At 41.0% G+C, this 57,671-nt stretch carries 48 protein-coding genes and 1 pseudogene (1 of these 49 running past the window's edge); 36 read left to right on the top strand and 13 right to left on the bottom strand.

Going from position 1 to position 57,671, the window contains the following annotated elements; translation table 11 throughout:
* From B4G94_RS14115 to B4G94_RS14080, 7 genes and pseudogenes are all read left to right on the top strand, one after another.
* Positions 1-2,342, top strand: the 3' portion of a protein-coding gene (locus B4G94_RS14115; RefSeq protein WP_286859611.1) for a SusC/RagA family TonB-linked outer membrane protein. 1,006 nt of this gene lie to the left of the window's left edge; the window shows 2,342 of its 3,348 coding nt (coding positions 1,007-3,348); its start codon lies off the left edge, out of view; its stop codon occupies positions 2,340-2,342.
* Between the two features lie 100 nt (positions 2,343-2,442).
* Positions 2,443-3,963 carry a RagB/SusD family nutrient uptake outer membrane protein gene (locus B4G94_RS14110; protein WP_108636116.1) on the top strand — a complete coding sequence of 507 codons (1,521 nt, stop codon included), beginning with the start codon at positions 2,443-2,445 and terminating at the stop codon, positions 3,961-3,963.
* Positions 3,957-5,810: an alkaline phosphatase gene (locus B4G94_RS14105; RefSeq protein ID WP_286859609.1), complete on the top strand. Its 1,854-nt coding sequence runs from the start codon at positions 3,957-3,959 to the stop codon at positions 5,808-5,810. Before B4G94_RS14110 ends, B4G94_RS14105 begins: the two co-directional genes overlap by 7 nt.
* A gap of 218 nt (positions 5,811-6,028) precedes the next feature.
* Positions 6,029-7,014 (top strand): annotated as a pseudogene (locus B4G94_RS28105) (alpha-L-fucosidase); the annotation flags it as partial.
* 117 nt (positions 7,015-7,131) lie between these two features.
* The gene (locus tag B4G94_RS14090) at positions 7,132-7,821 is read left to right on the top strand and encodes an alpha-L-fucosidase C-terminal domain-containing protein (protein WP_286859657.1); all 690 of its coding nucleotides are present in this window, start codon (positions 7,132-7,134) and stop codon (positions 7,819-7,821) included.
* 229 nt (positions 7,822-8,050) lie between these two features.
* Entirely contained in the window at positions 8,051-9,925 is a 1,875-nt protein-coding gene (locus B4G94_RS14085; RefSeq protein ID WP_286859606.1) for a PAS domain S-box protein, read from the top strand.
* Positions 9,925-10,332 (top strand): response regulator, encoded by a 408-nt coding sequence (locus B4G94_RS14080; protein WP_286859605.1) that lies wholly within the window; start codon positions 9,925-9,927, stop codon positions 10,330-10,332. The genes B4G94_RS14085 and B4G94_RS14080 overlap by 1 nt, the downstream gene beginning before the upstream one ends.
* A 178-nt stretch (positions 10,333-10,510) precedes the next feature.
* Here the strand turns inward: B4G94_RS14080 and B4G94_RS14075 are convergent, their stop codons facing one another.
* A complete protein-coding gene (locus B4G94_RS14075; protein WP_108636045.1) occupies positions 10,511-12,286 on the bottom strand; it encodes an aminopeptidase P family protein in 1,776 nt (591 codons plus the stop codon).
* Between the two features lie 176 nt (positions 12,287-12,462).
* Here B4G94_RS14075 and dacB point away from each other — a divergent pair, with 176 nt between their 5' ends.
* From dacB to B4G94_RS14050, 5 genes are all read left to right on the top strand, one after another.
* Positions 12,463-13,887, top strand: a complete 1,425-nt coding sequence (dacB, locus tag B4G94_RS14070; RefSeq protein ID WP_286859604.1) for a D-alanyl-D-alanine carboxypeptidase/D-alanyl-D-alanine endopeptidase — start codon at positions 12,463-12,465, stop codon at positions 13,885-13,887.
* Positions 13,888-13,980: 93 nt separating this feature from the next.
* Positions 13,981-16,263, top strand: a complete 2,283-nt coding sequence (locus B4G94_RS14065) for an NADP-dependent malic enzyme (protein WP_165305572.1) — start codon at positions 13,981-13,983, stop codon at positions 16,261-16,263.
* Between the two features lie 33 nt (positions 16,264-16,296).
* Complete coding sequence (gene ruvA, locus B4G94_RS14060; protein ID WP_286859603.1) at positions 16,297-16,878, top strand: Holliday junction branch migration protein RuvA; 582 nt, start codon at positions 16,297-16,299, stop codon at positions 16,876-16,878.
* Between the two features lie 566 nt (positions 16,879-17,444).
* Positions 17,445-19,301 carry a beta-N-acetylhexosaminidase gene (locus B4G94_RS14055; RefSeq protein ID WP_286859602.1) on the top strand — a complete coding sequence of 619 codons (1,857 nt, stop codon included), beginning with the start codon at positions 17,445-17,447 and terminating at the stop codon, positions 19,299-19,301.
* Positions 19,302-19,408: 107 nt separating this feature from the next.
* Positions 19,409-19,885 (top strand): GAF domain-containing protein, encoded by a 477-nt coding sequence (locus tag B4G94_RS14050; RefSeq protein WP_286859601.1) that lies wholly within the window; start codon positions 19,409-19,411, stop codon positions 19,883-19,885.
* Between the two features lie 106 nt (positions 19,886-19,991).
* Here the strand turns inward: B4G94_RS14050 and B4G94_RS14045 are convergent, their stop codons facing one another.
* The 11 genes from B4G94_RS14045 to B4G94_RS13995 form a co-directional block, all read right to left on the bottom strand.
* Positions 19,992-20,891 carry a WD40 repeat domain-containing protein gene (locus B4G94_RS14045; RefSeq protein ID WP_286859600.1) on the bottom strand — a complete coding sequence of 300 codons (900 nt, stop codon included), beginning with the start codon at positions 20,889-20,891 and terminating at the stop codon, positions 19,992-19,994.
* A gap of 279 nt (positions 20,892-21,170) precedes the next feature.
* A complete protein-coding gene (gene hisIE / locus B4G94_RS14040; protein ID WP_286859599.1) occupies positions 21,171-21,755 on the bottom strand; it encodes a bifunctional phosphoribosyl-AMP cyclohydrolase/phosphoribosyl-ATP diphosphatase HisIE in 585 nt (194 codons plus the stop codon).
* Positions 21,756-21,940: 185 nt separating this feature from the next.
* A complete protein-coding gene (gene hisF, locus B4G94_RS14035) occupies positions 21,941-22,693 on the bottom strand; it encodes an imidazole glycerol phosphate synthase subunit HisF (protein WP_108636053.1) in 753 nt (250 codons plus the stop codon).
* A 1-nt stretch (position 22,694) separates the two neighbouring features.
* Complete coding sequence (locus B4G94_RS14030; protein ID WP_286859598.1) at positions 22,695-23,447, bottom strand: HisA/HisF-related TIM barrel protein; 753 nt, start codon at positions 23,445-23,447, stop codon at positions 22,695-22,697.
* 12 nt (positions 23,448-23,459) lie between these two features.
* Positions 23,460-24,059 (bottom strand): imidazole glycerol phosphate synthase subunit HisH, encoded by a 600-nt coding sequence (hisH, locus tag B4G94_RS14025; RefSeq protein WP_108636055.1) that lies wholly within the window; start codon positions 24,057-24,059, stop codon positions 23,460-23,462.
* 1 nt (position 24,060) lies between these two features.
* Positions 24,061-25,200, bottom strand: a complete 1,140-nt coding sequence (hisB, locus tag B4G94_RS14020; RefSeq protein ID WP_286859596.1) for a bifunctional histidinol-phosphatase/imidazoleglycerol-phosphate dehydratase HisB — start codon at positions 25,198-25,200, stop codon at positions 24,061-24,063.
* 4 nt (positions 25,201-25,204) lie between these two features.
* Positions 25,205-26,263 carry a histidinol-phosphate transaminase gene (gene hisC, locus B4G94_RS14015; RefSeq protein WP_286859595.1) on the bottom strand — a complete coding sequence of 353 codons (1,059 nt, stop codon included), beginning with the start codon at positions 26,261-26,263 and terminating at the stop codon, positions 25,205-25,207.
* A 109-nt stretch (positions 26,264-26,372) separates the two neighbouring features.
* On the bottom strand, positions 26,373-27,284 hold the full coding sequence (locus B4G94_RS14010; RefSeq protein WP_165305565.1) for a ribonuclease Z: 912 nt from the start codon (positions 27,282-27,284) through the stop codon (positions 26,373-26,375).
* 1 nt (position 27,285) lies between these two features.
* Entirely contained in the window at positions 27,286-27,666 is a 381-nt protein-coding gene (locus tag B4G94_RS14005; protein WP_104385068.1) for an STAS domain-containing protein, read from the bottom strand.
* Between the two features lie 33 nt (positions 27,667-27,699).
* Positions 27,700-28,650, bottom strand: coding sequence for a phosphoribosylaminoimidazolesuccinocarboxamide synthase (locus tag B4G94_RS14000; RefSeq protein WP_165305564.1), 951 nt, complete (start codon positions 28,648-28,650; stop codon positions 27,700-27,702).
* Positions 28,651-28,870: 220 nt separating this feature from the next.
* Complete coding sequence (locus B4G94_RS13995; protein ID WP_286859593.1) at positions 28,871-29,836, bottom strand: PhoH family protein; 966 nt, start codon at positions 29,834-29,836, stop codon at positions 28,871-28,873.
* A 423-nt stretch (positions 29,837-30,259) separates the two neighbouring features.
* Here B4G94_RS13995 and B4G94_RS13990 point away from each other — a divergent pair, with 423 nt between their 5' ends.
* From B4G94_RS13990 to B4G94_RS13900, 19 genes are all read left to right on the top strand, one after another.
* Positions 30,260-31,048, top strand: a complete 789-nt coding sequence (locus B4G94_RS13990; protein ID WP_108636061.1) for an SAM hydrolase/SAM-dependent halogenase family protein — start codon at positions 30,260-30,262, stop codon at positions 31,046-31,048.
* 136 nt (positions 31,049-31,184) lie between these two features.
* Positions 31,185-31,736, top strand: coding sequence for a hypothetical protein (locus tag B4G94_RS13985; RefSeq protein ID WP_286859592.1), 552 nt, complete (start codon positions 31,185-31,187; stop codon positions 31,734-31,736).
* Between the two features lie 165 nt (positions 31,737-31,901).
* Positions 31,902-33,737, top strand: a complete 1,836-nt coding sequence (locus B4G94_RS13980; RefSeq protein WP_108636063.1) for an ABC transporter ATP-binding protein — start codon at positions 31,902-31,904, stop codon at positions 33,735-33,737.
* A 103-nt stretch (positions 33,738-33,840) separates the two neighbouring features.
* The gene (locus B4G94_RS13975) at positions 33,841-34,239 is read left to right on the top strand and encodes a hypothetical protein (protein WP_104385074.1); all 399 of its coding nucleotides are present in this window, start codon (positions 33,841-33,843) and stop codon (positions 34,237-34,239) included.
* A 77-nt stretch (positions 34,240-34,316) separates the two neighbouring features.
* Positions 34,317-34,976: a heme exporter protein CcmB gene (locus B4G94_RS13970; protein WP_165305560.1), complete on the top strand. Its 660-nt coding sequence runs from the start codon at positions 34,317-34,319 to the stop codon at positions 34,974-34,976.
* Between the two features lie 35 nt (positions 34,977-35,011).
* Positions 35,012-35,680: a cytochrome c biogenesis protein gene (ccsA, locus tag B4G94_RS13965; RefSeq protein ID WP_165305559.1), complete on the top strand. Its 669-nt coding sequence runs from the start codon at positions 35,012-35,014 to the stop codon at positions 35,678-35,680.
* Positions 35,681-35,880: 200 nt separating this feature from the next.
* On the top strand, positions 35,881-36,090 hold the full coding sequence (locus B4G94_RS13960; protein WP_108636066.1) for a CcmD family protein: 210 nt from the start codon (positions 35,881-35,883) through the stop codon (positions 36,088-36,090).
* A 20-nt stretch (positions 36,091-36,110) separates the two neighbouring features.
* Positions 36,111-37,094 (top strand): DUF6427 family protein, encoded by a 984-nt coding sequence (locus tag B4G94_RS13955; protein WP_108636067.1) that lies wholly within the window; start codon positions 36,111-36,113, stop codon positions 37,092-37,094.
* Between the two features lie 176 nt (positions 37,095-37,270).
* The gene (locus B4G94_RS13950) at positions 37,271-38,596 is read left to right on the top strand and encodes a hypothetical protein (RefSeq protein WP_165305557.1); all 1,326 of its coding nucleotides are present in this window, start codon (positions 37,271-37,273) and stop codon (positions 38,594-38,596) included.
* Positions 38,597-38,600: 4 nt separating this feature from the next.
* On the top strand, positions 38,601-39,224 hold the full coding sequence (lptC, locus tag B4G94_RS13945) for an LPS export ABC transporter periplasmic protein LptC (protein WP_108636117.1): 624 nt from the start codon (positions 38,601-38,603) through the stop codon (positions 39,222-39,224).
* A 354-nt stretch (positions 39,225-39,578) separates the two neighbouring features.
* The gene (locus tag B4G94_RS13940; protein WP_286859589.1) at positions 39,579-41,684 is read left to right on the top strand and encodes a peptidylprolyl isomerase; all 2,106 of its coding nucleotides are present in this window, start codon (positions 39,579-39,581) and stop codon (positions 41,682-41,684) included.
* Positions 41,685-41,748: 64 nt separating this feature from the next.
* Positions 41,749-42,294 carry a DUF2480 family protein gene (locus tag B4G94_RS13935; RefSeq protein WP_165305555.1) on the top strand — a complete coding sequence of 182 codons (546 nt, stop codon included), beginning with the start codon at positions 41,749-41,751 and terminating at the stop codon, positions 42,292-42,294.
* A gap of 95 nt (positions 42,295-42,389) precedes the next feature.
* Complete coding sequence (locus B4G94_RS13930) at positions 42,390-43,175, top strand: DUF3108 domain-containing protein (protein ID WP_165305554.1); 786 nt, start codon at positions 42,390-42,392, stop codon at positions 43,173-43,175.
* Between the two features lie 5 nt (positions 43,176-43,180).
* The gene (locus B4G94_RS13925; protein WP_108636071.1) at positions 43,181-43,744 is read left to right on the top strand and encodes a DUF3109 family protein; all 564 of its coding nucleotides are present in this window, start codon (positions 43,181-43,183) and stop codon (positions 43,742-43,744) included.
* Between the two features lie 50 nt (positions 43,745-43,794).
* On the top strand, positions 43,795-44,766 hold the full coding sequence (locus B4G94_RS13920; RefSeq protein ID WP_165305553.1) for a polyprenyl synthetase family protein: 972 nt from the start codon (positions 43,795-43,797) through the stop codon (positions 44,764-44,766).
* Positions 44,766-45,818: a TerC/Alx family metal homeostasis membrane protein gene (locus B4G94_RS13915; protein ID WP_108636073.1), complete on the top strand. Its 1,053-nt coding sequence runs from the start codon at positions 44,766-44,768 to the stop codon at positions 45,816-45,818. Before B4G94_RS13920 ends, B4G94_RS13915 begins: the two co-directional genes overlap by 1 nt.
* A gap of 200 nt (positions 45,819-46,018) precedes the next feature.
* Complete coding sequence (locus B4G94_RS13910) at positions 46,019-47,206, top strand: aminopeptidase C (protein ID WP_165305552.1); 1,188 nt, start codon at positions 46,019-46,021, stop codon at positions 47,204-47,206.
* 113 nt (positions 47,207-47,319) lie between these two features.
* Positions 47,320-48,558, top strand: coding sequence for a thioredoxin family protein (locus B4G94_RS13905; protein ID WP_108636075.1), 1,239 nt, complete (start codon positions 47,320-47,322; stop codon positions 48,556-48,558).
* A gap of 199 nt (positions 48,559-48,757) precedes the next feature.
* Positions 48,758-49,996 (top strand): thioredoxin family protein, encoded by a 1,239-nt coding sequence (locus B4G94_RS13900; protein WP_286859584.1) that lies wholly within the window; start codon positions 48,758-48,760, stop codon positions 49,994-49,996.
* 122 nt (positions 49,997-50,118) lie between these two features.
* Here B4G94_RS13900 and B4G94_RS13895 read toward each other — a convergent pair whose 3' ends face one another.
* Positions 50,119-52,242 (bottom strand): prolyl oligopeptidase family serine peptidase, encoded by a 2,124-nt coding sequence (locus tag B4G94_RS13895; RefSeq protein ID WP_286859583.1) that lies wholly within the window; start codon positions 52,240-52,242, stop codon positions 50,119-50,121.
* Between the two features lie 215 nt (positions 52,243-52,457).
* Here B4G94_RS13895 and B4G94_RS13890 point away from each other — a divergent pair, with 215 nt between their 5' ends.
* The 5 genes from B4G94_RS13890 (at position 52,458) to prfA (ending at position 57,578) form a co-directional block, all read left to right on the top strand.
* Positions 52,458-54,626 (top strand): M1 family aminopeptidase, encoded by a 2,169-nt coding sequence (locus tag B4G94_RS13890; protein ID WP_286859582.1) that lies wholly within the window; start codon positions 52,458-52,460, stop codon positions 54,624-54,626.
* A gap of 58 nt (positions 54,627-54,684) precedes the next feature.
* Entirely contained in the window at positions 54,685-55,440 is a 756-nt protein-coding gene (locus tag B4G94_RS13885) for a UDP-2,3-diacylglucosamine diphosphatase (RefSeq protein ID WP_108636079.1), read from the top strand.
* Positions 55,422-56,003, top strand: a complete 582-nt coding sequence (locus B4G94_RS13880; RefSeq protein ID WP_181390653.1) for a Crp/Fnr family transcriptional regulator — start codon at positions 55,422-55,424, stop codon at positions 56,001-56,003. The genes B4G94_RS13885 and B4G94_RS13880 overlap by 19 nt, the downstream gene beginning before the upstream one ends.
* Positions 56,004-56,076: 73 nt before the next feature.
* Positions 56,077-56,406: a DMT family transporter gene (locus B4G94_RS13875; RefSeq protein ID WP_108636081.1), complete on the top strand. Its 330-nt coding sequence runs from the start codon at positions 56,077-56,079 to the stop codon at positions 56,404-56,406.
* Between the two features lie 98 nt (positions 56,407-56,504).
* Positions 56,505-57,578 carry a peptide chain release factor 1 gene (prfA, locus tag B4G94_RS13870; protein ID WP_104385093.1) on the top strand — a complete coding sequence of 358 codons (1,074 nt, stop codon included), beginning with the start codon at positions 56,505-56,507 and terminating at the stop codon, positions 57,576-57,578.
* Positions 57,579-57,671: the final 93 nt, after the last annotated feature.

Genomic DNA, 57,671 nt, shown 5'->3' with positions numbered 1-57,671 from the left:
GTGTTGATGCCAAAATCGGCCAACAAAGTGCATGGCGCAAATTAAAACCCCTAAATGCACAACAACGTGCAGAAGTAGCGGCGACAGCGGCAAAAAATGGAGGCACGACCATCTTGCCTGCCTTCGACCCGACCAAGTATCCCGATGGACTTGTAACAAAAACCAACTGGATGGATGAGGTCTTTAGAAATGCAACTTTACAGGACTACAACGCAGCTATCAATGGTGGAAATGAAAAATCCAATTTTTATCTGAGTTTCAATTACCGCAACGCGGAAGGTATTGTACTCAATACCAAAACACAACGTTATAATTTCAGGATAAACTCAGAACATCAAATTACCCCTTGGCTGAAAGTAGGTGAAAATATGTCCTATAGCAGCACCAATGGAAACGGTGCAAATACGAGTAGCGACTACACTGGAGCACTTCTCTCCGCAATTTATTACCCAACCAATGGGACGCCTTATAATCCCGATGGCAGTTTTGCAGGCCTACCTGGACCTTTTCCGGGTGATTATGGCGATATCATTAACCCAGTGGCTGAATTAAAGCGTATCGACATCAACAATCCCGTCAATGTACTCGTCATCAATCCTTATGCAAATATTCAACTTGCAGAAGGATTAACATTCCGATCGAATTTAAGTATTACCAAATCCAATTCCAGATACAAAAGCTTTACGCCAAAACGTCCTGAAATTGGCAAACCTGTGATGAGTAATAGCCTTGTCGAAAGAGCGAATGACATCAATGACATCCTTGCGGAGCAAGTCCTGAGTTACAAAAACAAATTTGGTGTTCATCAGCTGGATTTGACAGGTGGTTATACATTTCAAAAAACCAAAAGCACTTCTTTGTATGCGTCAGGCACAGGATTCGATGACGAATCCAAACAATACAGGTACCTAAATAACGCCAATACAATACAACCGTCGGAAAGCGGATACGGAGCAACAGCTCTTTCGTCGCTTTTCTTACGGGCGAATTATAACTACGATGAAAAATACCTAATATCCTTAATTGGCCGAAGGGATGGTTCATCTATCATTCCCATGAAAGAAAATAGAACGCGATACTATTATTCTACATCTGCCGGATGGGCCCTGCATAAAGAAGATTTTTTGAAATCTGTCGAATGGCTGAATGAACTTAAGATACGGGGTAGCTATGGTAAATTGGGTGGTCTCGCCAATCTAAATCCACTGGATGTAAACCCTCTTCTTATCCGCGCAGATGCCTATTTTGGCGAAAACCCCAAGCTACAAAATGGCTATGCACAGAACGTTTTACCAAATCTGGATATGCGATGGGCCGAAAGTAAACAAACCAACATAGGCTTGGATCTCGGCATTTTGAATGGATTGAGTTTAGTAGCGGATTATTTTATTAAGGAGACAAATAATATGATCCTGACCAAACCACTTCCGGGAACAGCGGGTTTGAGCACACAAACCATTAACGGTGGATTGGTAAAAGATAAAGGCATTGAACTTGGACTAACCTATAGCAGCGCGAAAAATAAGGACTTTTCGTACTCCATCAATGCTACCTTAACTAAATTAACCAACAATGTTGAAGAATTGGCGCCCGGCCTAAACAATATTGCTGTAGGCACCAATTTTAGAAATGAATTGGCGCCGCTGACAATTACCGTGGGCCAACCACTTTACAGCTATTATGTATTAAAAACAGATGGAATCTTTCAAAGTCAGGCAGAAGCTGATAACTACAAAAATGCCAATGGACAAAAAATTCAGCCCAATGCAAAAGCCGGTGATTTCAAATTTGTGGATATCGATGGCAATGGCTCCATTGGTCCTGAAGATCGCTATTATGCAGGTAGCGCCTATCCAGATTTCTCTTATGGTCTGAGTTTTAATGCAAATTACAAAAATTTCGATTTCAATATTTTTGCTCAGGGTGTACAAGGCAACAAGCTGTTCAATGCTGTCAAGAGAACAACCTATAGCGCCAGTGGCCCCTCTTACAATAAATTAGAAGGCATTCTTGATGCTTGGTCGCCAGAAAACCCGAATGGAAAAGTTCCGATTATTTCGAGTTCGGACGCTAATGGTAACTTCAATGCTTCAGATTTCTATATCGAAAATGGTTCCTTTCTTCGCATCCGTAACGTTACGTTAGGCTACACTCTTCCAAAATCTTTAGCGGATAAATTTAAGCTCGGGAACGTGAGAGTCTATGCCACCACAAACAACTTGTTCACATTCACAAAATATACAGGGTTTGACCCGGAGATCGGTATGGATAACAACGGACTTGACGTTGGGCGTTACCCACAAGCCAGAAGCTTCATCTTCGGTCTAAATGTCAATTTTTAATCTTAAAATAATGCCAACAGGAGCGAAAGGGGTTATAGTTCATTCTATAGCAATTTGGTTAAGCTCCTTATCAATCATTAAAAAAGAAAATAAGCAAACGATGAAAACGAATATAAAATACGTCGCATTAGCAGCTACAGCGCTCTTTGCATCGTGTACGAAACAATTGGATATTTCACCTGAAGGTGCACCCTCTTCACAGAATTTTTGGAAAACAGAGCAAGATGCCATCAAGGCAGAGGCCGGTATGTACGAAAAATACAACGAAGAAGATTACTATGGCCGAGGAATGTTCTGGTTTATCAATGCAAGTGACGATATGGTCACAGGACGCAATAAACCTGAAGCAGACAACATTAAAAATTTTAATCGAAGCTACATTGGGGGTGGTTATACAGAAACGCAATGGAGCATGCGTTATGCAATTATAAAGCGAGCAAACGATATTATTACCAATGTTCCGCGAATCACAATGGATGAAAATCGGAAAAAGCAAATTATCGGTGATGCTTATTTCAATGCAGGCTTAGTTTATTTCCAACTGGCAGCAAACTATGGAAACGACAAGGCTGGTGTACCAATTGTCACACCAGAAACAGATGCTACTGTACCAGTTCCACGGGCCAACAATGTTAATGAAAATTACGACTACATCATCTCTTTATTTTTAAAAGCAGCTGAAAATCTACCTTATTTTTCAGACATGAACTCGTCTGATTATGGCAAAGGACACAAAACTGCTGCTTGGTCTTATCTGTCAAAAGTCTATTTATACAAAAAGGACTATACAAATGCCGTAAAATATGCGGATATGGTAATTAATTCAGGCAAACATGATTTGGTACCAGCCTTTGTCGATGTGTTTAAAGCAGCTAACAACTGGTCCAAAGAATACATCTGGTCAGTGGTTTGTACACCAAATGGTGGTGGTACGGGTTGGGGAAGTAAACTTCCGGGGGTTATGTTGACCAATAAAGCTTGGGGAATCTACAATGGATGGGGATACTATCTACCGACCAAAGAATTATACGATTCATTCGAAACGGGTGACTTGCGTCGTGAAGCAACGATCTTAAAACCCGGCGACAAATTCCAGTTCTTCGGAGCCGAGCGTACCTTTACAAAAGATGGCGGTGCGACATCCAACTATCAATTCAAGAAGTACATGGAACCCTTTTCATACAAAGATCCCATTCCGACACATGTCAACCCAAATGGAGATAATGGGACAACAGATTTAAATGTTCCATTGATGCGTTATGCAGAAGTACTTCTGATTAAAGCCGAAGCAGCCATAAATTTAAATGGATCCGGTGCCGGTGATACCGAATTGAATAAAATCAGAAAAAGGGCCGGTTTATTACCAAAAAGTGGAATGACATTGGTAGATTTAAAGCGCGAACGCAGAAATGAACTTGCGGGTGAATGGGCAGACCGTCACCGCGATCTCGTCAGATGGGGGGACGCGCAAGCCACTTATGCCAAACCCTTACATGATTTCGATGGCACGATTATCTGGCCAGCCAGAACCTTCAATCCACAGGTGCATGATGTGTGGGCGGTACCGCAACGTGAGATTGACAACAGCATAGGTGTAATCAAACAAAATGCAGGATGGTAAAAGGCAGTAAGTTAATTTGGTATTTATTTGTCAGTCTAAGTATTCAGTCAGTTTCTGCTCAGCAGAAACTGACTGCTAATGCAGGACATAGCCATAACGATTACAAACAACAAATCCCATTGTTGGAGGCCTACTACGCCGGCATGGGATCTATCGAAGCTGATGTCTTCTATCGCAATGGAGAACTCTACGTCGCACACGAGAGTGGTGAAATCAAACCTGGGAAAACCTTAAAGAGACTTTATATAGAGCCCTTGATTGCCTTTTTCAAAGAAAATGGTAACCGCCCTTACGCCGATCCTAATCAAACATTGCAATTGGTGATCGATATTAAGGAAAATTACGAACTGGTGCTTTCTACACTGTTGGAAAATCTGAAAGGGTATGAAGCTGTATTTGATCAGCAGAAAAATCCATCGGCAATTAAAATCGTGGTCAGTGGTAATATTCCACCGGTCGAAAAATTCAATCGTTATCCACAATTTATCTACTTTGACGGAAGACCCGAGGAAGATTATACGCCAGAGCAGCTAAAGCACATCGGAATGATTAGTCAGAATATTGCTCACTATTCGGTGTGGAACGGAAAGGGAACACCTACTCCGCCTGATCTCGAAAAAATGAAAACTGTCATTGACAAGGCACATAAAATGGGGAAACCTTTTCGTTTTTGGGCTACAAAAGATAGCCCAAACAGCTGGAAAGAATTGGCACACATGGGTGTAGATTGGATCAATACGGATCATCCAACGGCATTAAAAAATTTTTACCTAAATAATGCCAAAGTCGAATACAGTAATCCACAAGCATATACTCCTTACAAACCAACCTACAAAAGTGATGGTGCCACAACCAACATAAAAAATGTTATTTTGCTGATTGGAGATGGAATGGGATTAGCACAAATCCAAGCTGGGCTAAGCGCCAATTTCGGTCAATCCAATATCATTAACATGCGGCATATTGGTTTTTCCCGCACCGAAGCATCAAACTCTGATTTTACAGACTCCGCAGCCGGCGGAACGGCTTTAGCAACTGGGCATAAAACCAACAACCGCTATATTGCTGTGGACGAGCATGGTAAATTAATTGCCTCAATTCCCGATACCTTGGCCACCTATGGAATCAAAAGCGGCATCATTAGCTCTGGAGACATTACCGATGCGACACCAGCAGCATTTTATGCACATCAAATCGACAGGACAATGTCTCAAGAAATTGCTGCAGACTTCCTAAACAGCCATGTCGATATCTTAGTAGGCTCCCGCCGGGAAAGTTTTCTAAATAATAAGAACGGAAAACTGATCCAGCAATTGAATGAAAAAGGCTACCAGCTAAAGAACACATTGAGTGAATTCGAAAAAGCCACTTCGGGCAAACAACTGGTACTCTTGGCAGACTCGGCAACCAGGAAAGTACTAGACGGACGAGGAGACATGTTAAAAACCTCACTTCAAAAAACCATACAGCTGCTATCTAAAGATAAGCAGGGTTTCTTTATTATGGCTGAGGGTGCACAAATCGATTACGGCGGCCATGCAAATGACCTATCTTATGTTGTCACAGAACAACATGATTTTGACAGACTTGTGGGCGAAGCATTAAAGTTTGCGGACCAAGATGGTGAAACCTTAGTCATTGTGACCGCAGACCACGAAACTGGCGGTTTATCCTTATTAGACGCCAATTATAGAAAGGGTACAGTCAGAGGAAATTTTAGCAGTGACGATCATACCAACATTATGGTTCCAGTCTTTGCTTATGGTCCCGGTGCCCAGAATTTTATAGGTGTATACAACAACACGGAAATATTCAAAAAGATTCTGATGGCTTATAAGCTGAACTAAAAAATATCAATTTACTGATCGAAAAATCCGATCACAATACCCGAAATATCCAAGACGATTTCATTACTAAACATAAAATCCTCTGATTGTAAAAATCAGGGGATTTTATGTTTAAAAAGATATCAAAACACTGATTATTTATTCCTCTTTCCTTTAAAACTCGATTTAGCATATCTATTTTTTTACTTATCTTGTTATCAAAAAAGACAATAACCTGTATGATACCACAACTCAGAAGAATCGCGCTCTTATCTTTACTAATTCTCAGCGCATCAATCAGACTTCTTGCTCAGGACGACCGAAAGGCAGACTGGTTTAAAGATGCCCGTTTTGGCATGTTTATTCACTGGGGGCTATACAGCGCAGCGGAAGGAATATGGAAAGGTGAACCCCTCCGTTATATGAACAACTATGCGGAATGGCTACGCTACCGCAACCGGGTATCAAAGGAAGAATATGGAAACTTGGCCAAACGCTTTGACTGGAGCAAAATAGATCCTGAACAATGGGTGCTCCTCGCTAAAGAGGCCGGAATGAGATACATCATCATCACCACCAAACATCATGATGGTGTAGCACTTGGGATACCAAAGTAGGCACTTACAGTTTACCTAAACTCAGCGGTGCTAACCGCGATGTGATTAAAGAAATCGCAGCAGCATGTAAAAAACATGGGATGAAGCTCGGCTTCTACTACTCACATTGGATCGATTGGGAACATCCTTATGGCTGGAACCATCAACAGGAACTCTCCGGGCATGTTTCGGATCCACAGTACAACCAATACTGGCAAGAAAAAGTAATCCCCCAGCTCCGTGAACTCATGAGTAACTACGGCGATATTTCATTAATCTGGTTTGATATGTGGATCCCCTATCAAAAATCCATCATTAACAAAGAACAACTGCTCCAAGTAGTCAGGCTGATCCGTGAACTACAGCCAAATTGCTTGATCAACTCACGTCTCGGCCTTCCTACAGATGCCGAAAATGTAGATTTCGAAACTTTGGGTGACAACCAGTTCGGGAGCAACTTTATTGCACATCCTTGGGAAACACCCGGTACCATCGCCCACTCCTGGGGTTATAATGGTCAGGAAAATGAATGGAAATCAACCAGCCAGATTTTTCAGTCACTGATCTCAAACATCAGTCTCAACGGCGGGTTTACCCTGAATATTGGCCCTCGCGCCGACGGAACTGTTCCTTATGAAAGCGTAAGCCGTCTACATGATGTAGGCTCCTGGTTAAATACCTATGGCCAAGGGATCTATGGCAGCACTGGTCTTTCTTTAAAAAACAACCATTTTGACTGGGGTTACTTGACCACCAAAACCGAACAGCATAAAACCGTTGTCTATGCGCATGTATTTAACTGGCCGCTGGATCATAAGCTACGCATTACAGGAATTCAATCCAAACCATCCAATGTATCGCTAATGAAAGGTAATACTTCAACACCTTTAAATTATGATCAGAGCCTGAGTCTAATCCATGTTGACCTACCGGCGGACCAACCGGATCATTATGTTTCAGAGGTAAAACTGACCTTTGACGGACCTTTAGAACTGGACAAAAATACAGTCCCTGAATCCACCTTCGGCGGCTTTTCATTAAAATCAACCAATAGCCTGAACAATGACCTAAAAATCGTGCGCTATAACGGTAAAAATCCAACCTATGCCATACTCACAGGAAACACAAAGATCGACTGGGAAGTAACTATCCCCGAAGCAGGGAGCTATACAATCGACTTTTCAGCCCACAATCCGAACAAAGAGCCTATTCCGTTCGAAATTAGCGTTGCCAGTCAACAACTAAAAGGAAGTTTTGGGCCGAACAAAAAAATGGTTGTCGAGCCAAATGAAAATAACTACACCGAGGAATTTGTAGAAAAACGTATCGGAACATTAAAATTTGATAAACCGGGTAAATATATTTTGACCTACAAATCCCAACAGCAGCTCCCGCTCTGGTTTAACTGGTTGTGGCTGGAAAAAACAAAAAATTAAATTCCTTCGCAGAAAACGGTGTTAAAAAATCAGCAAAAACCTTTGGCTATTTCCCAAAGGTTTTTGTTATATTAAAGTAACTATATGCATAATGCCTTTTTGTATATAAGTTGCCTACTTTAATATTTTTTTATTATTTCGCAGCAAATGTTACCAATTTTGTAAATAAAGAACAGATAAATCTCCTATCTTTATACATGAGTAAAATGATCCTAAATATTGTTGGTTAATGCATCTGGAACAGAACTCTTTATCTACACCTTCCGCTCAAACACAACGTTCGGGATTGGAGGGATTGATTACAACTTTGGAAGACGGCACCATTCTACATCTCAATGAACGCGCATGTGAGCTTTTAGCGTTAGACAATATTGAAGCGAAAGGCAAAAAATTACATCAGTTGACTACATTCTATTCATCTGAGGACGCATCGCCTCTTACAGCAGAACAGACTCCCTTTCAAATCGCGCTTAAAAACAATCCTTACGACCAAGATATAATCTTAGGAATCGCAACAGGGGGTACGTTTAAATGGTTTGTTTTCCATATCAGCCGGTTCTCCGAAGAAAGTAAGTCCGGCCTTCTGGTATCTTTCATCGATATTTCAAAAGTTATCAATCAGAACCATGCCCTGAAAGATAAACAACAGCAGTTGCAACTGCTGGTTGCCTCCCTCAACGATCTGGTCTTTGAAGTAACCGATACCGGAGTGTTTAAAAACTATTGGACCAATGACCCCGGTTTACTATTCTACCCACCGGAGGAATTTTTAAACAAAAGCCTGACCGAACTTTTCCCGGCAGATCTGGCTATACCAACGATTCAACTGATCCAGAAATCTCTACAGTTAAACAGGGAATTTAAAATGGAGTTTCAGTCTCCTTCCGAACAGCATAAAGACAAATGGTATAGTCTACAGATCAAACCTATTCATCGATCACAAAACCGGATCGCATTGGTTGTCTCCGATATTACAAAGCAAATTGAATCAACCGAAAAAATCCGATTTAACGAACATAAATTCAATCAGGCCTTCCATTTCTCTGGTTTAGGCATTGCCTTGACAAATCTAGATGGTTATTGTATTGAATCCAACCATACATTAACCAAGATCCTGGGGTACACACAGGAAGAGTTGTCGACAATGAAATTCTCACACAACGCCCATCCAGATGACGTCGAACGTGATATCGGGCTCAGGAGACAACTTATTCGTGGTGAAATTGAAACGTTTACCATACAAAAACGTTACCGACACAAACTCGGTCATTATGTGTGGTGTTCAGTGACAATTGCAGCAGTCTTTGATAATGCCAATGCCCCCCTATTTTTGATCGTTCAGGTTCAGGATATTTCTGAATCAAAGAAAAATGTCGAAATATTAAAGCGGCAAAAAATAGAATCTGATCTGGTTAAAATGGACCTCGAAACCAAAGTCAGACAACTGGAAGAATTTACGAATATCCTTGCACATAACTTAAAAGGACCGTTGAGTAATATGCCGATGCTCATCGATGAGCTTAAAGTCTCAACAGATGAAAAGGTAAAGGCTGATTTTCTGGAGCTTTTGAAGATCAGCACGGAGCAACTTACCGAAACGTTACACGACTTGGGTGAGATACTCGAATTGAGGTCGAATAAATCGCTCGTATTTGAAGACTGTGATTTTCTCCAAGTATTTTATAAGGTAAAACAGCAGTATATTGGAGAAATACAGCAAAAGAATGCTGTAATTTCTGTCGAATTCAATGTGACCAATATCCACTATCCAAAAATTTATCTGGAAAGTATCCTTGGCAATCTCATCAGCAACTCACTTCGGTTTACAGCGAGCGATAAAGCGCCATGTATTGAAATTAGGACTTCCCTAGAGAAAAATGGAACATTATTGACCGTCAAGGATAATGGATTAGGCATCAATCTACCTAAATATAAATCTCAGCTCTTCATGTTTAAAAAGATTTTCCATCGCGGGTTTGAGAGCAAAGGCATTGGTTTATTTCTTACCCGGTATCAGGTAGAATCATTGGGCGGTAAAATAGATGTCCAAAGTAAACCGAACGAAGGAAGTATCTTTTCCGTCAAATTTTTAGAAAGAAAATAATGAATCAGGAAAACAATAGAAAAATCATCCTCATAGACGACAATGCGATCTTACACACTATTTTTGGCTACATGCTACAGGGATTTTCGGATTATCCAATTGAATTTTATCCTTTCAAAAATGCATTGGACGCACTGGATTTTATGGAATCGAATGACATCAGTGCATCATCCAGACCAGCCGTATTGTTTGTTGATATCAGCATGCCCTTTATGACAGGCTGGGAACTGATGGACGTTTTAGAGGATAAAACCGATTTTATCAATCAGACCAAGATCTTTATCATAAGCTCTTCCACCAGCCAGAGCGACCAGGAACAATTGGCAAATTATCCTTTTATAAGTGGTTTTATTTTGAAACCTTTTGGCAAAGAATTATTATATGAAATTCTGAGAGCGCCCCATTAAAGATGATCGCTTCATCTCCAGAATGTTGGATAAAAGCATTCAACAGAATGCCATACCTATCATTGATGAAAAGGAATAGTGGGAAGACCGACAACAATTAGCCTGTTCTTTAGAGGCAAAAAAGGAAATAGACATCAGTTAAAATACGGATGCTTATTTCCTTTTTTTGTCTGCATTGTTAGATTGCCTTACATTTCTCTGCAAGCCAGTTCTTTTCTTCACTTGAAAGATGTGTTGATAACTGATCAAATACCCATTGATTGTAATTATTCAGCCAAGAAAGATGCCTTTTTTCCAACAGGGATTTCTCAATCAAGTCTGTCGCAATATAACATATTGTCAATGTCTCAAAATCCAAGAAATCACCGAATTCCGACGAACCCGCTTTTCGAGTCAACACCAAATTCTCGATACGAATACCATGTTTGCCAACACGATATAGACCAGGTTCAATGGAGGTAATCATACCCGGTTCAACAGCAACATCTATTGCGGCAGCATTAAATGTCTGCGGCCCTTCATGCACGTTCAGGAAAAATCCAACACCATGCCCTGTGCCATGACCATAATTGCGCAAGGTCTCCCACAATGGGCGGCGGGTAATAGCATCGATTTGATATCCACGAGTGCCTGCAGGAAAAATTGCCTGCGACCCCTCTATCGTACCTTTCAGCACCAATGTATAATCTTCTTTTTCCTCCTGTGTAAGACCTCCCAGTGAAACAACCCGTGTAATATCTGTCGTTCCTGTTTTGTATTGACCGCCAGAGTCCACCAACAACAAGCCCTTTGGGCGTAATGTATAATTGGATTTCTCATTCGCTGAATAATGTGGCAATGCACCATGATCTAGATATCCTGCAATTGTGGTGAAAGAAACATCAACAAATCCGTCTTGGTCCTCACGGAATCCACGCAGCTTATCAGCGATCGACAACTCCGAAAGCTCTTCACTGCCGACATTTTCTTCCAACCATTTAAAAAACTTCGTAAGTGCAACACCGTCTTTTACAAAAGTATGCCTGTTATTTTCAATTTCAACTTTATTCTTAATTGCTTTTAAGGTCGTAGAAGGATTTATTTTTTCTACGATTTTAATGCTATCAGGCACGCTGTCAAATACAGCAAAGCAAGTACGTTTCGGGTCAATTAAGATGGCCTTTGCCGATAATGTTTCAATCGTTTGATAGATGCTTTCGTATGCAGCTATTTCCACACCATAGCCTTTTAGTTCAGCAATTGTTTCGGTGCTCAACTTCGACGGCTCAATGTAGAGTGTTGCTGTATCCGCTGTAATCAATACGAACCCTAAAACAACAGGATTGCAGGGTACATCCTGGCCACGGATATTAAGTAACCAGGCGAGATCATCCAGAGAAGATATTAAATGTGCATCGGCACGATTTTTCTTCATTTCAGCCCGAACAGCCTCAATCTTCGCAACAGTAGATTGCCCTGTAGTACTTTCTGGCAACAGGTAAGCCTGCTCCCTTGGTAAGTCCGGTCTGCCCTCCCATAAATCAGATAACAAATCGATATGACCATCCACCTGAATATCTAGAGGCTCCAATGCATTTTTGACAGACTGAGCCACCAAAAGTGACGCCAGATTGCCATCAAAAGCAACTTTTGCTCCTGCATTCAATTTCTCTCCTAACCAATCCGCATATTCCGCCGCTGCCTGGACTTTCAGTTTAACTAATTCAAAACCTGTTCCTTCCAATTGCTCCACAGCTTGGACAAAATAACGGGAATCTGTCCAAAGGCCAGCAAAATCTTGCGTGATAGCCAAAGTGCCTGCAGACCCTGTAAAACCTGAGGCCCAGGCAATACATTTGTAACGTTCTGGTAAATATTCACTGATATGAGGATCTGATGACGGGATAATATATCCATCGATTCCTTGAATCTTCATAGCCTCACGAATAGCAGCTAATTTTTCGATATGCTTCATGTCGTCTATACAATTTTATGCAAGTTAGGATTTTTTAGGGTCGAATGCCTAACTTTAAGGCAAATAAAACAAACGGATTAAATGCGTATATACGCTAATTAAAATTATACATACATTGGACCAACGGTACAATATCAAAGAATCGTACAGTTCATGTTCAAAGAAATTACTTGTTGATGAAAAAAATCGCCATATATTCCATTACACTATCGACCTATGCATTTACCGCGGTGACAAGCTCCCTGTTTGCTCAGGATATCAGAACCAAGATCCAAGAAGCATTCAATCAATTTCAAAACCAAGAAAGCCTGAAGAACGCAATAAGTTCTTTGACAGTATTTGACGGAAAGACAGGTCAAACCATTTTTGCTGCCAACGAAAATATCGGGCTGGCTACAGCTTCAACGATGAAAGTCATTACAGCTGCTACAGCATTGGATTTTCTGGGCAAGAACTATCAGTTTAAAACGACCTTATATTATACAGGTTCAATCGATGAAAACGGGGTCCTCAATGGAAATATCATTGTTTCGGGCACCGGTGACCCTACACTGGGGAGCGACCGTTATCCGGAGACCAAAGCAGCTATTGTGCTAAACAAATGGATTACGGCCATTCAAAATGCTGGAATACGAAGTATCAATGGAGCTGTTATTGCCGACGACCGCTTATATAATGGCAATCAGCTACCGGGCGGATGGATATGGACGGATATGGGTAATTATTATGGCGCAGGCATTTCATCACTCAACTGGCATGAAAATGCTTTCGGAATTGATTTTAGTCCGGCGGCCAAAGTTGGGGCAAAAGCTGAAATCGTCAATTACACGGTTCAGGTTCCCTATCTGCAGATTATCAACGAAACCACAACAGGCAAAGCTGGAAGCGGTGACAATGTCTATGCCTATGCATCCCCCTATTCCACCAAAATATTCGTTCGTGGCACCTATGGGCAGGATTTAAAGAAGACCATCGAACTCGCTTCCCCGGACCCTGCATATGATTTGGCTTTTCAACTGAATGAAGGACTCAACAAACAGGGCATCCTCGCAATCCAACCGCCTGCAACAGGTGTCAAAATGGATTCGATAGACCTTTCCCAAAAGCAACCATTGGATGTACACCTATCGCCTACCATGGACAAAATTGTCTATTGGTTTAATCAAAAAAGTATCAATCTCTATGGGGAAGCCTTACTAAAGGCTATCGCCTATACAACCGCTGGAAAAACGGGAACGGATGATGGTGCCAATTATATACAGAAATACTGGAACGCGAAGTTAGGGATCAAACCGGGCGAGATCAATAGTGTGGACGGCTCAGGGCTTTCGCCACAGAATAGAGTTACGACCCTGGCCATGAACAAAATTATGCAGTATGCGCAAAAGCAAAACTGGTATCCCGTATTCTACGAAAGTTTGCCGTCCTACAATGAGATGAAGATGAAAAGCGGAACAATTGCTGGTGCCTTAGGCTATACCGGCGTACACACCGCTAAAAATGGACAGTCTTTTACCTATACATTATTGGTCAATAATTATTCGGGATCAGGGGCAAATATGCGCAGGCAAATGTTTAAATTGCTGGACGTTTTGAAATAACATATTATTGTCTATTTATAATAAGATATTGGCAAATATTTCCAATTGTCAAAAAGAATGATAGATTTGTAGCCTTAAATTAATAAAATCGTAATGAGTAACACTAATCGTAAACAGGCAGCGTTAAATTACCACTCAATGGGTAGACCTGGAAAAATAGCTGTTGTTCCGACAAAACCAACAAATTCGCAAAGAGACTTATCGTTAGCATATTCTCCTGGCGTAGCGGAGCCATGTTTGGCTATTGCCGAGAATAAAGAAGATGCTTATAAATATACCGCAAAAGGGAACCTTGTTGCTGTTATCAGTAACGGTACAGCTGTATTGGGCCTAGGTGATATCGGCGCTCAAGCAGGTAAACCCGTCATGGAAGGAAAAGGTTTATTGTTCAAAATTTTTGCTGACATCGATGTATTTGACATCGAAGTGGACACCAAAAATGTTGACGAGTTCGTCAAAATCGTAAAAGCATTGGAACCAACTTTCGGAGGTATCAACCTGGAAGATATCAAGGCTCCTGAATGTTTTGAAATTGAGCGTCGCCTCAAAGAGGAAATGAATATCCCGGTCATGCACGATGATCAACATGGTACAGCAATCATTTCCGGTGCAGCGCTGATCAATGCCTGTGAAATTATCGGAAAAGATATCTCCAAAGTAAAAATCGTCGTCAATGGTGCCGGTGCTGCTGCGATGTCCTGTACAGCAATGTATATTTCCGTAGGCGCAAGCAAAGAAAACATTGTGATGCTTGACAGTAAAGGTGTCATTCGTACGGATCGAGAAAATCTGGACAGCATGAAAGCACAATATGCTACGGATCGTGATATCCACACCCTAGCAGATGCTGTCAAAGACTCCGATGTGTTTATTGGTTTATCTGCAGCTGATGTCATGTCTGCAGAGATGTTGTTGACTATGGCTCCGAATCCGATTGTTTTGGCGATGGCCAATCCAAATCCAGAAATTGCCTACGATTTGGCAATGGCTACCCGTAATGATATTATCATGGGTACTGGGCGTTCGGATTATCCAAATCAGGTAAACAACGTATTGGGCTTCCCTTACATCTTCCGTGGTGCTTTGGATGTACGCGCGACAGCAATTAATGAGGAGATGAAAATTGCCGCAGTACGTGCTATTGCTGACCTGGCAAAACAACCCGTTCCTGAAGAAGTCAACCAAGCATACAATACCAACAATTTAAAATTCTCTGAAGAATATATCATTCCTAAACCTACCGATCCACGTTTGATCACAGAGGTTTCTATGGCTGTGGCAAAAGCAGCAATCGAATCTGGTGTAGCGAAAACGGCAATTGAAGATTGGGATAAATACCGCGATGCATTGCGTAAACGTCTGGGTAAAGATGATGCGATCATGCGCAACCTAACGATGGCCGCTAAAAGAGACCCAAAACGTGTTGTCTTTGCTGAAGCAGATAATTACAAAACATTACGTGCCGCTCAAATCGTAAAAGAAGAAGGTATTGCGATCCCGATCCTATTAGGTAAGAAAGAGAAAATCCAACGTTTGATCCAAGAGTATGCTTTTGAATTGGACGGTGTAGAAATCATTGATCCAGTCGCTGAGGTTGACGGTGAATCAGAGCGTTCAAAAAAATTCATCGAGCACCTTTATACCAAAAGACAACGTAGAGGAATCTCCCGTTACGATGCGCGCAAACTGATGTTTGACCGCAACTACTTCGGTGCTTCTCTGGTTGAGTTTGGCGAGGCAGATACATTGATTTCTGGTATGACCAAAAATTATGCAAACACTATTCGTCCGGCATTGCATGTCATCGGTGCCAAACCGGGCAGCCGTGTAGCAGGTATGTATATGATGTTAACCAAAAAAGGGCCTATTTTCATGGGCGATACGACCGTGAATGAGGATCCTACTGCACAAGAGCTAGCTGATATCACCTTACTTTTGGACAAAGCGGTTAAACGCATGAATATCCAACCACGTATTGCTTTGTTGTCTTACTCCAATTTTGGCTCCAGTGAAGGAAAGACTCCTACCAAAGTGAGAGCAGCAGCACAGATCATTCATGAGCAGCACCCTGACATCATTGCTGATGGCGACCTGCAAGCTAATTTCGCCTTAAATAGCGACATGTTGACCGACAATTTCCCATTCAGCTGTCTAAATGGACAATCAGCAAACACACTTGTGTTCCCGAACCTGGAATCAGGTAATATTGCCTATAAACTATTACAAGAAGTCGGTGAAGCGGAAGCTGTAGGTCCTATTCTTTTGGGTATGAACAAACCGATCCATGTACTCCAATTGGATAGCTCTGTACGTGAAATCGTCAACATGGTGACTATTGCTGTAGTTGATGTTCAAGCTCATCTTAAAAATTTATAGAATCGCTTAAAATCTTCCTATATTCGTAGTACTATGTACGAATATTTCAATGGAAAATTAGCATATAAAGCCCCCACTCATGTTGTTATCGACGTGAGTGGGATTGGCTATTATGTTCACATCTCTCTTTATACCTTTTCCCAAATCAAGGATCAGGAAAATTGTAAATTATTTATTTCACTACAAGTTCGGGAAGACTCCCATACACTGTATGGTTTCGCCACAGAAGGTGAGAAAAAACTGTTCGAGAATCTGATCTCCGTTTCAGGTATTGGTCCCAATACGGGCCGGATGATCTTATCGTCCAATACACCTGATGAAATACAATCCGCTATTGTCAATGGGCAGGTTGCTTTAATTCAGAAAATTAAAGGAATCGGTCCTAAAACAGCGCAACGTCTGATCCTGGAACTTCAGGATAAATTGAAAAAACAAGGTGTGGAAACACTTTCAACTACGATTCAATCGCAGTCTGTACCTGATGAAGCTTTATCTGCTCTGGTCATGTTAGGCTTCAATAAAGCTGCTGCCGAAAAAGTATTGAATACGATTCTAAAAACAGAGGCGAACCTCTCTGTCGAGGATATGATCAAATTAGCGCTAAAGAGGCTTTAAAAAACGGCGGGCTCAATTCGCTTAACAAAAAGAGGCTTACAGGTTTGGCTCAAATAAAGTTTCATCTGCTGTACTCCAATTTCAGGATAACTAGGATGCATCTTTATAAATGCCATAGGATTTATAGGGACTTCACAGAAACCTTATATGGACCTCATTCGGACTTTATTCGGATCAAAGCGTATAAAGTCCGTTTTATATCCTTATCAGCCTCATAAAAAAAATATCTTATACAAGTGCTAATCTGCATTTCGTTCAATCATTGAAACGAACCATTTGCCTTTTAATGAATTAGGCTGTCCGATACTGTAAACTCCGATAAAATTACGGATGAAATAAACTTTATTCGACAATAAATGCGCATCCAAATGTGATCAATCATCGATACCCTCAGCGGGAAACGCAAACGATTGTTTTAATTAAAAACACATTAAATCAAACCACTGCAAAATACAAAGAAGAGTATTCTATCCTATTTCAACAGGCTATTTGTTACATTAAGCTTTTGCTAAATCGTATTTATTCCTTTATTTTTAGGGCTTCTTATTTCAGTTATAATCGCACTCATGAAAAAACTATTTTCACTTGCGCTTGCTTTAAGTATAGGAGCAGCAGTATTTGCGCAGGAAAAAAAAGATGTCACATTGAATATTGTGCCTCTACCGCAACATGTCCAGATCAAAAATGGCTCATTCAAAATCAATGCAAATACAAAAATTGCTTTTGATAGTGAAGAGGACAAAAAAGTTGCCGCTTTATTCCAGGATTTTCTAAAAAGCAACTACAACCTCAATTTAACGCTGGCAAAGTCGGCAGGTAAAAACAGCATTTATTTCTCTTCTAAAAGTGCAAAATCAGGCAATACCGAAGCGTATGATCTTAACATTGCTTCTGACCAAATTACGGTCAGTGGAAAAGCAGCCGGCCTATTTTATGGTATGCAATCGTTGATTCAATTGCTACCTGTCGATAAAAAAGCAGGTATCGAAATTCCCCAGGCATCCATTCAGGATGAGCCTCGTTTTGCTTACCGTGGATCACATCTTGATGTTGGCCGTCACTTCTTCCCCGTAGAATTTGTCAAAAAGTACATTGATATTTTGGCATCCTACAAACTGAATACTTTTCATTGGCACTTGACAGATGATCAAGGCTGGCGCATTGAAATTAAATCCCACCCAAAACTGACACAGATCGGTGGCTATCGTAACCAGACTTTATTGGGCAACTATAAAACTGACGGTGACTACGACAATACCCCTTATGGTGGTTTCTATACCCAAGACCAGATTAAAGAGGTCGTCGCTTACGCAAAAGCGAAGTATGTCACTGTCATTCCTGAAATAGAGATGCCGGGCCACGCTTTGGCGGCACTTTCGGCTTATCCAGAGCTAGGTTGTGGTGATCAACCGGGGCCATACACAGCTGCCCAGACCTGGGGTGTATTTGATGATGTCTTTTGTGCTGGTAAAGAAGAGACATTCAAGCTATTGGAAGATGTTATCGACGAAGTCATTCCATTGTTCCCAAGCGAATACATTCACATCGGTGGTGATGAGTGTCCTAAGACCAAATGGAAGACTTGTCCACATTGTCAGAAAAGAATCAAGGATAATAACCTCAAAGACGAACATGAATTGCAGAGCTATTTTATTCAACGTATGGAAAAATACATTAATAGCAAAGGCAAACGTATCATTGGCTGGGATGAGATCTTAGAGGGTGGATTAGCACCAAATGCGACTGTTATGAGCTGGAGAGGAGACCAAGGAGCCATCGACGCGGCAAACCAAGGACATGACGTCATTATCACAGCCAACAGTTATGGACTTTACTTTGACCACAAACAAGGTGCTGATCAAAATAGAGAGCCATTGAGCATCGGTGGACTTTCGACATTGCATAAAGTATATGCTGCCGACCCTATGCCTACCAAAATTTCAGAAAACAACAAGAAACACGTTTTGGGTGTACAAGCAAATATTTGGACAGAATATATCGGCTCTTCCAACAAAGTAGAGTTCACCATCTTACCGCGTGTACTGGCTCTTTCGGAAATTGCCTGGACGCAACCGGAGAATAAAAACTGGAAGAATTTTTCCGAACAACGTGCGGCACGCCAATTGGCAAAACTCGATCAGACAAACACATTCTATCGTGTACCTGAGGTATATGGTATCACTGACACGACTATATACGCATCAGAATATACCATCCGGGATTTAAAGCCATCTGTCGAAGGTGCGAAAATCTATTATACCCTAGACAATTATGATCCTTCAGAATTGGACCTTGAATATACTGGCCCGGTCAAAGTGACGGTTCCAAATAGTAAAGAACGTGTGTTCAAAGCCGTAGTTGTGACGCCTTCCGGAAAACGGAGCAATTACATTCGGGTAAACATTATCAATACAAAGAAATAATATCATTTCGCCCATGCGAAAGCGCTAATATTCTGTTAACTTTGAACAGAATATTAGCGCTTTTCTATTTAATGAGCGTATTCTACAAGAATATAAATACGAATTTTATGGCTGAAGATCTATTAATTGCCAAGGGCAGCAAAGCGGAACAATATCAAAACTTACTTCCACAAATAGGTGGATTGCTACAGGGAGAAAATAATCAGATTGCAAACCTTGCCAATATTGCGGCAGCGTTAAAGGAACAATTTAATTTTTTTTGGGTTGGTTTTTATCTCGTAGACGGTGCTGAAGAGCTTGTTCTTGGCCCCTTCCAAGGCCCTGTTGCCTGTACGCGCATAAAAAAAGGAAGAGGTGTATGCGGCGGTGCTTGGGCGCAGGCGGAAGTCCTTATCGTACCTGATGTAGAACAATTTCCGGGACATATTGCCTGCAGCTCACTTTCACGTTCAGAAATCGTATTGCCTGTATATAAACAAGGGAAAATTATCGGTGTACTCGATGTGGACAGCAGTGAATTGGATAGCTTCGACGAAATAGACGAAAAATACCTTACCCAAGTCTTGCAGTTGTTGGATAAATAACGTATTAAGCATTATTAGCAAAAAATATATAAAGCAAAAACCTAATAATCAAAAGTCGAATCCATTCATACACATGATTTCTACTGGAGCACTTACGGTCTTTATATTATTGTAATTCCCAAATTTTAACAAGCTTGTCGTCGCTGACACTAAAAAAATATTGACCGTTGTCGGACCAAACTCCCGCATTGACGGATAGATGATGGCCATCCTGCATTTTGTCGCGGCTCATATTTTTCAGCAGTGCAAAATCAGCATTAGACCAAAATTTCAACGACTTATCGCGGCTTACTGTTGCAAAAAATGGTTCAAAAGGGTGTGGATAGATCCCATACACCGTGAACAGGTGTGGTATAAAGGAGAAGTTATTGCTTAGTTGATTGACATCGGAAATAATAAGCTGAGCATCGCGTCCACCGCTTAAGAGTTTATTTTGAAGAAAAGCCAAAGAGGTTGTGGGCAGACTATGCAACTTCATCCGTTCGATGACATGGAAGTCCTCGCTAGCCAACAAATATACCCAGCCATCTTTATCACCCAGAGCAATCTTGGTTTCATCGGCATCCACGGCAATACTTCGTACTGTCGTTTGGGATAGCTGAAGGTCATAGATACGCTTGTATGTTGCGAGGTCGATTACATAAAGCCGTCCTTCCTCCCCTACGGCGAGCAGCTCATTCTTTTGCTGGATATAGGAAAGTGCAAAGATGGCTCTATTGCCGAGCTGCAAACTCGCCACAAGTTTCTGTTCCTGTACATCCACGAAAAGCAACTTTCCCTCCCGCAGCGCAATTGCCAGTATCGCAGTTCCCGGAATCAATTTTAAAGCATACACGGAGGAGGTCACCGCGCATAGGATACGCTTAAAACCATTCTTTTCAATATCCCATTCCACCACGCCCTTATCGTTGCCACCTGTAAAAAAAGTATGCGGATAATATCCCTTCTCCACGCAAAAAATTGGATTTTGATGCCCCGGTAATGTTGCTCTTAATTTAATATCCATAGTTATCTATTCAAATTCTCCGGATGATTACCGAAGTGGCCCTGCTTACAAATGAAATTCGCTTGCTCATCAATTTAAGTTTACCAATTCCAAATAAATAGCCGGAAAACAATAAAAAAGAAGTGCAGCATATTCACAAATATACTGCACTTCTAAGACTATTTTGTCATATTACCTTAAAGCCTTGACCAATTCCCGAATTCCGTCAAATTTCTTTGCGTGTATATTCGAATTCGGCACATATATTATTCAGTAACAAGGCTTTCTTGGGAAACGCCGTTATTGATGCCTACTTTCAAGATTTTTCGCAATTGTTTCCAACGAAAATCCCTTCTCACGCAACAATACGATCAAATGGAACAATAGGTCAGAAGTCTCATTGATAAAGTCGGTTTCAGTTTCAGTTAATGCGGCAATAACCGTTTCTACAGCTTCCTCACCTACCTTTTGCGCGATCTTATTAATTCCTCTGGACCGCAAACGGTTAACATAGGATTCGTCAGAAGGATTTTCATAACGATGATTGACGATACGTTCGAGCTCCAGTATAAAATTCTGATTGAATTCTGTATTGAAACAGCTCCGGCTCCCCGTATGACAAGTTGGCCCCACAGGATCAGCCTTGATCAATACGGTATCTTTATCGCAATCAATATGAATGCTCTTTACGTTTAAAAAGTTCCCGCTCTCCTCCCCTTTTGTCCAGAGACGATTTTTGCTACGGGAGAAAAAAGTCACGCGCTTCTCCGCCTGTGTCTTTTGCCAAGCCTCTTCATTCATATAACCCAGCATCAACACCTCCAGGGTTTGGGCGTCTTGAACAATCACTGGGACAAGTCCGTCACTTTTTGCAAAATCTAACATTGTATTGTATTTAGTATTGAGCTATGAGTATTTGAATCTAACTTATGTCAGCCTAGGGCTTAGAAGCTGTGTTCCTACTCCTTACTCATTAATCAATTTTCTTATTCTGCAAGCCCTGATAGCTTACCTAATAGTATCATTACTCCTTTATCCTTACTCTTAATTCTTTACTATTTTATTCGCGATTATCGCACGACAATACCATTATGGCGCAAAGTCTGCTTAAGATCCGGAATCAATATTTCTCCATAATGGAATACGGAAGCTGCTAATGCGGCATCCACGTTGGCCTGTTGGAAAACATCGACAAAATGCTGTTGATTACCAGCCCCACCAGATGCGATCAGCGGAATATGAATACGATCGTTAACAGCCTTTAAAAATTTATTGTCAAAACCGTTCTTAGTCCCATCATGATCCATTGAGGTCAACAGAACCTCTCCGGCCCCGCGTTCTTGCGCTTCAAGGATCCAATCCAGGGTATTGATTTCCGTCTTGATGCGTCCACCACTTAAATGGACAAAATCCTGTCCTTCAATAGATCTCGTATCGACAGCAACCACTACAAATTGGGCACCAAAAGCGGCGGCCATTTGATTGATCAGTCCCGGATTGCGCACTGCTGCAGAGTTAATGGAGATCTTGTCCGCCCCAGCATTTAATAGGATATCCGCGTCACTGATTTCATTGATACCACCTCCTATTGTAAAAGGAATATTCACCTGACGAGCTACCGCTTTTACGAGATCTATCGTCGTCTTACGTCCCTCATGTGTAGCTGTAATATCTAGAAACACAAGTTCATCAGCTCCTTGCTGGGAATATTCATAGGCAAGTTCAACAGGATCACCTGCGTCACGCAGGTCGACAAAGTTGACACCTTTTACCGTACGTCCGTCTTTGACATCCAAGCAGGGAATTATCCGTTTTGCCAGCATGTTAAAATCGGATTAATGATTTGAGATTCCAGTCTTTGATTTCATCGATAGAGATACGATTCTCATAGATTGCTTTTCCTACAACCACAGATTCTACTCCACCTAGCTCTTGAAGCTTTTGAATGTCATCCATTGAACTGATACCCCCAGAAGCAATCAGCTTGATAATCGGAGAGTGGTTTAACAATTTTTGATACAATTCCACACCTGCGCCCCCCAGTTTTCCATCTTTGCTAATGTCCGTACAAAGGAATCTAAAAAATCCCAAAGCCAAGCATTTATCAATATACTCGATCAATTTAATTGGTGAACTTTCTAACCAGCCGGAGTATTTAATGACTTCGTCCAACACATCAATTGCAATGACAATATGATCTGCGTATTTGACTTTCCCTTCGTTAAGCGTTGCCAGTTCCTCCAAAAAAGAAGGATTTGTGATCGCTTGCGTACCGACAATCACACGGTATACACCAGCATCCACCAATTCCTTTACCTTATCAATGCTTCTGACACCACCCCCATACTGTATTTTCATATCTGTCTTTTGGATGATATCGAATAAATAGGCCTGATTGCTAAAGTCACCTTTTGCACCATTTAAATCTATGATATGAACCAACTCCGTACCGTTTGCACGATAGTTCTCGATCTGCTCCTCTAAACTTATAGCATAAGTTGTAACGTCGTTGTAGTTACCCTCTCTTAAACGGACAACTTTTTTGTCCAAAACGTCAATTGCTGGAATGATATACATAATCGAATATTTTTAGTCTACTTGAATAGTTGAAAAATTGAGCAACAACTGCTCCCCTGCTTTTCCCGACTTCTCCGGGTGAAATTGTACGCCAAAGAAATTTTCTCTGGAAATTGCTGCTGAAAATGGCACTCCATATTCACATTTAGCGGCGGTAAATGTCGTATCATATTCGATATAATACGAATGGACAAAATAAAAATAAGTCTGATCTTCTATATTCGCAAATAAAGGATTATTTGCTTGTACCGAAACGCTATTCCAGCCCATATGAGGCACTTTACCCGCTATACCAGCTTCAAAATGTAACGTTTTCAGCGGGAATAACTTCAGCATCTCGGCATCACCTTCCTCCGAATATTCCGTCAGCAGCTGCATCCCGACACAGATTCCAAGCACAGGTTTACGCAAATCTTTAATATAGGGTACTAATCCCGACTCAAGCAACTTATTCATTGCCGCCCCAGCATGACCTACGCCCGGAATAATAATCCGATCATAACGATCCATCTCCTCAGCCGTATTGATCATACCATAAGTCAACCCTACTCGATCTAGCGCAGCAGTCAGGGAAAAGATATTCCCGGCACCGTAATTAATAATTCCTATCATCTTACAACACTCCTTTTGTACTTGGCAGTTGCATGTGATCTGCATCACGGCGAACAGCTTTCTTAATAGATTTGGCAAAAGCTTTAAAAATTGCTTCAATCTTATGGTGCTCATTATCCCCTTCGGCCTTGATATTTAGATTCGACCTGGAGGCATCAGAAAATGATTTAAAGAAATGGAAGAACATCTCTGTCGGCATGTCACCTATTTTCTCACGTTTAAATTCAGCATCCCATACGATCCAGTTGCGTCCGCCAAAATCCAGTGCAACCTGTGCCAGGCAATCATCCATTGGTAAGGTGTACGAGTAACGCTCAATACCACGCTTGTCTCCCAATACCTTCAAAAATACCTCACCCAAAGCTATCCCTGTATCTTCAATCGTATGATGCTCGTCTATATGAAGATCGCCTTTCGCTTTGATCGTTAAGTCCAATGCACCATGTCGGGCTATTTGATCCAGCATATGGTCAAAAAAAGGCAATCCTGTTTCGATTTCCGATTTACCGGAGCCATCCAAGTTTAGCTGAATAAAAATATCCGTTTCATTTGTCTTACGATGATGTTCGGCAGTACGCGTGCCCAGTTTAAGAAATTCGTATATCGTCTTCCAGTCTGTGGTTTCCAAAGCCACCACTTTCGGGTCGATGTCAACGTTCTCCAACGCCCCCAATTGATCATTGGCACGCAGCCATATTGCTTTGGTACCAAGATTTTGCGCGAGCTTCACATCATTGACTCGGTCACCGATAACGAACGATTCACTTAAATTATATTTTGACGGATCGAAATATTCACCGAGCATACCAATACCCGGTTTACGAGTGTCGGCATTTTCATGCGGAAAAGTCTTATCTATATGTTCTTTGGCAAATACTACACCCTCTGCTGCAAACGTATTTAGCACAAAATGATGGACGGGCCAGAAGTTTTCTTCCGGATGGGAAGATGTTCCCAGGCCATCTTGGTTTGAAACCAAGATCAATTCAAAATCCAGCTCCTTCGCGATACGTGGCAGGTACTGCAAGGCACCCGGATAGAATTTTAATTTTGCAAAAGAATCGATCTGCTCATCTTCTGGTTCCAAAATTAATGTTCCGTCGCGGTCTATAAACAGTACACGTTTTAAGTTATCAGGCATAGTATTATTTATTGATTTGATTAAGTTTTTCTAATAATGTTTGGTTCTCTGCAGGCGTCCCGACTGTAATGCGCAAACAGCCCTCACAAAGTTCGACTTTAGACCGATCTCTGACAATGATCCCATATTGAACTAGATAGTCATAAACTTCTCTCGGCTGTTCCATCTTGACCAGGATAAAATTGGCATCAGAAGGAGTGATATATTGCACATAATTCAGTTCGAGGAGCTCGCGTACCAGTCGTTCACGTTCAGCTACCGTCTCTTTGATCCAGTCATTGACCTGATCCACATTATTCAGGGCCTCCAACACAATATCCTGTGTTGCCTGATTAATGTTATAGGGTGGTTTGATTTTATTATAAACCGCTATAATCTCTTTACTTGCAAATGCCATGCCCAATCGCAATGCTGCAAGCCCCCAGGCTTTGGACAAAGTCTGCAATACCACCAAGTTGGGGTATTCAGCCAATTCCTGTGTAAATGATTTTACGGCAGAAAAATTGATATAAGCTTCATCGACGACAACAAGCCCCTGAAAATTATTCAATATCGTTTCGATGTCCTGACGACGGATAGAATTTCCGGTCGGATTATTCGGCGAACAGATAAAAATCAACTTGGTATGTGCATCTACGGCATTCGCTATTCCATCCAGATCCAACTGGTAGTCTGCCGTAAGATTTACTTTTTTGAAAGCGACATCATTGATATTCGCCGACACCTCATACATACCATAGGTCGGTGGAACGAGGATAACATTATCCACACCGGGTGTACAAAATGCGCGGTACAAGATATCAATCGCTTCATCGCTCCCATTGCCTAAAAAAATATTTTCAGCGGGAACACCTTTTATTGTTGAAAGTTTTGCTTTGACTTGATGTTGGAGTGGGTCTGGGTATCGGTTGTAATCATGGTTGAGTGGGGATCCAAAAGGATTTTCATTGGCATCAATCCATATGGATGCCTCCCCTTTAAATTCATCTCTAGCGGACGAATACGGTACGAGCTTCTTGATATTTTCCCGTAATAGGTTGTTTAAGTTGAATGGATTATCCATTATAAAAAAATTAGAGCCGTAAACTTAGATAAATTGTTTATCAAATGCAATATAATAAGCAATTTAAAAGCATTTGATCGTAGAAATGTGGTATAAAATTCACAAAAAACTAAACTAAAAACCACTTCCCTTCGATCGAAAGTTCGGTATTGGGAAATACTGTTCGGGCTTCTTCCAACAAAGGTGCTAAATCCCGGTACCGTGCAGAGTAATGACCGAGCAATAATTTCTTTGCATGGGTTTCTTTGGCTATCTCTCCAGCTTCCAACGCCGTTGTGTGGAAAGTTTCTTTTGCCCGGTCGACCATATCATGTAAAAATGTAGATTCATGGTACATGAGATCGGCATGCTGAACATAGGGAAGGTAATTTACTGTGCGTACCGTATCTGAACAATATACGTAACTTCTGGATTTGGGTGCAGGCAGGCTCAATTGATCCGCTGGGTAAACATCCCCTTTTTCATCCACATAATCCATCCCTTTCTTGATAGCGGGATAGTATACTGTGGGAATATTCAACGCTTGAACCACATCACCGAGCAAGGTCCTGGCCCGTGGTCCCTCATCAAAACGAAAACCCGTGCAGGCAATACGATGTGTTAAAGGAAATGCGCTCACTTTCATAGTCCGGTTTTCAAAAATAATACCGGGCCCGTCGGGTGAAATCGGATGAAAAATAAGATTATAGCGCAAGACTGTCTCCGAATGCATAAATTGGACATCCAAAATCTCTTTTAAGGCAGCTGGTCCATATAAATGAAGATCACTTTTGCGGCCAACGAGGTGCATCGAAGAGAGCAGCCCCACTAAACCTAAATAGTGATCTCCATGTAAGTGACTAATAAAAATATGTCCGATACGATTGCTTTTAATTCCATAACGGCTGAGCTGCATTTGTGTCCCCTCCCCGCAGTCTATTAAAAACAATTGTTCATTAAAGTTCAGCACTTGGCTAGTTGGATGGCGATCAAACATCGGTGTCGCGGAACTATTTCCTAATATCAGAACTTCAAACTTCATATTAATCTTCAATTGTCCCCCGGTATTCAGATTCCAGTTCGTGCGCGAAGATCAAATCTTCCGCAACCTTCAGTGATGGAGCGATCTTTATCGATTTATCCAGGTGCGACACCCGAACCATATCCATTAATTTAGGACAAAGATTGACCAAAATAAATACGCCACCAACAGACTGACATAGGCGGTGCGCCAATATGCCCAAACGGATCCCAACTTCATCCGTCTTTTGGACATGAATCATATCCAGAACAATGTTGCGTTGGCCAATTGTATTGCGCAACAAAAACTCACCCTTGAGTTTCGCCGCATTATCCGCATCTATCACTTCGACATGAGGCTCTATGACAATATAGCGATCGTGTTTATCAATAGTATACTTCATAAGTCTATTTCCTTAGTTTGAGGATACAATGTACTAATAATTTAGCTCTTTTAAGGCTTTTGTCACATTTCTTTCCACGCGTTCCAGTACATTTTCCTGATCAGGGTAAACAAATTTTTCGCCCACGATGTGCTCATATAGCTCAATATAGCGTTCGGAAATTGAAGCAATGATCTCATCTGTCATCTCTGGGACCACCTGTCCATCTTTACCCTGAAATCCGTTATCGATCAACCACTTACGAACAAACTCTTTTGACAATTGCTTTTGTGCTTCCCCTTTGTCCTGACGTTCTTGATATCCGTCAGCATAGAAATAACGGGAAGAATCCGGCGTATGAATCTCGTCGATAAGGACTATTTTGCCGTCTTTTTTACCAAATTCATATTTGGTATCCACTAAGATCAATCCTCTTTGTGCTGCAATTTCAGTTCCGCGTTGAAACAATGCTTTGGTATATTTCTCCAGTTGCACGTAATCTTCCTCACTTACAATACCTTTTTTCAAAATATCCCCCCTGGAAATATCCTCATCGTGACCTACTGCAGCTTTGGTCGTCGGTGTGATAATCGGTTCAGGCAATTTGTCATTCTCCTTCAATCCCTCAGGAAGAGACTCCCCACAAACTTCCCGTTTACCGGCAGCATATTCACGCCAGGCATGTCCTGATAGGTAACCTCGGATAACCATTTCAACTTTAAACGGTTCGCACATTTGACCTATGGTCACACTAGGATCCGGTACAGATACGACCCAATTCGGGATAATATCGGCTGTCGCTTTCAAAAATTTAGCCGCAATTTGATTTAACACCTGTCCTTTGTACGGAATAGGACGAGGAAGTACCACATCAAATGCGGAAATACGGTCAGAAGCCACCATAGCCAAGTAGGTATCTGCAATCGTATACACGTCACGTACTTTTCCTCTGTAAAAAGCAGTCTGGTTTTCGAAATTGAAATTTGTTTCTTTTATAGCGTTCATGTTCAAAGTAAAATTCAAATAAATAATTATTGATCAGTCTTTGTTTTCATTTCCATGGCTGAAAACAAAGACTCGATTATGCATCCATGGCCTTTTCTAATGGCCCAAATGAACCAGTTTATCGTGCCTTTTAAAGACGATATGAATATCCAGATCCTCTTGGTCCGTACTGGGCCTCCGATCGGGGATATTACAATTGATCTATTTTTGCAACGAACGATTAAATGTCGCCGTATGCTTCCAAAATGCGTCGCACCAATTTATGACGAACCACATCGCCACCACTAAGGTGGATAATATCAATACCTTCAATATTTTCCAGCAAACGGATCGATGTCGAAAGGCCCGATTGATTCTTTTTAGGGAGATCGACCTGTGTCATATCACCCGTAACAATGAATTTTGCGGTCGGCCCCATACGGGTCAAAAACATCTTTAGCTGCATATCCGTTGCATTTTGGGCTTCATCCAAAATGACAAAACAATTATCCAGTGTGCGTCCCCGCATAAATGCCAGTGGCGCAACCTCGATGGTACGGTTTTCTAAATATCCTTTTAATTTTTCGGCCGGAATCATATCGTCCAATGCATCGTAAAGAGGTCTTAAGTAGGGATCTACCTTTTCTTTCAGATCTCCGGGTAAAAAACCGAGGTTTTCTCCGGCTTCCACCGCTGGTCTTGTCAGGATAATACGTTTGATTTCTTTATTGCGAAGTGCCCGGACAGCAAGTGCAACAGCCGTATAGGTCTTTCCTGTTCCTGCCGGACCAATGGCAAATAAGATATCATTTTTCGAAATACTATCGACCATCCGTCGCTGATTGGCTGTCCGTGCGCGGACAATCAGACCATTGGGTCCATAAACTATGGGCTCAGAACCAAAGGCAGCTTGCTTGGCAGCAACTTCCTTTTCCTGTTGGGCAGCAGAACCTGCACTTGCCCCAAGGAGATTTTCAAAATCCAACAACGTAATGTTGTTAAATTTCTCAAGGTGAGCCATGACTTCCTTAAACGATTGCTCAAACAGCTCCAACTCCTTCGCATCACCTAACACTTTCATTTCACTTCCACGAGCCACAATCCGCAGTTTTGGGAATTGCTTCTTTAAATAATCAAAGTGCTCATTGTCTGCTCCCCATAATACGGGCAAATTCAGACCATCTAATGCAATTAGTAATTCGTTCAAATTTTATCCTATTTTAGAATTAATTAGATTGTAGCTACCACGCAATAGCTCTTATGCGTAATACTATTCAAAATTAACGTATTCTAATGAGAAAATAGACCATACCAAAGAGATTTTTGCAAAAAGAAAACCAAATTATTTTTTTCGTATTTTATACCTGAGTTTTGCTTTTAAAAGTGGATCTTCAGGGTGCGGAAACCAATTCTTTATTATTTAAATCGAAGCTATGTTTGTGTGTATCAACCGGAAAAAGATATATTCAAAATAAGTTCTTCAATTAGCTTTACAAATCAGCTGATAAATAGTAATTTTGCTCTCTATTTAAATAGATTTTTTAGCATCAGAACAAGTAAGCAACAGAAGATCTATTTCTATTCATTCAAAAAGGGAATTCGACAGCAATTCGGTCTACTTTAGATTATAATGGCAGTAATTACGTTAACGACAGATCTAGGACATAAGGATTTTTATCAAGCTGCGCTAAAAGGGAGCCTTTTAACGCAGTTGTCTGATGTTAATATTGTCGATATCACCCACGAGATCCCAGCATTCAACATTCCGCGCGCAGCCTTTGTACTTGGTAACGCCTATCATTATTTTCCCAAAGGGACCGTACATATCATCGGTATCAACACCTTATTTCATGAAGAATCCAAATACATCGGCATGAAATACAAGGACCATTATTTTGTCGGCGCGGACAATGGTATTTTCAGTTTGTTGTTAAATGGAAATGAGCCCCAGGAATTGTATGAACTCAATCTGATGCAGGACCTGCGATACCTCCATTTCCCACTCGCTGACATTCTTTCAAAATCAGCCTGTCATATTGCAAAAGGGGGAAAACTGAAAGATGTGGGCACGCCGATGCATCAACTGATAGAAAAAGTTACATTACAGCCGATCTTTGATAAGGATATGATACGGGGCAATGTCATCTACGTTGACGCCTTTGGCAATGCCATTACCAATATTTCAAAAGACCTGTTCAATAAAGTCCAAAAAGGGCGAAATTTTGTCTTGTATTTCAAGCGCAACGAAACGATCACCAACCTTTCCTGGCATTACAATGAGGTCGGCGAAGGCGAAAAATTATGTCTCTTTGGAATCAGTAATTATTTGGAAATTGCGATCAACAAGGGCAACGCGAGCCAGCTTTTGGGACTTCACGATGACGACTCCAATGTCATCCGTATCGAATTTAAAGATTAATTTCATAAATTCATTCTTAGAAATTATTTGCCCACAGGTGTCAAGCTCCAAAACAGGGATAGCGCTTGTAGCAGTTCTGCTGCCAAGGCAAAGCAATTTCAGCAAACTTAATATGGGATTGATTGGTTCATTGTTTATGAAGTCTTTAAAATACACGTTACTGCCCTTTCTTTTATTATTTAACCTCGCGTATTTGATGGCGCAGGAAAATGCAGATTCTAGTGCTTTTGAAGTACAGCGCAAACGTGTCAATAGCCTGCTTGAGGCAAGACAACAGAAGTTCGGCGCTTATGATACGAGCCTCACTCAGAAAACAGGACTTTTTGGACTGTTTAAATCCAAGGGTGATATGCAAAAAAGCATCGATATCCTCAAAGATGTCGTGATCACAGATAACAACATCTTTTTGGAAACCCAACAGCTGCTCAAAATCAAAGATTTCGAAAAGGACAAATTCCGGCAGATGGCCACAGAATATGATAAGCAGATCTCAGCCTATATGGGCACAATTAATAAACTTCAGCTTGAAAATGAAAGACTCAGGACACAATTGGACAAATCAGCCGGAAACGGACTGTCCGGCAATGTATGGCTTTACCTGGCCTTGCTCGTCATCCTAGTGCTAGTGGTCTTATTGTATCGTAGCCGTACACAAAAATCAGTCCCCATCCCTAAAAATACGGACTAGTGCTTTTGGGCGTATAGCGATGACATGCACCACGAGAATTGGCTAAATGATAATTATTGTTGATTAAAAGCAGTCAAAAGCCAAAAAATTGACCAAAGTATGATAGCAAAATATTTTTAATCTCTTTACATTTGTCCTCGCAACAAAACATTGAAGTAGCGGATTATGGCAAGAGGTTTCAATAGTGGTAATAAACAAGAAGAAGATCTACCAAAACCAAAGTTAAATAAGGAGCTCCTGTTACGGGCTTCGAAAATAATGACCTATTTAAGGCCTTATCGGGTTAAGTTTGGAATCGGCATGTTATTTTTGGTATTATCCAGTCTTTCCATGCTAGCTTTCCCTGCACTTTTGGGTGCGATGATTGATGCCGCCCAAGGCAAGCAAAAATACACCTGGCTACCCCCTGAAGTGTATTACATTGGTGGAATAGCCTTTATCATTCTATCGTTTACGTCCGTCGTTTCTTTTTTCCGAATCCGTATCTTCGTCGAGATCGCTGAACGCGCTTTGTCCAAAATTCGTAAAGATACCTACCATAAACTTATCTCCTTGCCGATTGAATTTTTCGCCAATCGCCGTGTGGGAGAATTAAATAGCAGACTTTCCGCTGATCTATCCCAGATCCAGGACACCTTAACCACTACATTGGCTGAAATTTTAAGACAATTGATCAGTCTTTGTTTTGGAGTATTTCTGCTCGTCTGGGTATCGCCCAAATTGGCCTTGATGAATCTCTGCATATTACCCGTCATCGTGGTTGCCGCAATTGTCTTCGGAAAATTTATTCGTGAATTATCCAGACAGGCACAGGATAAGATGGCGGAATCAAATAGCATAGTTCAAGAAACTTTATTGGGCATTAGCAATGTAAAAGCTTTTGTGAACGAATACTTTGAATTCAACCGTTACAGTAATCAGATGGATTCTGTTGTCAAATTAGCGGTCAAGGGAGCAACATTCCGAGGAGCCTTTGCTTCATTTATCATATTCTGTATTTTCGGTGCTGTTATCGCCGTTATTTGGTATGGAGCCGCATTGGTTTCTATCCATGAGATGTCTGTCGGTGATCTAACAACATATATCCTTTATTCGATGTTTGTTGCCGGATCGATGGGTAGTTTCCCTGAATTATACGCAAACATACAGCGCTCACTTGGCGCCAGCGAAAGGATCCTGGAAATTCTTGATGAACCACAGGAGGATATCAAAGTTGAACCGAGTTGCAAGGAGATCAGTAAAAAGATGAGTGGAAATCTCCGTTTTAATCATGTGGCATTCGCCTACCCTAGCCGTCCGGATATTGAAATTCTAAAAGACATTAATTTTACCGCCAATGCTGGTGATAAAATCGCCATCGTCGGCCCTAGTGGCACCGGTAAATCAACCATTGCCTCTTTAATACTACAGTTCTATACCAGCAATAAGGGAGAAGTACTTTATGATGGCAAGCCTGCATCGGACTTTGAGCTGTGCGATATACGCAACCAGGTGGCCATAGTACCACAAGACGTGCTGCTCTTCGGCGGAACAATCCGCGAGAATATCGCCTATGGTAAATTAGACGCCACGGAAAATGAAATAACAGAAGCTGCCAAACGCGCCAACGCCCATCAATTTATATTAAATTTCCCTGAAGAGTATGATACCGTGGTCGGAGAACGTGGTGTAAAACTCTCGGGAGGACAGCGTCAACGCATCGCTATTGCCCGGGCTTTACTCAAAGACCCAGCGATTCTAATTCTGGATGAAGCAACGTCTTCATTGGATTCCGAATCAGAACGTCAGGTACAAGATGCCCTGGAAGAATTAATGCGTGGCCGTACATCCATCATCATTGCCCACCGTTTATCGACGATAGTCGATGCAGACAAAATTATCGTGGTCGAAAATGGCATCGTCTCAGAAAGCGGAACACATTTCGAATTATTACAGAAAGAAACCGGACTGTACCGCCACCTCTATACCCTGCAATCCAAACAGCAGAAAGTAGATATGTAAAATTTTGTTAATTATTGATTCTTTTTAAACAAATTGTTCCAGTGATTGTTCATTTGGTATCATACTTGATTATCATTTGAATACACAATAAAATAGAAGAATTATGAAAAATAGCAAAAATGGATTAGTGGCATTTGCTTTGGTAGGATTGGCTGCGGGAGCTGCTGCATGGTATCTTTTAGGAACAGATGACGGGAAAAAGCAATTAGATCGTGCAAATGATGGCATCAAAAGCTTAACTAAGTCATTGAAAGATCTTTCGAAAAAAGAAGCTAGAAAAGCCCAAAAGTTAGCCAATAGAGCTTCGGCTGAGCTGGACAACTTAAAATCAAAAGCACAGGCTGCTTTCAGTAAAGCGACGGACGATGCAGATGCATTGAAAAACAAGGCAAAGGAAGCAGGCAGAGAAGCTTTGGACCACGCCAACAATGCAGCACAAAATTTAGCAAGTAAAATCGACAACACAACCGATGCTGCTAAATCAAAAATTTCTAATGCATAAGTAAAAAAAACGTTTTTTTAAGAATTGGTGGTTTGGCCGCCTTCGGTGGTTAAAATACATTTGTATCTTTGCGGAATATGACTTTACTGCAACAGGTAAAAACCTTAATTCTTAAAGACATCATTCTGGAATGGCGATCAAAATACGCCATCAACGGAATCCTACTATATGTCGTATCTACTGTATTTGTTTGTTACCAAGCATTCAAGTCAGTAGATACCACAGTTTGGAATGCTTTGTTCTGGATTATCATGTTATTTGCATCCATCAATGCCATCAACAAGAGCTTCGTTCAGGAAAATCCCAACCGACAACTCTATTATTATTCCTTAGTTGACCCACGGGCAATTATCCTCGCCAAAGTCATTTACAACATGTTATTGATGACCATCCTGGCTACCATCGCTTATTTCGTTTATTCGATCATATTCCAAAATCCTCTCGGGGATCCCACGCTATATTTCATTTCGGTCATTTTGGGCAGCATCAGTTTTGCCAGTGTATTTACTATGATTTCGGGCATCAGTTCAAAAGCCGGAAATAACAGCACGCTAATGGCCATTTTAAGTTTTCCGGCAATCATACCGCTGTTGATCGTACTGATCAAACTCTCCCGCAATGCAATAGAAGGTTTGGAAAGAGCAGCAAGCATGAGAGAAATAATCGTATTACTCGCAATTAATGTAATCACGATCACTATTTCTTTATTGTTATTTCCGTACCTTTGGCGAGATTAAATTTTAGGATTGAAACACATTAAATTCAATTTACCATGAGAAAAAAATGGTGGAAAATATTAGCTGTTCTGATTATCTGCGCAGTCATTATCAATGGTCTTTTAGGCCCTGTCCCCCGCCTATTTATCCTTCACGAAAGTATCCGTAATGTCTATTTCCATGTTCCGATGTGGTCTGCGATGATTGTGATGTACCTGATTTCTGTTATTTATAGTGTCAAATACCTTAATACAGGTAAACAAGAATACGATTTAATGGCCATAGAAGCCGTAAATACAGGTATTACCTTTTGTTTTTTTGGCCTGGCAACGGGAATGCTGTGGGCCAACATCACCTGGGGAGAGCCTTGGCCAAATGATCCCAAGTTAAATGGTTCGGCAATCGCGACATTAATGTACCTGGCCTATCTCGTACTCCGCAATGCACTCGAAGAAGAGCAGAAACGGGCGAAAATATCTGCTGTCTATAATATCTTTGCATTTCCGATCATTATTGTATTGCTTTATATTCTTCCAAAAATGACAGATTCTCTTCATCCCGGAAGCGGTGGCAACGCTACCTTTGGCCAGCTACAAATGAGCAACGAGCTCCGCCCGACATTCTATGCTGCAATGATCGGATGGCCAATGATTGCTTTTTGGATCTGTTCGATGCGTTACAGGGTGCGTCTATTGGAAAGAAAAGAGCAGGAAATCGATTCATAAAATAATAGAAACAGGCTATAACTGACTTAAAATAGGCATTAGGACAATAAGTCCTAAGCTCATGAAATAAAACTGAAAAATAAGCATAAGCCCTTTGTTTATAGCGGATCAAATGGCGATAACACTGATCAAAAATAAAATTCTGATGAAACCGGAGATTTACCCGATTACTCATCAGTCATTAAAAGACAAATAATAGGATGAAAAAAATAACATTGTCAATTGCATTATTAATCTTATCAACTGTAAGCACCTTCGCTCAGGATGACGTTGATATGGCAACAGGATTACGTAGTGAGGGCAAAATCTATGTGGTTGTGCTCGTGATGCTGGTCATTTTTTTAGGTTTGGCCTTCTTTCTTTTCTTGCTCGATCGCCGCATTACGAAATTGGAAAAAAAGAATAAATAGTCAGCTATCAATCACATACCATGATTATAAGTCAGTTCAGAAATTATACACCAATAAATATCCTATTTTTATCCTTTGTGGGTTTTGTATTATGCCTCGGCATATTCCTGCACCTTCCGGATAAACTGGATTCTGTTATTTTTGAACCGGCGCTTGGCAATCTATTGGGGGAAAACAATTTAATCAATCTATCTCCGGCAACCAATGTCTTTATCACGCTCATTCTGACCATTTTTCAGGCAACCATACTTAACCGGATCACAAGCCACTTCAACCTGCTCGGAAAACCTAGTTTTCTGGTTGCTTTGATGTACATGACATTGGCCAGTTTATTTTTACCTTTTCTGGTGCTGTCCCCTACGCTCATCTGTAACTTTATTTCAATATGGATGCTGAGTAAATTGCTTTCTTTGTATCGTCAGACCGATGTGAAAGCAGAAATGTTTGACTTGGGTATGATTGTCGGCATAGGAAGTCTGATTTATTTTCCTTTTTTGAGCATGTTCTTCTTGCTGTGGATAAGTCTGCTTATATTCAGACCATTCAATTGGCGCGAATGGATCACACCGCTTTTGGGATTGGTCACAGTTTATTTTATACTCGCCGTCATCTATCTATGGGTAGGTAAAATGGAATTATTTTACACCATATGGTTGCCATTCACGTATAAGTTCCCAACTGCCATACGGATTCAATTGTTTGATTACCTCGTATTGGTCCCGATACTTTTTACACTGATCCTTTTCCTGTTGATCCTCAAGGATAATTTTTTCAAAAGCATCGTGCACATCCGGAAATCTTTCCAACTGTTGTTTTTCATGTTATGTCTGGCCGTGGCATCTTTCTATTGGAACAAGAAACTAACAGAAGCCCATTTTTTACTCTGTGCCCCCCCAATCGCTATTTATATGGCCTATTACTTCACCTATGCCAAAAAGAAATGGTTTTTTGAAGTTGTTTACGCCATTATTGTATTAACGATAATCTACTTCCAATTTTTCTAAACGACTGTACAACAGATGTTTAACCTTTTTTAACAAAATCGGCTTAACAAGCTCACAAAAATTGAATAGTTTTGTATGCGAATAAAAGCAAAGAACATTTAATTACAGGAGTCAAAAAACTCAAAGATTTCACAAAAACTAAATAAACATTAGTTTCTCAATTTTATAGGTTGACCATGCAGAAACGCTTTATAAGCTCTCTAAGAAATAAATCACTCCAACTGTTGTTAGCAGGTGGAATTTTAGCTAGTTCTACTACCGCATTTGCCCAAAAAACAACATCAGCTTCGCCATATTCTCAATTGGGAATAGGTCAGATCCGTGAAGATTTATTGCCTCAGTACAGAGCTATGGGGGGAATTAATACAGGTATCCGTACATTTGACGGGGTATATAATACCAACCCAAGCAATCCTGCCTCTTACTCTGCAGCACGAGTGAGTATCTTCGATGCAGGTCTATATGGAAACTATACACAACTCAAATCCACTACCAGAGCGGACAATACCGCTGATTTTGCTTTTAGCCACATCACGATGACTTTTCCAATGAAGAAGTTCGGCGGTATCAGTATGGGTATATTGCCATTCTCAGATGTGGGTTACCGCACAAGTTCGCAGGAGGGTATTAATTCCGAAATCTATAACAAGGTATTTACCGGTGAAGGCGGTCTGACAAAAGCTTACGCCGGATGGGGTGTACGTGTTTACAAAGGGTTGAGCATCGGTGCGAATATGTCGTACTTATTCGGTACCTTAAATGACTATAGCCGTGTTGAATTTCCGGTCACCTCTGGAGCTTTAAACCCGCAACGCCAAAATAAGCGTGAAATCCAAGGTATTATCTTTGATTACGGTTTACAATATGAACAACCTCTAGGTAAAGAGCATGTATTGAGCTTCGGTTATTCAGGATCACTGAACAACGATATCAAGGAACGCACAACAATTATCGACACAAGGACCGCTCCATCATCTGATCCGGACAATCAAAATATTCCGATAGATACGACTTATATGTCTGACCGAATCAGCAGGCATCTGACTCTTCCGTTAAAACACAATGTGGGGGTTACACTTGCTCGAAATGGCAAATGGCTAGTTGGGGCAGATTTCAAATATGCAGACTGGTCAAGATTTCAGGTCAGAAATGGTGAAAATAGACTCCGTAAAAATTATGGTGTAGCTCTTGGTGGACAATTGACTCCGGACAAATCGTCTCTTAACTATTTAAAACAGGTAGACTACCGTCTTGGATTCAGATACAACAAAACACAGTATTTTCAGGCCGGCGAAAACATCAATGATATGGCTGTGACTGTAGGTGTGGGATTACCATTAGCTAGAACGCTATATTTAGGTGCATTTTCAAAAGTCAATTTATCGGCAGAATTCGGACAGATGGGAAAAGCAGCCAATGGTCTCTTACGGGAACGTTATATCAACTTCAATATTGGCTTTACGCTCAATGACCGTTGGTTTAGAAGAAACCCAATTGACTAAAATCATGGTACGCAAAGTATCCGCAAGATCCATATTTCAAAATATATCGCCCCTGGTAATTCTATTTTTGCTAGGGGCGCTCTTATTGACTTCCTGTGAGCCGGACCTAAAGGAAGTTGACCGGATCGCTAATCTAAAAAAAGAGGAAGCCGTGGATATCTCACGTCATGTGGATATCATCTATAGTGATTCAACCCGGGTCAAAGCCAACCTCACGGCCCCCGAAATGCGAATCAAACACGATAGCACTGAAATCTATGAGTTCCCAAAGAGTATAAAAATCATATTTTATGATGAAAACCTCAAGGAAACCCAACGTATTACTTCTGACCATGCCGTCCGGAGAGAAAAAGAAAAAACAACGATCTTTACCAAAAATGTGGTTGTGACCATGGCTGATGGATCTATTCTGAAAACGGAGGAAATCGTCTATGACGAAGGTGCAAAAGACCCCAATAGGACTTTTTACAATAATCTACCAGTCACAGCATTCTTTAAGGACCAACGTGGTAACCTGTCAGGATCATCATTTACGTCTGACAAGGATTTACTGCATGCCAACATACAGAACGCCACTGGTGTCGTCATTATTAAAGACAACAGTTTATTCCCATCAATAGGTAGATAAACTGCCCCTGCTATTTATTTGTTTCAGGTATTGTTGCACCGCTACTTTTCCCCATCGCTTATATGAGGCCGGAAAACAACGTTCCGAATGGGAGTTAAGCCCCATGAGCAATAGATGGCTATGACAAGCAAATCACGCTGCTACAGATGGCTTACAGCAGATTATGCTGACCTGATCATAAACTTTGTAATAAAAAACAGCAGAATACAAATAGTTTTCAAATTTGTTTTATTACATTCAGGAAAATATTCCGTTTTTTTTTATAAAAATTGTATCTTGCACCGCATTTTGCTATGCTATGCATAAATTAACGAAATACAAGTATTTACACAATATAAACACAATAAGCAGACTATGGGATTAATGGGCTTTTTGCGTAACAAAGCTGGTGTCATCTTGACCGCAGCGATGGCTATCGCAATTTTAGCATTTTTACTAGGCGATGTCGTTCGAGGAGGAGCCCCTTTTTGGGCGAGACATCAAAATCGTGTAGGGGAAGTCAACGGAACAGAAATTGAGTATCCTGCGTTCAACCAACAAGTGGAACAGGCCGAAGAAATGTTCAAACAACAAATGGGCGGTGCAGTTACTCCTCAAATGAGAACTTATGCCGTACAACAGGTTTGGAATCAATTCCTATCCAGAGAGATCTTGAAAAAAGAGATTGAAAAAATCGGTTTGACAGTAGGTAAAGATGAATTAAATGATCTAGTAAAAGGACCAAATCCTTCTCCTCAGATCGTACAGGCGTTTACCAATCCACAAACAGGACAGTTTGACCATGGCCAATTGATGACTTTTATAAGTCAAATGAATACATCCGGTAACCAAGCGGTGGCCCAGCAATGGGAAGTGCTACTTGAAGGTGTAAGAGACGAACGCCTAAGCAGCAAGTATGGCGAATTGCTTTCGAACAGTGTTTACGTAACTTCATTGGAAGCTAACGAAGAATACCAAGAACGCAATAAATTGGCCAACTTCAAATACATTCTTTTAGATTACGCTTCTGTAAAAGATGCTGAAGCTAAAGTAACTGATGCGGATTTCCAGGAATACTATAATGAGCATAAAAACATGTTCAAAACACAAGAGGAAACACGTGCGATCCAATACGTTACTGTAGATGCAAAACCTCTTGCAAAAGATTCATTAGCTGTCAAAGAAGCAATCGACAAGTTAAAACAAGATCTTATTGTTGCGAAGGATGACTCACTATTTGCTTCCATCAATTCAGATAACAAATACCCATTCACCTACGTAAAAAAAGGTCAATTGAGCCCTTCACTAGATTCAGTTGTCTTTAACGTAGCAACAGGTACTACGGTAGGTCCATTCTTAAGCAATGGTGCTTATGAAATTGCGAAAGTGGTTTCAACAGTGGTTGGTCCGGATTCAGTAAAAGCTTCTCATATCCTATTGGATGCTACGGCAGAAGGTGGTGTTGACAAAGCGTTGGCAAAAGCTGATTCAATCAAAGGCTTAATTCAAAAAGGAGACAACTTCGCAGCACTGGCCGTTCAGTTCAGCAGTGACCCGGGCAGTAAAACAAATGGTGGCGAGCTGGGTACTTTTACAAGAGGCCGCATGGTACCGGAATTTGAAAAAGCCGTATTTGAAGGTAAAACCGGAGACATTAAAGTGGTAAAATCCCAGTTTGGCGTACACATCATCAAAATCGAGAAACAGATCGGTACTGCAAAATACGCTAAAGTTGCGGTTATCGACAAGGTTATCAACAGCGGCAAAGAAACTTTAAACAATGCACATAGCAAAGCGACAGCATTCTTATCTGCAGCTACTGCACAAAACTTCGCGCAAGAGGCTAAAAAACTTGGTTTAGAAGCTCGTACAGCATCGCGTGTTACAGCAATGGACAATGTGCTTGATGGTACTGAAGCGCCACGTGATTTGATAAAATGGGCTTTTGAAGCTAAAAAAGGTGATGTTTCAGACAAAGTCTTTGAAACTGAAACTTCTTATATCCTGGCGAGCTTAGTAAATGTACAACCGAAAGGGGTACTTTCTTTGGACGCGGTGAAAAAAGACATCGAGCCTGCAGTTAAAAATAAGGTTAAAGCTAAAGTCTTAAAAGAAAGATTTGACAAAGCTTTAGCTGGAGCTTCTTCAATTGACCAAGTGGCTCAAAAAGTGGGTAAATCGGCTATCCATGTGGAGAATGTGGTATTTGCCAACCCTGTTATTCCGGGTGTAGCCCTGGAAAATGCGGTAGTAGGTACTGTATTTGGTCTTCAACCAAATAAACCTTCGAAAGCAATTGAAGGAAACACAGGTGTTTATGTCGTGCAGGTGAATGGTTTCACAAATCCATCAGCAATCTCTGACATCAACGGACAAAAGAAACAAATGCTTGCAGCTAAAGCACAACGCGCTTGGGGATCTATTTTCCGCGCATTGCAGGACAAAGCTGAAATCATTGACAATAGAGTGAAATTCTTTTAGAAGATTTTTAAGTAAATTTGTAGCCGGACGAATTATCGTCCGGCTTTTTTTTGATAGAATAACTATGGAAATTCAAACAAATATTGTCAATAAAGTTGCGCAAAGTGGATTAATAACCGTTGATCTGGCGGATTATCATCCGAAGACCGACAATGTCCTATATGATATCAAGGACAATTTGTTCCATGGTCTGATGTTACGGGAAAAAGATTTCCGAGAATTCATCAAAACACATGATTGGTCACTGTATACCGACAAACATGTTGCCATCACCTGTACTGCTGATGCTATTGTGCCCACATGGGCCTATATGTTGCTGGCAAATAAGCTAGAGCCTTATGCCGCGGCTGTTATCTTCGGAGATTTAGATGAGCTCGTACGCATACAGTACGCCGCCGCTATTGACCAAATTGACATGGAGCAGTTTCGCGATCAACGGGTGGTCGTGAAGGGCTGTGGAGACACCTTCATTCCGGAATCGTCATTTGTTCAGTTCACGATAAAACTTAGCAAAGTAGCTAAAAGTATTATGTACGGAGAACCCTGTTCAACAGTTCCAGTTTTTAAAAGAAGTCCTCAAGCGCCAAAAGCAGCTGACAAACAAGTATAAGCTACTGGCTCATGTGGGTTTCATCACCTTAAAAAGACAATTTATTCTGATGAAATTAACATTTCTTTTCAAACAATTTTCGTAAACTTACGTACATGAAACTTATATCGACATTGCTCCTATACTTATCAGTTTTTGTAAGTACAGTTTTCGCTCAGGATTTACCCCATTTAAAGGAATCGGCATTTAAAGGTGGAGAGAAATTAAAGTACAAACTCCGCTATGGTATAATTTCCGCGGCAACGGGAACGTTGACTGTCGGTGATACGAAAGACGGATTTGGGAATCCCTCCTTTCATCTGTATGCCGCAGGTAAAACAGCGGGAGCATTTGCCATTTATACTGTAAGAAACGAATACAACTCGTATATCAATAGTAAGACATTCTTGCCTTACTACTATACGGAAAACATCCGTGAAGGTGGTTACAGAAGGAACGATAAAGTACGTTTCAATCAGGATACACATACAGTGGTTGGTAATAAAGGAACATTTACATCCAAGGTGGATCAGACCTTTGATTTGCTGTCCTCCTACTACTTTGCCCGCAATCTGGACTTAAGTTCGGTAAAGCCCGGGGAATCCTTTAAACTGACCTATTTTCTGAATGACGAAATTGCCACACTGGGCATACAGTATATCGGAGTCGAAAAAATAAAAACCGAATTGGGTACATTGGAGTGCCTTAAATTCAGTCCCGAAATTAAACCGGGACGTATCTTTAAAAAAAATAGCAAGCTATACCTTTGGGTAACCAACGATGGTAACCGCATTCCAGTGAAGGCCAATGTCGATATATTAATTGGCTCTGTCACGTTAGAACTTCTGGAAGCAAGCGGACTAAAATATAAATTGGGCCAAAAAGCAAGCTACTCAAAATAAATAGAATGATTGAAGTAGGAAATGTGTTGGTACACGAAGATCTGATCAATAATGACTTTGTGTGCAATCTATCAAAATGTAAGGGAATCTGTTGTATCGAGGGGGACTCGGGTGCACCTTTACTGGAAAGCGAAAAGGCCGTTCTGGAGGAGATCTATCCGAAGGTAAAACCCTATATGACAGAGAAGGGTATCGAGGCCATCGAAGAACAAGGCAAATACGTCGTCGATGTAGATGGTGATCTAACCACAACATGTGTTGATGGCAACAAAGAATGTGCCTATGTCACCTGGGAAAATGGCATTACCAAATGTGCGATCGAGAAAGCTTATGAGCTTGGCGAAGTTCACTGGCGGAAACCAGTCTCCTGCCACCTCTATCCTATCCGGACGACGCATTATCCAGAATTTGACGTACTTCATTACGACCGCTGGCATATCTGTAAAGATGCCTGTAGTTTTGGAAAGGAACTTCAGGTGCCAGTCTATAAATTTCTAAAGGATCCCCTGATCCGCACCTATGGCGAAGAATGGTACAAAAATCTTGAGCGGGCAGTCGACGAGTTGTAACAAAATTACTATCTTTAAGCTTTAACTTTTTTGGTATTTCATTCCAATTCATGTCAAAATTAACAGAGATCCAACGCCCTATTATACACGAACTTGAGGCTTTTGAAAAGAAATTCAAAGCATCTATGAAAAGCTCCGTACCATTGTTGGACCGTATCACGCAATATCTGATCAAACGCAAAGGCAAACAAATGCGGCCAATGTTTGTCTTTTTCTCAGCGGGCATCTGCAATGGGATTAATGAATCGACTTACCGGGGAGCCGCTTTGGTCGAATTATTACATACAGCTTCACTGGTACATGATGATGTTGTTGACAACTCGTATGAACGTAGGGGGTTCTTTTCCATCAATGCACTATGGAAAAATAAGATCGCCGTGCTGGTCGGTGATTTCTTGCTTTCAAGAGGTTTGTTGCTTTCTGTAAAACATCAGGATTATCACCTGTTAAAAATTGTTTCAGAAGCAGTCGATCAAATGAGTGAAGGTGAATTACTTCAGATCGAAAAGGCCCGCAAGCTGGACATTGAAGAATCCATTTACTTTGAAGTCATACGGAAAAAAACGGCTTCGTTAATCGCATCCTGTTGTGCCTGCGGTTCGGCTTCATCCAATGCGGATCAAGAGACTGTGGAGAAACTCCATCAATTTGGTGAAAAAATTGGCATTGCGTTTCAGATTAAAGATGACTTGTTTGATTTTGGATTAGATGATGTAGGCAAACCGCTCGGCAATGATATCAGAGAGAAAAAGATGACTTTACCCTTGATTCATGCCTTAAATCAGACAAGTTCCAGCGAAAAGCGGAGGATCATCAATCTGGTTCGAAACCATAATGAAGATCCGAAAAAGGTTGCTGAAGTCATCGATTTTGTACGCAACAGCGGTGGACTGGAATACGCAACGGACAAAATGCTGGAATACCAACAAGATGCTTTTCGGATCCTGGAGGATTTCCCTGATAACGAATACAAAGAAGGATTATTACAATTGGTAAAATATACAACAGAAAGAAAAAAATAATGAGTCACGAATTAATGTTTTTTGGAGGTTTTTTAATCTTCATCGCACTGATGCTAGCCATTGACCTTGGATTATTCTCCAAGGGTGATAAGCCTGTTAGCTTAAAGACTGCAGCAATTATGAGCGCAGTATGGGTATTGTTCTCTTTAGGCTTCTATTGGCTACTACGCCACTATGGATTTGAATTGCATAATATCCATGATTTAAATCATCTACAAGAGGTCATCACCAAACATCACCACGAGATCAAAATTATTCCCGGCGATCTGGCGGCAAGTTTAGACGTCTATAATAAAAACCTGGGGTTGGAATATTTGACAGGTTATGTGGTTGAATATGCACTTTCAGTGGATAATATTTTCGTGATGGTACTCCTGTTCACCTCATTTGGAATTCCTGAGCGCTATTACCATAAAGTCTTGGTTTGGGGTATTTTGGGCGCAATCATTATGCGGTTCCTGTTTATTTTCCTCGGAGCAACCCTGATCGCTAAATTTGGCTGGATTCTATATGTCTTTGGTGCCTTCCTAGTCTTCACTGGTATCAAGATGTTTATCAACCGCAACCAAGAGGAAGAAGTCGATCCGCAAAACCACCCGGTGGTCAAATTTGCCTCTAAATATTTTAAGGTAACACCAAAATTGGATGGTGGTCATTTTTTCCATATCGAGAATGGCGTAAAATACATGACACCGCTATTCTTGGTCTTGTTAGTGATTGAATTTACCGATCTTATTTTCGCCGTGGATTCTATCCCAGCTATTTTCTCGGTGACCAAAGATCCGTATGTGGTATTCTTCTCGAATATCTTCGCCATCCTTGGATTACGCTCCATGTTCTTCTTATTGGTAAATATTATTCATAAGTTCCAATATCTAAAAGTTGGTTTAGCATTTTTATTAGTCTTTATTGGTTTGAAGATGTTATTGCATCACTGGCTGGCAGAAGTTGGCTTTACAACGACGCATTCCCTGATTGTGATCATCAGTATACTTGCCTTAAGCATTATTGCTTCGCTGCTCTTTCCTAAGCATAAAGAAATTGCCGAATAAACATAAAAGCAAAGGGTCGTAAAAATTACGACCCTTTGCTTTTCAATAATTTAAGCCTAGTTTTTACGCCTATAATCCAACCTAGAATAAGGACGGAATTACAGCCTATTTTTAAGAACAATTATTTTACAGAGGAATTTACCTTACTAAATTTAATTTATTTAATTTAGCACCACTTTAAATTAACAAAATACTAACAAATGAATTGGAATAAATCGATTGTACTAGCCGCGTCTCTTTTTGCAGCTTCATTCCAAGTACAAGCACAGGACAATTTGATCAATGCCTTAAAAGCAAATCAAAATGACAATAGCAAATCCGGATTTACATTTACAGAAGTTATCAATTTAGGTAACACCTCGATCAAGGATCAAGGTTCTTCAGGTACATGTTGGTCTTATTCAGGAAACTCGTTTTTAGAATCCGAGATGATTCGTATGGGTAAAAAACCTGTGGAGATCTCTCAGATATATACAGCACGTAATACATATTTAGATAAAGCACGTACTTATGTACGTCTTCATGGCGGATTATCTCTGGGCGAAGGCGGTCAATTCCACGATGTGCTGAATTCATTCCGCAAATATGGTACGATGCCACAATCGGCCTATACTGGTCTTCACTACGGCAGCACACGCAATAACTTCGGTGAAATGACCTCCATGCTCGACGCGATGTTAGGTTCGATTGTAAAAGGTAAAGCTTTGACTCCAAACTGGGAAAAAGCCTATACGGCAGCAATGGACTCTTACTTAGGTGAAGTTCCTGAAAAATTCGATTACAACGGTAAATCATATACGCCACGTACATTCGCAGACCAGGTTATCGGTATCAATCCCGATGATTATGTTGGCATTGCCTCAGTTACTGACCACCCTTATTACAGCCAATTTGTTCTGTTAATTCCCGACAACTGGTCATTTGACCGTTTTTATAACGTCAAAATGAACGATTTAACGGACATCATCGATAACGCATTACAAAAAGGGTACACTGTTGCTTGGGCAACCGACGTGTCAGAAAAAGGATTCTCCTGGAAAAACGGTGTTGCTTATGTACCGGAAAAACCATTCGAACAAATGAGCGAGCAAGAAAAAGCCAGCATGTTTGTAGGTCCTAAACCAGAAATGAAAATTACGCCAGAGGAGCGCCAGAAAGCTTTCGACAATTGGCAAACAACAGACGATCACGGTATGCATATCGTAGGTCTGGTGAAAGATCAAAACGGAAAAGAATACTATATTGTTAAAAATTCATGGGGAACATCCAATGATTACAAAGGATATCTGTATGCTTCCAAAGAATTTGTACGCTACAAAACAACTTCTTTACTGTTACATAAAGACGGTCTGACCAAAGATTTAAAATCAAAGATAAATATCAAATAAGCGATTTAAAGATCCTTTAAAACACCTCTGAAATTAATCTTTCAGAGGTGTTTTTGTTTTCAGATTAATTTGATAACTTAAACATAAATTATAAATCTAGTTGTTCAGTGAGTATGAGAAGTATAATCACATTATGCCTTGCAATTTTATTTGGGAATTTAGCACAGTCCCAGACCAAAGGGGTGAAATTTGTAGAAGGATTAAGTTGGAAACAGGTCAAAGAAAGAGCGAAGGCAGAAAATAAGTTTATCTTCGTAGAACTTTTTGCAACCTGGTGTGGCCCTTGCCAATACATGAGTAATGAAATTTTCCCTTTGGAACAGGTTGGTGAGCCCATCAATCAAAATTTTATCAGTGTCCGGGTTCAGATGGACTCCACCGAAGCGGACAATGCTGCTGTCAAGAAATGGTACGCTGACGCCCGTGCCATTTCCAATGAGTACAATATCCAGTCCTTTCCGACCTTTTTAATCTTCAATCCAAACGGGGAAGCTGTACACCGCATTGTTGGTGCGAGCGATGCCCCTGAGTTTGTCGAACATGTATCGGACGGACTGTATCCAGAAACACAGTATTATACCCTATTAAAAAAATTCGAAAAAAGGCCTCAGGATATCTACACGGCCAAACAGATGTTAAAAGCGGCAAATATCGCTTATGATGAGAATACCGCCCGTAAAGCAGAGAATACTTTAGCCAACTCCTTGGGCACCGACGAGCTTTTTAAGAAAGAAAATGTACATATTCTATTGGCTGCGGCAAAGTTTACAAATTCAAAAGCTTTTAACCTGATTCGCAACAATAAGGAAAAAATAGATATTCTGCTGGAATCTCCGGGAATTGCCAACCGTACACTGGCAAACGTCGTTGTCAATGAGCTTTTCCAAATTAAAATAGACGCCAAACACGAGCCCAATTGGGATAGTTACCAAAGCGAGCTATCCGCAAAATATCCGGACATAGACTTCGTCCCCATGTTTAAAAAGATCAAGGCACACTATTATCTTCAGGTCAAGAATTATGTGGCCATGAAAAATACCATCAATGATTATCTATCGTCAGAGGACTTTACGGCCCATCAATTAAACACCTTTGCATGGACGATCTTTAATAACAGCAGTGATCCTGAATGTATCGACGCAGCGATCAGCTGGAGTAAAAAATCGATTATAGAGGATCCCAGTTCTGCATTCTTAGACACATATGCCAACCTACTGTATAAAAAAGGTGAAAAAGACAAGGCGATCAAGTGGCAAAATAAAGCGATCGAAATGGCCAGTGACGACGATCGACCGATCTATCAGGAGACATTGGACAAAATGACCAAAGGGATAAAAACCTGGGAAAATTAGAGCTCGCCTTCAGGGATCCCGCGCTTGAAATAAGGCAATGTCGTAGAGGCATTGCCTTATTTTATTGATCCGGGTTTTAATTAGACCGATGCATCCATCGATGCCTCAAAATAGTAAACTCCTTGATTAATTTTTTTTACAATATTTTTCTTGATCGCAATTTTAATTACGTAAATTAACATCTAAATATCAACGGATTATGAAAAAGTTAATTTTAATGTTATTCCTGGTTCCAACACTCCTATTTGCGCAAAGTGAAGGTGTAAAATTTGAGCATGGCCTCAATTGGAATCAGATAAAAGAAAAAGCGGCCAAAGAAAACAAATTTATTTTTGTGGATTGTTTCACCACCTGGTGCGGTCCCTGTAAGTATATGGCAAGTACAATCTTTCCACAGGCAAAAGTAGGAGATTTCTTCAATGCCAAATTTATCAACGCCAAAATCCAGATGGATAAAACCAAGGACGACAGCGAGGAAATAAAATCCTGGTATGCAGAAGCAGATCGTTTTGCCAAAGATTATACAGTAAGAGCCTATCCTACATTCCTGATCTTCGATTCAAAGGGCAATCTTGTCCATCGGATTGTCGGTGGCGGAGAAGCAGATGCTTTTATCGCTAAAGCCCAAAAAGCGCTTGACCCAAATACGCAATATGAAACCCTATTGGCAAAATTCAATGCTGACCCCAAAAATATAACGATTGCAAAAGCCATGGCTGCGGCAGCAAAAGATGCCTATGATAAGGAAACACAGGCAAAAGCAGAAGGCATTGTATTGGCTTCGCTATCAACGGATCAGATCTTTACCAAAGACAATGTCGAGTTGTTGCTTTCTTCGGCAAGTATTAAGGATTCAAAGGCATTTAACTTAATAAAAGATAACCCAGCCAAGTTTGACGCCATCAGTGAGAAGGTTAAAGCAAATGATTTCTTAGCTAAACTATTGATCGGTGAAGCTGTCAATACCAAAATACAGGCTAAAGAAGCCGTGGATTTTGCTGCTATCGAAAAAGAACTGGCTCAGAAATACCCAACGGTCAATACCGAAAAAGCGAGTCTGGAAATGCAACCTCGTTATTTCTCTTATACCAAAAACTATCCTGGATTGAGAGACAGTTTTAACAAGTATATTGCCAAATACGGTTCAACGATCACTGCGATGGAACTCAACAATATGGCTTGGTCTATTTTTGAAAACTGTGATGACCCCGCTTGTTTAAAAGCAGCTTCGGAATGGAGCAAATTATCGCTTGAGAAAGAAAAGGATACACCAATGTATCTGGATACCTTTGCAAATCTTCTTTATCGTCTAGGTGATAAAGATCAGGCTATCAAAACACAGGAGAAAGCGATCTCACTTTTGACAGCAAATGATAAAAAAGAGGATTATGTAGCAACGCTGCAAAAAATGAAAAAAGGCGAGAAAACCTGGGAATAATTCTTGTCTCCAAATAAAAATATAAAGTCCAGATCAAGCATGTTGATCTGGACTTTTTTATTGTCTTCGGATAAGCGCGATCGACAACGAAATCAAGCTGTGGATAGTTCCTCCCGATATCCTTATTTCAATTCTTTGACCCCCATATTCCAGAGCGCAAAAGCATATTTATCAACTGTACTATTGATCAGCACCTCGGTAGATCGGCCAGCACCATGTCCGGCCTTTGTTTCGATACGGATCAATACGGGATTATCACAAGCCTGTTTGGCCTGTAATTCGGATGCAAACTTATAAGAGTGTGCCGGCACAACGCGGTCATCATGATCGCCGGTCAATACCATGGTTGCCGGATAACAAACACCTGCTTTCACATTGTGCACGGGTGAATAGGCTTTCAGATAGTCAAACATCTCTTTACTATCCGCAACTGTTCCATAGTCATATGACCAGCCTGCGCCAGCGGTAAATGTATGATAACGCAACATATCCAAGACACCCACTTCCGGCAATGCGACTTTGGCAACCTTAGGATCTATGGTCATTGTTGCTCCAACGAGCAAACCACCATTGGAACCACCAGACAATGCCGTGTATTCGGGTGAAGTATAACCATTCTCTTGCAGATAATGTGCCGCAGCGATAAAATCGTTAAATACATTCAGCTTGTTGAACTGTCTTCCACCATCATGCCATTTTTGACCATATTCGCCACCACCGCGTAAGTTTGGAACAGCATATACACCCCCATTTGCCAGCCAAACCGCAACAGAAGTGCTGAAAGATGGTGTCAGGCTGATATTAAAACCACCATAACCATATACAATTGTTGGATTTTTACCGTTCAGAGCGATGCCCTTTTTATACGTAATAATCATGGGCACTTTCGTTCCGTCCTTAGAAGTATAAAACACCTGCTTCGATTCATATTGATCACTGTCAAACTTGACATTCGGTTTGATATAGAGCGTCGATTGTCCCGAGTTGACATCAAACTTATAGCTTGATGAAGGCGTAATATAATTCGAGAAACCAAAGTAGATCTCTTTTTCCTTTTTCTTGCCCGAAAAACCACTTGCGGTTCCTACACCCGGCAATTCGATCTGTCTGATTTTTTTACCGGTATAGTCGTATTGGATCACAACCGAGACAGCATCTTTCAGGTAATTTGCGAATAAATAACCACCACCAGTACTGATTGAAAGTACATTTTCAGTTTCCGGAATCACGTCTTTCCAGTTTTCTTTGGCCGGATTTTTCAGATCTACTTTGACTAATCTATTATTGGCCGCCTTATAATTTGTTTCCAATAGAAAAGTATCCCCGATATTATCGACTACGCCTGTATTTGCATCAAAATGATCCTGTAGGCAGATGATTTTGCTATTGGGTTTACTCAGATCTTGGTAATAAAGTTCATTCCCCGTAGTTGTATTGGCTGCAGAGATAATCAGATAGCGTTGATCATCCGTTAATGAAGCGCCCACATAACGTCTCGGCGTTGCCGAACCGCCAAAAATCAGCTGATCCGTAGACTGTGCTGTTTTGAGCTTATGGTAATACAATTTATGCTGGTCTGTTTTTTCCGACAGTTCAGACCCCTTGGGTTTGTCATAACTCGAATAGTAAAATCCGTCGTTTCCTTTCCAGGCGATGCCTGAGAATTTCACATCCACAAGCGTCTCTCCCACTGGCGCTTTATCCTTAGCATTCAACACAATCACCTTTCTCCAGTCCGAACCGCCCTCAGAGATCGAATAAGCAACCAGACTTCCGTCCTTTGAAAAAGAAACATCGGCCAAAGAAGTCGATCCATCTTTTGAAAAGGTATTTGGATCAAGGAAAACCTCCTCTACACCATTCTCACCTTGTTTACGATAAAGTACGGAATGCTGCTGAAGTCCATTATTTTTAAAGAAATAGGTATATGCCCCCTCCTTGAAAAGAGTGCCTATTTTTTCATAATTCCAGATTTCCGTTAATTGCTCTTTCAATTTTGTCCGGAAAGGAATGGTATTTAGATAATCAAAAGTGACTTTATTTTCGGCTTGGACCCAACTTTTAGTTTCTGCTGACCGATCGTCCTCCAACCAACGGTAGGGATCGGCTACTTTCTCGCCCCAGAATTCGTCTACGACAGAGCCTTTGCTCGTCGTTGGATATTTCAACTGTTGTCCACAAACAGTAGTTGCTGTACCAGCCATACCGATCATCATCAGGATAAGACCAATTTTTTTGTTTATCATAAAAAACTTTATACTTGTTTCACCCAAAAATAACAAATATAATTTCAGATTTCATAACGATAGTTTAAAGTAATGTCATTATCAGGGGATATTGAACAATAATTCACGTCTTCAGACCAAAGGCCGGATCTTATCCTGATGAAATTTTCAGAATCCTTATTTTTACATCAGCTGAAATTTTTTTAGCTTTATTTAAATCTTTTAAATATTCAACAATGCGCAAAAGAATCGCTTTCCTTTACTTGGCCATTACCCTTTCTGCTATCGGTATGAGTCAAGCGCAGCAGCTTTCGGAAGATCAGCAATATCGTGCTACCCCCACTAAGGTCAACAACCTCGTCCATACCAAACTCGATGTCCGTTTTGACTATAAAAATCAATTTTTGAACGGGAAAGAATGGGTCACATTACAGCCGCATTTCTATCCGACAGATTCACTGCGCTTGGATGCCAAGGGCATGGATATCAAACAAATCGCACTGGTCAATGGTCAGCAACTCGTTCCCCTAAAATATACTTACGACGATAATTCTCTTCTGATCAAACTGGACCGAAATTATCTTTCAAGCGAAAAATACACCATATACCTGGACTATACCGCCAAACCGAACCTACTCAAAGTACAGGGCAGTGCGGCAATCAATGATGCTAAAGGACTCTATTTTATTAATCCCGACGAAGGGACGCCGAATAAACCCCGACAGATCTGGACACAGGGCGAAACAGAGGCTTCGTCTGCCTGGTTCCCAACCATTGACCGCCCTAACCAAAAGACGACGGCCGAAATTTCAATGACTGTACTGGATAATTATGTCAGTCTGTCCAATGGAGCTTTGGTCAACCAGCATAAAAACAACGACGGAACACGTACCGATACCTGGAAAATGGATCTTCCCCATGCGCCGTACCTCTTTATGATGGCCGTAGGAGATTTTCAGATTTACCGGGATAAATACAATAATATTCCTGTGGATTACTACCTGGAACCGAAGTATGCCCCTTATGCCAAAGATATCTTTGGTAAAACCCCAGCCATGATGGATTTCTATGGCAAAACCTTGGGAGTTCCTTATCCTTGGAACAAATATGCGCAGATCGTCTGTCGCGATTATGTCTCCGGAGCCATGGAAAACACCACGGCGACGTTACATGGTGAGCATGTGCAAAAGACCAAAAGAGAACTTTTGGATGAAAATGAAGAAGGCACCATTGCCCATGAGCTGTTTCACCAATGGTTTGGTGATCTGGTTACCGCCGAATCCTGGTCCAACCTAACGATGAACGAATCTTTCGCAACCTTTGGCGAGGTCATCTGGCATGAGCATGACGGTGGCAAAGAAAAAGGGGATAAATCAAGATTCGAAAAGTTACAGTCGTACCTCAAATCAACTCAGAACGGTAATAGTCCGGCACTTGCACGTTACTACTACCACGACAAAGAAGATATGTTTGATAATATCAGCTATGCCAAAGGTTCGTTGATATTATACGCCTTAAAAGAACAGATGGGCGATACAGCGTTCTATCAATCACTCAAAAAATACCTTACGGAAAATTCTTTCAAAACCGGCGAGCCACAGCAATTACGTCTGGCGATGGAAGAAGTTACCGGTAAAGACTGGGCTCCTTATTTTAACCAGTGGTATTACAAAGGCGGCCATCCGATCCTCAACGTGACACGCAAAAATGAGAACAATACACTTGTCCTCAACATCGATCAAGTACAAGATTCAAGTGTTCAAACATTCCAATTGCCACTCACCATTGACGTCTATACCAAAGAAGGCAAAATCCGTAAAACGATACAGCTCAACAAACGGGCGACGAAGTTGACGATTCCCTTGGCCAGTCCTCTTGAATTTATTGATATCGATCCCGAAAAAACGCTTGTCGGCGAGATCCGGATCGACAAAAGCGACGCGGACTATCTTTATCAATATAAACATGCACCATCTTTTACCAACCGTGTTACCGCGTTACTATTTGCGATGAAAAATCCAAAAACAACAGCCGGAAGGGAACTACTGACACAGGCATTGGCTGATAAGGATGCTGACCTGATAGCGATGGCCATTCAGGGCACCGATCCAACCGATCCTGAAGTTAGGAAATCTACTGGGAACATCATCGCTTCATTGGCTGAAAAATCCACCGTCTCGGTCGTACGTGCTTCTGCGATCCGGAAGCTGGGACAAATCAAAGACAAAAAGTATAAAAATTTATTGTTTAACGGAATTAAAGATCAGTCTTATATGGTCATCGCAAGTTCACTCATGGCCATTAAGGATGCCTATCCTGATCAACTCCAGCAGGCTGCCAAGAATATAGATCCCGAGGCTTCGGAATATTTGAAATCCCTCCTGACAGATCTGTCCAAATTGTAAAAAATATATTGTGGAAGCGAATTTTGTATTCGCTTCCATTTTCTTTAGATTTGGGCACATGTCAACAAGAAAAAAAATCTATTTTGCCTCAGACTTCCACCTTGGATCCTATCCACTGGAGCACTCGCGCGAAAGAGAACAGGCAATTATTCAGTGGCTCGACGAAATCAAAGTCGACGCAGCACAGCTCTACCTTGTTGGCGATATTTTTGATTTTTGGTTTGAATATGCGACCGTAGTACCCAAAGGCTACATCCGCTTTTTGGGCAAACTGGCAGAAATTGCCGACCTGGGTATCCCGATCACTTTATTTAAGGGCAACCACGATATGTGGATGTTTGATTACCTCAAAAAGGAGTTAAATGCGCAGATCATTGCCAATGAACTGGAGCTTGAACTTGACAATAAACTTTTCTACATCCATCATGGGGATGGACTAGGCTCCGGGGACTACAAGTATAAATTGCTCAAGAAAGTATTTCGGAGTCGTTTCTGCCAATGGTTATTTGCCCGATTGCATCCCAATCTAGGGATAGGCATCGCCACCCGATGGTCCAAGCATAGCAGACTCTCCAATAATGAAGATGAAAAATTCCTAGGCGAAGACAAGGAATGGCTGATCGGTTATGCCAAAGAAATCGAGCGTAAACAACATCACGACTTCTATCTATTTGGTCATAGGCACCTTCCCTACGATGTCCAACTGGGTACTGAAAGCCGTATTGTCAACTTGGGTGAATGGATCAATTATTATACCTACGCCGTATGGGATGGGGAAACTTTACGTTTAGAAAAATGGGCGAAAAAGTTGTAATTTCTTTGGCAGACTGCTTCCAGGGTTACCATTTTCTCAACCCTCTGAGCATTGATCGGCTGGAACAGATCAGTGAAAAACTTATCTGCAAAAGGAATAGTGTATTGATCCGGCAAGATAAAATACAGAAAGATATTTATTTCTTGGCTTCCGGATTAGCCCGTGTCTATTACGAAACTGCAGACCGGCAGATCACATTGGACTTTGTCTCTCCCGGCGGCACTTTAATCTCGATGAACAGTTATGTGCATGACACACCGGGCTACGAAAACATCGACCTCCTGGAAGACAGCATAGTTTACAAAATTGACCAGAAAAAGCTATTTATGCTCTATGAGAGCGACATTGCCATTGCTAACTGGGGCAGAAAAATGGCTGAACTAGAATTTATCAAAGCGGAGCAGCGCACAATGTCCAAACTTTTTAATACAGCCCAGGAACGATACGCCGAGTTGCTCGAAAAATATCCTCAATATATACAACGGATCAAACTTGGTTACATTGCCTCTTATCTGGGCGTTAGCCAAGTGACCCTCAGCCGCATCCGGGCAAATATCCTTTAAAATTTTTAACATTTGTTAAAATTATTCTGCGGAAAAACGTAGACCTTTGTTCCTGAAACAAAAAAACAGATATATGAACTGGGTATTTTTAATTCTTGGCGGAATATGTGAAATTGGTTTTACAACCTGTCTGGGAAAAGCCAAGGATGCAGAGGGCAGTGAGCAATGGCTCTGGTATGGAGCCTTTGTTGTCTTCCTATTTGCAAGTATGGGCTTGTTGATCAAAGCAACGCAGACACTTCCGCTCGGAACAGCCTACGCTGTATGGACAGGTATCGGTGCTGTCGGAACGGTTTTAATGGGTATTATCTTCTTTAAAGAACCGGCAGATTTCTGGCGCATATTCTTTATTTTCACGCTGATTGCTTCCATTGTTGGACTAAAAGCAGTTTCCTCTCATTAATAGCTGGCTAGGTAGTTCAAAAGCAACAAAATTTCCTTACTTTTGTACTCTCAATAGTAATCTAGGTCATAAATTCCTAGAAGAAGCATTTTTGATATATGTTAGATAAATTACAAGCGATCAAAGAAAGATGGGAAGAAGTGGAAGCTGAGTTAAGCAACCCTGACACCATGCAAGATATGAAACGTTTTGCCAAATTGAATAAAGAATACAAAGATTTGGGCAAAATCGTGGATCAATACCATATTTATAGAAATATGGTCAGTAATATTGATACCAATAAAGACATCATCATGAACGAGAAGGATCAGGAACTTCGTGAGATGGCAAAGGAAGAGTTGGATATTTTATTGGTTGAAAAAGAGGAAAAAGAAGAAGAAATCCGTTTGATGCTGATCCCTAAGGATCCTGAGGATGCCAAAAATGCCATTATCGAGATCCGTGGTGGAACGGGCGGTGACGAGGCAGCTCTATTTGCCGGTGACCTTTACCGTATGTACACTCGTTATTTTGAAACAAAAGGCTGGCGCAATGAGGTGATGGACGTTACCGAAGGAACTTCAGGTGGTTATAAGGAGGTTATTCTTAAAGTAATCGGTGAAGATGCATATGGTCAATTGAAATATGAGTCTGGTGTACACCGCGTACAACGTGTTCCTGATACAGAGACACAAGGACGTGTACATACATCAGCAGCTTCAGTTGCCGTATTGCCAGAAGCAGAAGATGTGGATGTTGAAATCAATCCGGGTGATATCGAATTACAGACATCCCGCTCGGGGGGTGCCGGAGGTCAGAACGTCAATAAAGTAGAAACAAAAGTACAATTGACACATAAACCAACAGGTATTGTCGTCGTTTGTCAGGTAGAACGCTCCCAATTGGCCAACCGTGAGTTAGCGATGGAGATGCTTCGTAACAAACTTTATGAACTTGAACTGAACAAAAAGAACGGTGATATTGCTGCAAAAAGAAAAACTTTGGTGTCCACAGGTGACCGTTCAGCAAAAATCCGTACCTATAACTATCCACAAGGTCGCGTAACAGAGCATCGTATTGGTATGACGATGTACAACCTACCGGCGATTATGGACGGTGATATTCAAGGAATTATCGACGCATTACAATTTGCAGAGAATGCGGAGAAGATGAAAGACGGTCAAGTAGACTAGTTTTTTTCAAAAAATCTTTGCAGATACGTAAACAAACGCTATATTTGCACACCTTCTGAGGAGAAGGGTTGAGGTCTGGTAGTTCAGCTGGTT

Origin of the sequence: Sphingobacterium sp. UBA7625 (genome assembly GCF_002484085.1) — a bacterium.
Lineage (GTDB): Bacteria > Bacteroidota > Bacteroidia > Sphingobacteriales > Sphingobacteriaceae > Sphingobacterium > Sphingobacterium athyrii.
The sequence above is the reverse complement of the archived record's forward strand: the minus strand, read 5'-3'. Positions and strand labels throughout refer to the sequence as shown.

What these genes read in the sequence shown, in the direction of transcription:
- B4G94_RS13980 (WP_108636063.1), top strand. Translation starts at nt 31,902, where the DNA reads ATGGCAAGAGGTTTCAATAGTGGTAATAAACAAGAAGAAGATCTACCA.
- B4G94_RS14050 (WP_286859601.1), top strand. Translation starts at nt 19,409, where the DNA reads ATGGCTGAAGATCTATTAATTGCCAAGGGCAGCAAAGCGGAACAATAT.
- B4G94_RS13960 (WP_108636066.1), top strand. Translation starts at nt 35,881, where the DNA reads ATGAAAAAAATAACATTGTCAATTGCATTATTAATCTTATCAACTGTA.
- B4G94_RS13885 (WP_108636079.1), top strand. Translation starts at nt 54,685, where the DNA reads ATGTCAACAAGAAAAAAAATCTATTTTGCCTCAGACTTCCACCTTGGA.
- prfA (WP_104385093.1), top strand. Translation starts at nt 56,505, where the DNA reads ATGTTAGATAAATTACAAGCGATCAAAGAAAGATGGGAAGAAGTGGAA.
- dacB (WP_286859604.1), top strand. Translation starts at nt 12,463, where the DNA reads ATGAAAAAAATCGCCATATATTCCATTACACTATCGACCTATGCATTT.
- B4G94_RS14105 (WP_286859609.1), top strand. Translation starts at nt 3,957, where the DNA reads ATGGTAAAAGGCAGTAAGTTAATTTGGTATTTATTTGTCAGTCTAAGT.
- B4G94_RS14030 (WP_286859598.1), bottom strand. Translation starts at nt 23,447, where the DNA reads ATGTATATCATTCCAGCAATTGACGTTTTGGACAAAAAAGTTGTCCGT.
- B4G94_RS13920 (WP_165305553.1), top strand. Translation starts at nt 43,795, where the DNA reads ATGTCAAAATTAACAGAGATCCAACGCCCTATTATACACGAACTTGAG.
- B4G94_RS14055 (WP_286859602.1), top strand. Translation starts at nt 17,445, where the DNA reads ATGAAAAAACTATTTTCACTTGCGCTTGCTTTAAGTATAGGAGCAGCA.
- hisH (WP_108636055.1), bottom strand. Translation starts at nt 24,059, where the DNA reads ATGATAGGAATTATTAATTACGGTGCCGGGAATATCTTTTCCCTGACT.
- B4G94_RS14065 (WP_165305572.1), top strand. Translation starts at nt 13,981, where the DNA reads ATGAGTAACACTAATCGTAAACAGGCAGCGTTAAATTACCACTCAATG.
- lptC (WP_108636117.1), top strand. Translation starts at nt 38,601, where the DNA reads ATGGTACGCAAAGTATCCGCAAGATCCATATTTCAAAATATATCGCCC.
- hisC (WP_286859595.1), bottom strand. Translation starts at nt 26,263, where the DNA reads ATGGATAATCCATTCAACTTAAACAACCTATTACGGGAAAATATCAAG.
- ruvA (WP_286859603.1), top strand. Translation starts at nt 16,297, where the DNA reads ATGTACGAATATTTCAATGGAAAATTAGCATATAAAGCCCCCACTCAT.
- hisIE (WP_286859599.1), bottom strand. Translation starts at nt 21,755, where the DNA reads ATGTTAGATTTTGCAAAAAGTGACGGACTTGTCCCAGTGATTGTTCAA.
- B4G94_RS13895 (WP_286859583.1), bottom strand. Translation starts at nt 52,242, where the DNA reads ATGATAAACAAAAAAATTGGTCTTATCCTGATGATGATCGGTATGGCT.
- B4G94_RS13935 (WP_165305555.1), top strand. Translation starts at nt 41,749, where the DNA reads ATGGAAATTCAAACAAATATTGTCAATAAAGTTGCGCAAAGTGGATTA.
- B4G94_RS13925 (WP_108636071.1), top strand. Translation starts at nt 43,181, where the DNA reads ATGATTGAAGTAGGAAATGTGTTGGTACACGAAGATCTGATCAATAAT.
- B4G94_RS13930 (WP_165305554.1), top strand. Translation starts at nt 42,390, where the DNA reads ATGAAACTTATATCGACATTGCTCCTATACTTATCAGTTTTTGTAAGT.
- B4G94_RS13900 (WP_286859584.1), top strand. Translation starts at nt 48,758, where the DNA reads ATGAAAAAGTTAATTTTAATGTTATTCCTGGTTCCAACACTCCTATTT.
- B4G94_RS13985 (WP_286859592.1), top strand. Translation starts at nt 31,185, where the DNA reads ATGAAGTCTTTAAAATACACGTTACTGCCCTTTCTTTTATTATTTAAC.
- B4G94_RS13910 (WP_165305552.1), top strand. Translation starts at nt 46,019, where the DNA reads ATGAATTGGAATAAATCGATTGTACTAGCCGCGTCTCTTTTTGCAGCT.
- B4G94_RS13990 (WP_108636061.1), top strand. Translation starts at nt 30,260, where the DNA reads ATGGCAGTAATTACGTTAACGACAGATCTAGGACATAAGGATTTTTAT.
- B4G94_RS14000 (WP_165305564.1), bottom strand. Translation starts at nt 28,650, where the DNA reads ATGAACGCTATAAAAGAAACAAATTTCAATTTCGAAAACCAGACTGCT.
- B4G94_RS13940 (WP_286859589.1), top strand. Translation starts at nt 39,579, where the DNA reads ATGGGATTAATGGGCTTTTTGCGTAACAAAGCTGGTGTCATCTTGACC.
- B4G94_RS13975 (WP_104385074.1), top strand. Translation starts at nt 33,841, where the DNA reads ATGAAAAATAGCAAAAATGGATTAGTGGCATTTGCTTTGGTAGGATTG.
- B4G94_RS13905 (WP_108636075.1), top strand. Translation starts at nt 47,320, where the DNA reads ATGAGAAGTATAATCACATTATGCCTTGCAATTTTATTTGGGAATTTA.
- B4G94_RS13955 (WP_108636067.1), top strand. Translation starts at nt 36,111, where the DNA reads ATGATTATAAGTCAGTTCAGAAATTATACACCAATAAATATCCTATTT.
- B4G94_RS13875 (WP_108636081.1), top strand. Translation starts at nt 56,077, where the DNA reads ATGAACTGGGTATTTTTAATTCTTGGCGGAATATGTGAAATTGGTTTT.
- hisB (WP_286859596.1), bottom strand. Translation starts at nt 25,200, where the DNA reads ATGCCTGATAACTTAAAACGTGTACTGTTTATAGACCGCGACGGAACA.
- B4G94_RS14075 (WP_108636045.1), bottom strand. Translation starts at nt 12,286, where the DNA reads ATGAAGCATATCGAAAAATTAGCTGCTATTCGTGAGGCTATGAAGATT.
- B4G94_RS14080 (WP_286859605.1), top strand. Translation starts at nt 9,925, where the DNA reads ATGAATCAGGAAAACAATAGAAAAATCATCCTCATAGACGACAATGCG.
- B4G94_RS14110 (WP_108636116.1), top strand. Translation starts at nt 2,443, where the DNA reads ATGAAAACGAATATAAAATACGTCGCATTAGCAGCTACAGCGCTCTTT.
- B4G94_RS13880 (WP_181390653.1), top strand. Translation starts at nt 55,422, where the DNA reads ATGGGCGAAAAAGTTGTAATTTCTTTGGCAGACTGCTTCCAGGGTTAC.
- B4G94_RS14010 (WP_165305565.1), bottom strand. Translation starts at nt 27,284, where the DNA reads ATGAAGTTTGAAGTTCTGATATTAGGAAATAGTTCCGCGACACCGATG.
- B4G94_RS14045 (WP_286859600.1), bottom strand. Translation starts at nt 20,891, where the DNA reads ATGGATATTAAATTAAGAGCAACATTACCGGGGCATCAAAATCCAATT.
- B4G94_RS14005 (WP_104385068.1), bottom strand. Translation starts at nt 27,666, where the DNA reads ATGAAGTATACTATTGATAAACACGATCGCTATATTGTCATAGAGCCT.
- B4G94_RS13915 (WP_108636073.1), top strand. Translation starts at nt 44,766, where the DNA reads ATGAGTCACGAATTAATGTTTTTTGGAGGTTTTTTAATCTTCATCGCA.
- ccsA (WP_165305559.1), top strand. Translation starts at nt 35,012, where the DNA reads ATGAGAAAAAAATGGTGGAAAATATTAGCTGTTCTGATTATCTGCGCA.
- hisF (WP_108636053.1), bottom strand. Translation starts at nt 22,693, where the DNA reads ATGCTGGCAAAACGGATAATTCCCTGCTTGGATGTCAAAGACGGACGT.
- B4G94_RS13950 (WP_165305557.1), top strand. Translation starts at nt 37,271, where the DNA reads ATGCAGAAACGCTTTATAAGCTCTCTAAGAAATAAATCACTCCAACTG.
- B4G94_RS13890 (WP_286859582.1), top strand. Translation starts at nt 52,458, where the DNA reads ATGCGCAAAAGAATCGCTTTCCTTTACTTGGCCATTACCCTTTCTGCT.
- B4G94_RS13970 (WP_165305560.1), top strand. Translation starts at nt 34,317, where the DNA reads ATGACTTTACTGCAACAGGTAAAAACCTTAATTCTTAAAGACATCATT.
- B4G94_RS14085 (WP_286859606.1), top strand. Translation starts at nt 8,051, where the DNA reads ATGCATCTGGAACAGAACTCTTTATCTACACCTTCCGCTCAAACACAA.